The organism is Burkholderia crassaminum, assembly GCF_964265005.1.
Classification (GTDB): Bacteria; Pseudomonadota; Gammaproteobacteria; order Burkholderiales; family Burkholderiaceae; genus Burkholderia.
In genome coordinates this window covers 1-57,671 of record NZ_OZ183800.1, presented here as the reverse complement: position 1 = coordinate 57,671, position 57,671 = coordinate 1, and the positions used below count along the sequence as shown (strand labels likewise).

47 protein-coding genes and 1 pseudogene (1 of these 48 running past the window's edge) are annotated in these 57,671 nt (G+C 67.1%); 27 read left to right on the top strand and 21 right to left on the bottom strand.

Annotated features, from left to right (window positions below; translation table 11 throughout):
* On the bottom strand, positions 1-518 hold the 5' portion of the coding sequence (locus ACPTTF_RS17390) for a dihydrodipicolinate synthase family protein (RefSeq protein ID WP_423367524.1). Its footprint begins 412 nt before the window's first position; only the first 518 of its 930 coding nucleotides appear in the window; the start codon lies at positions 516-518; the stop codon falls past the left edge of the window.
* Between the two features lie 116 nt (positions 519-634).
* Positions 635-2,386 carry an IlvD/Edd family dehydratase gene (locus tag ACPTTF_RS17385; protein WP_423367523.1) on the bottom strand — a complete coding sequence of 584 codons (1,752 nt, stop codon included), beginning with the start codon at positions 2,384-2,386 and terminating at the stop codon, positions 635-637.
* Between the two features lie 114 nt (positions 2,387-2,500).
* Between ACPTTF_RS17385 and ACPTTF_RS17380 the strand changes: the two genes are divergently transcribed.
* Positions 2,501-3,451 carry a LysR family transcriptional regulator gene (locus ACPTTF_RS17380; protein WP_423367522.1) on the top strand — a complete coding sequence of 317 codons (951 nt, stop codon included), beginning with the start codon at positions 2,501-2,503 and terminating at the stop codon, positions 3,449-3,451.
* Between the two features lie 102 nt (positions 3,452-3,553).
* On the opposite strand, the gene ACPTTF_RS17375 is transcribed toward ACPTTF_RS17380, so the two are convergent.
* Positions 3,554-5,062 (bottom strand): efflux transporter outer membrane subunit, encoded by a 1,509-nt coding sequence (locus tag ACPTTF_RS17375; RefSeq protein WP_423367521.1) that lies wholly within the window; start codon positions 5,060-5,062, stop codon positions 3,554-3,556.
* 238 nt (positions 5,063-5,300) lie between these two features.
* On the opposite strand from ACPTTF_RS17375, the gene ACPTTF_RS17370 reads away from it, so the two are divergent.
* A complete protein-coding gene (locus tag ACPTTF_RS17370; protein ID WP_423367520.1) occupies positions 5,301-6,509 on the top strand; it encodes an efflux RND transporter periplasmic adaptor subunit in 1,209 nt (402 codons plus the stop codon).
* On the top strand, positions 6,506-9,622 hold the full coding sequence (locus tag ACPTTF_RS17365; protein ID WP_423367519.1) for an efflux RND transporter permease subunit: 3,117 nt from the start codon (positions 6,506-6,508) through the stop codon (positions 9,620-9,622). The genes ACPTTF_RS17370 and ACPTTF_RS17365 overlap by 4 nt, the downstream gene beginning before the upstream one ends.
* A 60-nt stretch (positions 9,623-9,682) precedes the next feature.
* Here the strand turns inward: ACPTTF_RS17365 and ACPTTF_RS17360 are convergent, their stop codons facing one another.
* Positions 9,683-10,159: an OsmC family protein gene (locus ACPTTF_RS17360; RefSeq protein WP_423367518.1), complete on the bottom strand. Its 477-nt coding sequence runs from the start codon at positions 10,157-10,159 to the stop codon at positions 9,683-9,685.
* Positions 10,160-10,290: 131 nt separating this feature from the next.
* On the opposite strand from ACPTTF_RS17360, the gene ACPTTF_RS17355 reads away from it, so the two are divergent.
* Positions 10,291-10,932, top strand: a complete 642-nt coding sequence (locus ACPTTF_RS17355; RefSeq protein ID WP_423367517.1) for a GntR family transcriptional regulator — start codon at positions 10,291-10,293, stop codon at positions 10,930-10,932.
* Positions 10,933-11,260: 328 nt separating this feature from the next.
* Here ACPTTF_RS17355 and ACPTTF_RS17350 read toward each other — a convergent pair whose 3' ends face one another.
* On the bottom strand, positions 11,261-12,301 hold the full coding sequence (locus ACPTTF_RS17350) for a LacI family DNA-binding transcriptional regulator (protein ID WP_423367516.1): 1,041 nt from the start codon (positions 12,299-12,301) through the stop codon (positions 11,261-11,263).
* Positions 12,302-12,490: 189 nt separating this feature from the next.
* On the opposite strand from ACPTTF_RS17350, the gene ACPTTF_RS17345 reads away from it, so the two are divergent.
* The 5 genes from ACPTTF_RS17345 to ACPTTF_RS17325 all read left to right on the top strand — a co-directional run bounded on the left by ACPTTF_RS17345 (position 12,491) and on the right by ACPTTF_RS17325 (position 18,867).
* On the top strand, positions 12,491-13,639 hold the full coding sequence (locus ACPTTF_RS17345) for an ABC transporter ATP-binding protein (protein WP_423367515.1): 1,149 nt from the start codon (positions 12,491-12,493) through the stop codon (positions 13,637-13,639).
* A gap of 8 nt (positions 13,640-13,647) precedes the next feature.
* Complete coding sequence (locus ACPTTF_RS17340; protein ID WP_423367514.1) at positions 13,648-15,633, top strand: beta-galactosidase; 1,986 nt, start codon at positions 13,648-13,650, stop codon at positions 15,631-15,633.
* Positions 15,634-15,700: 67 nt separating this feature from the next.
* On the top strand, positions 15,701-16,960 hold the full coding sequence (locus ACPTTF_RS17335; RefSeq protein ID WP_423367513.1) for an ABC transporter substrate-binding protein: 1,260 nt from the start codon (positions 15,701-15,703) through the stop codon (positions 16,958-16,960).
* 70 nt (positions 16,961-17,030) lie between these two features.
* Entirely contained in the window at positions 17,031-17,990 is a 960-nt protein-coding gene (locus ACPTTF_RS17330) for a carbohydrate ABC transporter permease (protein ID WP_423367512.1), read from the top strand.
* A gap of 25 nt (positions 17,991-18,015) precedes the next feature.
* Positions 18,016-18,867: a carbohydrate ABC transporter permease gene (locus tag ACPTTF_RS17325; protein WP_423367511.1), complete on the top strand. Its 852-nt coding sequence runs from the start codon at positions 18,016-18,018 to the stop codon at positions 18,865-18,867.
* Positions 18,868-19,034: 167 nt separating this feature from the next.
* On the opposite strand, the gene ACPTTF_RS17320 is transcribed toward ACPTTF_RS17325, so the two are convergent.
* The 3 genes and pseudogenes from ACPTTF_RS17320 to glcC form a co-directional block, all read right to left on the bottom strand.
* Positions 19,035-20,015: a DUF6896 domain-containing protein gene (locus tag ACPTTF_RS17320; protein WP_423367510.1), complete on the bottom strand. Its 981-nt coding sequence runs from the start codon at positions 20,013-20,015 to the stop codon at positions 19,035-19,037.
* Between the two features lie 330 nt (positions 20,016-20,345).
* A pseudogene (locus tag ACPTTF_RS17315) lies at positions 20,346-20,771 on the bottom strand (DUF6306 domain-containing protein); the annotation flags it as partial.
* A 253-nt stretch (positions 20,772-21,024) separates the two neighbouring features.
* Entirely contained in the window at positions 21,025-21,795 is a 771-nt protein-coding gene (gene glcC / locus ACPTTF_RS17310) for a transcriptional regulator GlcC (protein WP_423367509.1), read from the bottom strand.
* Positions 21,796-22,014: 219 nt separating this feature from the next.
* Here glcC and glcD point away from each other — a divergent pair, with 219 nt between their 5' ends.
* The 8 genes from glcD to ACPTTF_RS17270 all read left to right on the top strand — a co-directional run bounded on the left by glcD (position 22,015) and on the right by ACPTTF_RS17270 (position 32,840).
* Positions 22,015-23,514: a glycolate oxidase subunit GlcD gene (gene glcD, locus ACPTTF_RS17305; RefSeq protein ID WP_423367508.1), complete on the top strand. Its 1,500-nt coding sequence runs from the start codon at positions 22,015-22,017 to the stop codon at positions 23,512-23,514.
* On the top strand, positions 23,514-24,590 hold the full coding sequence (gene glcE / locus ACPTTF_RS17300) for a glycolate oxidase subunit GlcE (RefSeq protein ID WP_423367507.1): 1,077 nt from the start codon (positions 23,514-23,516) through the stop codon (positions 24,588-24,590). Before glcD ends, glcE begins: the two co-directional genes overlap by 1 nt.
* Before the next feature lie 24 nt (positions 24,591-24,614).
* Positions 24,615-25,835: a glycolate oxidase subunit GlcF gene (gene glcF, locus ACPTTF_RS17295; protein ID WP_423367506.1), complete on the top strand. Its 1,221-nt coding sequence runs from the start codon at positions 24,615-24,617 to the stop codon at positions 25,833-25,835.
* A 20-nt stretch (positions 25,836-25,855) separates the two neighbouring features.
* Complete coding sequence (locus ACPTTF_RS17290) at positions 25,856-26,260, top strand: GlcG/HbpS family heme-binding protein (protein ID WP_423367505.1); 405 nt, start codon at positions 25,856-25,858, stop codon at positions 26,258-26,260.
* A gap of 44 nt (positions 26,261-26,304) precedes the next feature.
* On the top strand, positions 26,305-28,479 hold the full coding sequence (locus ACPTTF_RS17285; protein ID WP_423367504.1) for a malate synthase G: 2,175 nt from the start codon (positions 26,305-26,307) through the stop codon (positions 28,477-28,479).
* Positions 28,480-29,073: 594 nt separating this feature from the next.
* Positions 29,074-30,636, top strand: a complete 1,563-nt coding sequence (locus ACPTTF_RS17280; RefSeq protein ID WP_423367503.1) for a sensor domain-containing diguanylate cyclase — start codon at positions 29,074-29,076, stop codon at positions 30,634-30,636.
* A 148-nt stretch (positions 30,637-30,784) separates the two neighbouring features.
* A complete protein-coding gene (locus ACPTTF_RS17275) occupies positions 30,785-32,167 on the top strand; it encodes a cache domain-containing protein (protein ID WP_423367502.1) in 1,383 nt (460 codons plus the stop codon).
* 28 nt (positions 32,168-32,195) lie between these two features.
* Complete coding sequence (locus tag ACPTTF_RS17270; RefSeq protein WP_423367501.1) at positions 32,196-32,840, top strand: response regulator; 645 nt, start codon at positions 32,196-32,198, stop codon at positions 32,838-32,840.
* A 54-nt stretch (positions 32,841-32,894) separates the two neighbouring features.
* Here ACPTTF_RS17270 and ACPTTF_RS17265 read toward each other — a convergent pair whose 3' ends face one another.
* Positions 32,895-34,415, bottom strand: coding sequence for an MFS transporter (locus ACPTTF_RS17265; RefSeq protein WP_423367500.1), 1,521 nt, complete (start codon positions 34,413-34,415; stop codon positions 32,895-32,897).
* 144 nt (positions 34,416-34,559) lie between these two features.
* Between ACPTTF_RS17265 and ACPTTF_RS17260 the strand changes: the two genes are divergently transcribed.
* Positions 34,560-35,201, top strand: a complete 642-nt coding sequence (locus ACPTTF_RS17260) for a TetR/AcrR family transcriptional regulator (protein ID WP_166955809.1) — start codon at positions 34,560-34,562, stop codon at positions 35,199-35,201.
* Between the two features lie 96 nt (positions 35,202-35,297).
* Here the strand turns inward: ACPTTF_RS17260 and ACPTTF_RS17255 are convergent, their stop codons facing one another.
* Positions 35,298-35,894, bottom strand: coding sequence for an MlaC/ttg2D family ABC transporter substrate-binding protein (locus ACPTTF_RS17255; RefSeq protein WP_166955807.1), 597 nt, complete (start codon positions 35,892-35,894; stop codon positions 35,298-35,300).
* Between the two features lie 323 nt (positions 35,895-36,217).
* Between ACPTTF_RS17255 and ACPTTF_RS17250 the strand changes: the two genes are divergently transcribed.
* Complete coding sequence (locus tag ACPTTF_RS17250) at positions 36,218-38,851, top strand: MMPL family transporter (protein ID WP_423367499.1); 2,634 nt, start codon at positions 36,218-36,220, stop codon at positions 38,849-38,851.
* Complete coding sequence (locus ACPTTF_RS17245) at positions 38,844-39,833, top strand: MlaA family lipoprotein (RefSeq protein ID WP_423367498.1); 990 nt, start codon at positions 38,844-38,846, stop codon at positions 39,831-39,833. The genes ACPTTF_RS17250 and ACPTTF_RS17245 overlap by 8 nt, the downstream gene beginning before the upstream one ends.
* 114 nt (positions 39,834-39,947) lie before the next feature.
* On the opposite strand, the gene ACPTTF_RS17240 is transcribed toward ACPTTF_RS17245, so the two are convergent.
* From ACPTTF_RS17240 to ACPTTF_RS17220, 5 genes are all read right to left on the bottom strand, one after another.
* On the bottom strand, positions 39,948-40,604 hold the full coding sequence (locus ACPTTF_RS17240; protein ID WP_423369836.1) for a phosphorylase: 657 nt from the start codon (positions 40,602-40,604) through the stop codon (positions 39,948-39,950).
* 51 nt (positions 40,605-40,655) lie between these two features.
* Positions 40,656-42,629 (bottom strand): squalene--hopene cyclase, encoded by a 1,974-nt coding sequence (gene shc / locus ACPTTF_RS17235; protein ID WP_423367497.1) that lies wholly within the window; start codon positions 42,627-42,629, stop codon positions 40,656-40,658.
* A gap of 11 nt (positions 42,630-42,640) precedes the next feature.
* On the bottom strand, positions 42,641-43,894 hold the full coding sequence (hpnE, locus tag ACPTTF_RS17230) for a hydroxysqualene dehydroxylase HpnE (RefSeq protein WP_423367496.1): 1,254 nt from the start codon (positions 43,892-43,894) through the stop codon (positions 42,641-42,643).
* 13 nt (positions 43,895-43,907) lie between these two features.
* Entirely contained in the window at positions 43,908-44,756 is an 849-nt protein-coding gene (hpnD, locus tag ACPTTF_RS17225; protein WP_423367495.1) for a presqualene diphosphate synthase HpnD, read from the bottom strand.
* Positions 44,757-45,015: 259 nt separating this feature from the next.
* The gene (locus ACPTTF_RS17220; RefSeq protein WP_027790205.1) at positions 45,016-45,348 is read right to left on the bottom strand and encodes a hypothetical protein; all 333 of its coding nucleotides are present in this window, start codon (positions 45,346-45,348) and stop codon (positions 45,016-45,018) included.
* Positions 45,349-45,523: 175 nt separating this feature from the next.
* Between ACPTTF_RS17220 and ACPTTF_RS17215 the strand changes: the two genes are divergently transcribed.
* The gene (locus tag ACPTTF_RS17215; protein WP_166955797.1) at positions 45,524-46,408 is read left to right on the top strand and encodes an alpha/beta fold hydrolase; all 885 of its coding nucleotides are present in this window, start codon (positions 45,524-45,526) and stop codon (positions 46,406-46,408) included.
* A gap of 51 nt (positions 46,409-46,459) precedes the next feature.
* Here ACPTTF_RS17215 and ACPTTF_RS17210 read toward each other — a convergent pair whose 3' ends face one another.
* From ACPTTF_RS17210 to ACPTTF_RS17200, 3 genes are read right to left on the bottom strand one after another with little or no spacing between them, the layout of a single operon-like run.
* A complete protein-coding gene (locus ACPTTF_RS17210) occupies positions 46,460-47,398 on the bottom strand; it encodes a GGDEF domain-containing protein (RefSeq protein ID WP_423367494.1) in 939 nt (312 codons plus the stop codon).
* Positions 47,395-48,021 (bottom strand): chemotaxis protein CheC, encoded by a 627-nt coding sequence (locus tag ACPTTF_RS17205; protein WP_166955784.1) that lies wholly within the window; start codon positions 48,019-48,021, stop codon positions 47,395-47,397. The genes ACPTTF_RS17210 and ACPTTF_RS17205 overlap by 4 nt, the downstream gene beginning before the upstream one ends.
* Positions 48,014-48,382 carry a response regulator gene (locus ACPTTF_RS17200; protein ID WP_021161390.1) on the bottom strand — a complete coding sequence of 123 codons (369 nt, stop codon included), beginning with the start codon at positions 48,380-48,382 and terminating at the stop codon, positions 48,014-48,016. Before ACPTTF_RS17200 ends, ACPTTF_RS17205 begins: the two co-directional genes overlap by 8 nt.
* Positions 48,383-48,852: 470 nt before the next feature.
* On the opposite strand from ACPTTF_RS17200, the gene ACPTTF_RS17195 reads away from it, so the two are divergent.
* Positions 48,853-51,111: a response regulator gene (locus tag ACPTTF_RS17195; RefSeq protein WP_423367493.1), complete on the top strand. Its 2,259-nt coding sequence runs from the start codon at positions 48,853-48,855 to the stop codon at positions 51,109-51,111.
* A gap of 45 nt (positions 51,112-51,156) precedes the next feature.
* On the opposite strand, the gene ACPTTF_RS17190 is transcribed toward ACPTTF_RS17195, so the two are convergent.
* On the bottom strand, positions 51,157-51,711 hold the full coding sequence (locus tag ACPTTF_RS17190; protein WP_011353625.1) for an NADPH-dependent FMN reductase: 555 nt from the start codon (positions 51,709-51,711) through the stop codon (positions 51,157-51,159).
* A 367-nt stretch (positions 51,712-52,078) separates the two neighbouring features.
* Here ACPTTF_RS17190 and ACPTTF_RS17185 point away from each other — a divergent pair, with 367 nt between their 5' ends.
* Both ACPTTF_RS17185 and ACPTTF_RS17180 read left to right on the top strand, forming a co-directional pair.
* Positions 52,079-52,678 carry an RNA polymerase factor sigma-70 gene (locus ACPTTF_RS17185; protein ID WP_166955779.1) on the top strand — a complete coding sequence of 200 codons (600 nt, stop codon included), beginning with the start codon at positions 52,079-52,081 and terminating at the stop codon, positions 52,676-52,678.
* Positions 52,656-52,871, top strand: a complete 216-nt coding sequence (locus tag ACPTTF_RS17180) for a zf-HC2 domain-containing protein (RefSeq protein WP_423367492.1) — start codon at positions 52,656-52,658, stop codon at positions 52,869-52,871. Before ACPTTF_RS17185 ends, ACPTTF_RS17180 begins: the two co-directional genes overlap by 23 nt.
* A gap of 136 nt (positions 52,872-53,007) precedes the next feature.
* On the opposite strand, the gene arsC is transcribed toward ACPTTF_RS17180, so the two are convergent.
* Positions 53,008-53,364, bottom strand: coding sequence for an arsenate reductase (glutaredoxin) (arsC, locus tag ACPTTF_RS17175; protein WP_423369835.1), 357 nt, complete (start codon positions 53,362-53,364; stop codon positions 53,008-53,010).
* 401 nt (positions 53,365-53,765) lie between these two features.
* Here arsC and ACPTTF_RS17170 point away from each other — a divergent pair, with 401 nt between their 5' ends.
* The 3 genes from ACPTTF_RS17170 (at position 53,766) to ACPTTF_RS17160 (ending at position 56,213) form a co-directional block, all read left to right on the top strand.
* The gene (locus ACPTTF_RS17170; protein ID WP_423391170.1) at positions 53,766-54,005 is read left to right on the top strand and encodes a hypothetical protein; all 240 of its coding nucleotides are present in this window, start codon (positions 53,766-53,768) and stop codon (positions 54,003-54,005) included.
* 460 nt (positions 54,006-54,465) lie between these two features.
* Positions 54,466-55,128, top strand: a complete 663-nt coding sequence (parA, locus tag ACPTTF_RS17165; protein ID WP_166955774.1) for a ParA family partition ATPase — start codon at positions 54,466-54,468, stop codon at positions 55,126-55,128.
* Positions 55,129-55,151: 23 nt separating this feature from the next.
* On the top strand, positions 55,152-56,213 hold the full coding sequence (locus ACPTTF_RS17160) for a ParB/RepB/Spo0J family partition protein (protein WP_423367490.1): 1,062 nt from the start codon (positions 55,152-55,154) through the stop codon (positions 56,211-56,213).
* Between the two features lie 90 nt (positions 56,214-56,303).
* Here ACPTTF_RS17160 and ACPTTF_RS17155 read toward each other — a convergent pair whose 3' ends face one another.
* Positions 56,304-57,671 carry a replication initiation protein gene (locus tag ACPTTF_RS17155; RefSeq protein ID WP_423367489.1) on the bottom strand — a complete coding sequence of 456 codons (1,368 nt, stop codon included), beginning with the start codon at positions 57,669-57,671 and terminating at the stop codon, positions 56,304-56,306.

The following is a 57,671-nucleotide window of genomic DNA, read 5'->3' as shown; positions in this document are numbered from 1 at the left end:
TCGATCTTGAAGTACGCGACCTGCTCGATCTCGTGCGCCATCCGTGCGAGGAACGGTGCGGCGAGCGCGGTGCCGCTCGCGGGCGCGTCCTGGATCATGATCGGGATCGCGATCGCGTCGGACACGCGGGCGTAGAAATCGAAGATCTGCGCTTCCGGCACGCGGAACGTCGCGCCGTGATACGGCGGCATCGCCATCACCATCGCCGCGCCGAGCTGCTGCGCGCGCAGGCTGCGCGCCGCGCACACCTGCGTGCTGTAGTGCGACGTCGTGACGATCACCGGCACGCGGCCGGCGACATGTTCGAGGATCGTGCGCGTGAGCACATCGCGTTCGTCGTCGGTGATCGCGAACTGCTCGGAGAAATTCGCGAGGATGCATAGCCCGTCCGAACCCGCGTCGATCATGAAATCGACCGCGCGCTTCTGGCTTGCGAGGTCGAGCGCGCCGGTGTCGGCGAAGGTCGTCGGGACGACCGGGAAGATGCCGCGATAGCGCGGCGTGCTGCTCGATGTCATGGTTCGCTTCCTGCGCCGGCCGCTGTGGCGGCCGGCCGTCATGCGTTCACGGTTTCACGAAGCGCGGGCCGGAAAGGTCCGCAACCGGCTGCGACGCACATCGCGCCGCCTGCCGCTCAATGCGAATGGCTCGGCACGTCCGCGCCGCGCGTGCCGACCAGGAAGTCGAGGTCGCACCCTTCATCGGCTTGCAGCACGTGATCGATGTACAGCCGCGCATAGCCGCCCTTGCCAAGCTGGCCGGCCACGCCCGGCGCCGCGGTCGGATCGACGTCCGACAGGCGGCGCTGCAGTTCGTCATCCGTAATGTCGAGATGCAGCGTGCCCGCCGCGCAGTCGAGTTCGATCCAGTCACCGTTGCGTACCGCCGCGAGCGGCCCGCCGGCGGCGGCCTCCGGCGCGACGTGCAGCACGACCGTGCCGTACGCGGTGCCGCTCATCCGCGCGTCCGAAATCCGCACCATGTCCTTCACGCCCTGGCGCAGCAGCTTCGGCGGCAGCCCCATGTTGCCGACCTCGGCCATGCCCGGATAGCCGCGCGGCCCGCAGTTCTTCAGCACGAGCACCGAGCTGGCGTCGACGTCGAGTGCTTCGTCGTTGATCGTCGCCTTGTAGTGCTCGAGGTTCTCGAACACGACCGCACGGCCACGGTGCTTCAGCAACTCGGGGCTCGCCGCAGACGGCTTCAGCACCGCGCCGCGCGGCGCGAGATTGCCGCGCAGGATGCAGATGCCGCCGTCCGCGATCAGCGGCCGGTCGAGCGGGCGAATCACTTCGTCGTCGTAGTTCGGCGCTTCGCGCACGTTGTCCCACAGCGACTTGCCGTTCACCGTCAGCGCATCCGGATGCGGCAGCAGCCCGCCTTCGCCGAGCCGGCGCAGCACGGCCGGCAGCCCGCCCGCGTAATAGAACTCCTCCATCAGGAAGCGCCCCGACGGCATCAGGTCGACGATCGTCGGCGTATCGCGGCCGATGCGCATCCAGTCTTCCAGTTCGAGCGGCACGCCGATGCGGCCGGCGATCGCCTTCAGGTGGATCACCGCATTCGTCGAGCCGCCGATCGCCGCATTCGTGCGGATCGCGTTCTCGAACGCCGCGCGCGTGAGGACCTTCGACAGCACGAGCCCTTCGAGCGCCATCTCGACGATGCGGATGCCGGACATGTGCGCGAGCACGTAGCGGCGCGAATCGACGGCCGGAATCGCCGCGTTGTGCGGCAGCGCGACGCCGAGCGCCTCGGCCATGCACGCCATCGTCGACGCGGTGCCCATCGTGTTGCAGGTGCCGGCCGAGCGCGACATGCCGGCTTCGGCCGACAGGAAGTGATGCAGGTCGATCTCGCCGGCCTTCAACGCTTCATGCAGCTGCCACACGGCCGTGCCCGAGCCGATGTTCTTGCCCTCGAGCTTGCCGTTCAGCATCGGGCCGCCGGACACGACGATCGCCGGCACGTCGCAGCTCGCCGCGCCCATCAGCAGCGCGGGCGTCGTCTTGTCGCAGCCCGCGAGCAGCACGACCGCGTCGATCGGGTTGCCGCGGATCGCTTCCTCGACGTCCATCGACGCGAGGTTACGCGTGAGCATCGCCGACGGCCGCAGGTTCGATTCGCCGTTCGAGAACACCGGAAACTCGACCGGGAAACCGCCCGCTTCGGAGATCCCGCGCTTCACGTGCTCGGCGAGCTTGCGAAAGTGCGCGTTGCACGGCGTCAGTTCGGACCACGTATTGCAGACGCCGATGATCGGCCGGCCATCGAACTCGTGATCGGGGATGCCCTGGTTCTTCATCCAGCTCCGGTACATGAAGCCGTTCTTGTCGTTCGTGCCGAACCATTGGGCGGAGCGCAGCCTGGGTTTTGTTGCCGACATCGTCAGTCCTGTGGTGACGGGATACCGGCGCAGTCTAGGCAGAATTTTGATAACTGGCTAATGACGTTTTTGGCGATTACGATATCGATTCCGATATCGATATAAACCCGTACGATGCCCGAAACCAGCCCGTGGGGAAACCGCGGCCGCCTGAAGACGCGCCAGCTCCTGTTGGTCGTCGCGCTTGCCGACGAAGGCAGCATTCACCGCGCGGCGGCTGCGCTGAACATGACGCAGCCGGCCGCGTCGAAGCTGCTGCGCGAACTCGAGGAATCGATCGGCGCGGTGCTGTTCGAGCGCCTGCCGCGCGGGATGCGACCGACGCTGTACGGCGACGCGCTGATCCGCCATGCGCGCGCGGCGCTCGGCAGCCTCGACCAGGCGCACGAGGAACTGGCCGCGCTGAAGGCCGGCCATCTCGGCCACGTGGCGGTGGGCGCGATCACGTCGCCCGGCTTGCGGCTCGTGCCGCCGGCCGTCGCCGCGGTGAAGGGCACGCATGCGGGCCTGCACGTGTCGGTCGAGATCGACACCAGCAACGTGCTGCTCGAACATCTCGCGCAGGACAAGATCGACATCGTGCTCGGCCGGCTCTCCGCCGAACACGACAAGCTGCGGCTGCGCTACGAGCCGCTGACCGGCGAGCCGGTGGCGGCCGTCGTGCGAACCGGCCATCCGCTGCTCGCGCAGGCGCCGCTGTCGCTCGCGGACGTGCAGCGCGCCGCGTGGGTCGTGCCGCCCGCCGGCAGCGTGCTGCGCCATCGCTTCGAACTCGTGTTCCAGCGCGCGAGCCTCGCGCCGCCGGCGAACCTCGTCGAGACGTCCGCGCTGCTGTTCATCACGCAGCTGCTCGAACAGAGCGACATGATCGCGGTGCTCGCGGAAGACGTCGCGCGCTACTACGCGCGGCACGGGATCGTCACGGTGCTGCCGCTGGAGATGGATTGCCGGATGGACGATTTCGGGATCATCACGCGCACCGACCGGCTGCATTCGCCGGCGGTCGCGGTGATGGCGGACGCGATTCGGGCGGCTGCGCGGGAGGTGTACGGCGTCGAGTTCTGACGCGGCGGCCGGGTTGTTTCCTGCGTCGATCCGGACGCTGCTTCTGCGGAAGTGTCTGAACAGCCCGCTCTTGCGGCGGCTTGCGGTGTCGTCACGCGCCGCTCATCCGTCGTGCCCGACCGCCGCGCCGCCAACCGCCTTGTGCAACGCGACGACCGCGAGGCCCTGCTTCTCGAGCGCCTCGACCGTCGCCAGGTCGGCCTCGCGGGCTGCCAGACCTACTTCGATGCGCTCGAGCCGACTCGTCATTCCGCGCTGCCGGAGCAGCGCGGCGTGCGCGTCTGTACAGCGCGCGGCATCGACGTGCAGCGCGAGATCGGCCACGCGGCGCCGCTCGGCCGCGAGCGCGTTCAGCGCATTCTCGGTTTCCTCGATGCCTTCGAGCACGGCGTGCCGATACGCGACAATCGCCGCGGCAAGCTCCGCTTCGCGGGCGCGCACGACGGCGCGGCGCGCACCCCAATCGAGCAACGGAATCGTCACGGAGAGCGCGCCCGAACCGACCGTGCTGCGTCCCGGCAGCGGCATGCCGACCAGATTGCCGCTGACGACGATGTCGCCGACCAGGTTCAGGCGCGGATAAAGCTCGGCGTTCGACACGCGCAGCTCGGCCGCCGCCTGCTCGATCGCACGCTCCGCGCGCCGGATGTCGGGCCGCGTGCGCAACAGATCTGCCGGCACGGCCCGCAGCGAGACGGGCGGCACGGCCGGCTGGGCGGCCACAGCCAGCCAGCGGTCGTCCGGTTCCGGCTCGCCGGTGAGCAGCGCGATGCGTTGCGCAGCCTGCTGCACGGCCTGGTCGGACGCCGCACGGCGGGCCGTGAGCTCGGCGGCGCCGGCGAGCACGCGCTCGACGTCGAAGTCGCTGGCGACGCCGGCCGCGCGCTTCTCACGGGTCAACACGATCCGTTCCCGCTGGTCGCTCACGCTTTGCGCAAGCAGGGCGCTGCGGCGCTGCGCGCCGCGCAACTCGACGTAACAGCGCACCAGCTCGGCGATGACCGTCACGCGCGCCTGCCGCCAGTCGGCCTGCGCGACACTCGCGCCCGCTCGCGCCGCATCGGCGGCGGCCGCAAGCCGGCCGAACAGGTCGATTTCCCACGATGCGTCGAAGCCGGCCTGGTAGTAGCCGCTGGCGCGGTCGGACGGCACGAACGGCACATTGCCGGACGGAAAATCCGTGCCGTCCGTTTCGTTCGCGAACCCGCCGGGCCCGTCCGCGCCCGACACACGCTGCTGCCGTTGCAGCTCGCCGATCGCATCGAGCTGCGGAAGACGCGCCGCGGCCGCTTGCCGGGCGATCGCGCGCGCGGCCTGCAGGCGATAGCCGGCCTCCGCGAGTGTCAGGTTGTGCGACAGCGCGGTAGCAACCAGCCCATCGAGCACCGGGTCGCGGAACATGGTCCACCAGTCGGCGGGTGCCGGCGCGGCTGCGGCCGCCGAATCGGACTCGCCGCGATTGCGCCAGTCGGCCGGCACGGGCTGATGCGCATCGGGCAACTGCGCCGGCGACAGACAGCCGGACAGCATGCCCACACTGACCAGCCACGCAATGCCACGCAACCACAGGCCGCATAACCGGCCCGGTTTCCTGTCACCCATGATGCTCATGTTCGTGTTCATCCTCGACAACGCGGCTTGACGCATCGGCGCCGCCGCTGAATAATAGATCGATCAGTCAGTCTATTAAAGATCAAGGCCAACGTCCAGCACGGAGTACCCGATGAGAACGGTCGACCCGGAAAGACGAAGACGCATGCGCCGATGCTCCGGCTGATCATCCAGAGGATGCTGCACCCGCAATGACGCGCGGCGATCCCCCACCCGATTTTCTTTCGTGAAGACTCCCATGATCCGGAAACCGCCCGCGACGGGCGCCCTGTTTCGCTGGAAAGCCGTTGTGCGCGCGCGCTGCAGCACGCTGACATTTACGCTGCTGATGGCGCTGGCGGGCGCCGCCGCCAGCCTGCTGCCGTCGTCGACGCACGGTGAACTCGCGGCGCGGCCCGCACCGGCTGCACAACGTGTCACCCTCGCGGCCGCCGGGCCGGCCGTGTTTGCGCGCACGATCCGGCTGACGGGCACGATCGCCGCGCGCGACGACATCGCGATCGGCACGCCGCTGCAGGATCAGCGGGTGACGGCCGTGCTGGTCGACGAAGGCGATCGCGTGAAAGCCGGCCAGATCCTCGCGCGGCTCGATACCGCGACGCTCGACGCACGGCTGCGCGACGCACGAGCGGCGGTCGATCGCGCACAGGCCGCGGTCGCGCAACAGCAGGCGCTCGACGCCGATGCGCAGGCCGCATGGCGCCGCATCGAGCCGCTCGGCCGCTCCGGTGCGGTCAGCGACCAGCAGGTCGACCAGCAGCGCGCGCAAGCCGCCGCAGCCGCTGCGAACCTGCGCGGCGCGCGCGCGGATCGCGAGCAGGCGCTCGCGCGGCTGGCCGAGGCGCACGCAGAACTCGACAAGGCTGCCGTCCGCGCGCCAACAGATGGCGTGATCGCGACCCGCGCCGCGCGCGCCGGCGCGCTGGCCGGCAGCGAACCGCTGTTCCGGCTGATCGGCCGGGGCGAACTCGAATTCGACGGCGACGTGGTCGAACGCGACCTGGGCGCGCTCAGCGCGGGGCAGCGCGCGACGGTCACACTGCCCGAATCACAGCGCACCGCTGACGGCACCGTGCGCCTCGTCGCGCCGCGCATCGACCCGCAAACCCGGATGGGCAAGGTGCGCATCGCGCTGGACGACACGTCGCGCTTCCGGGCCGGCGGCTTCGCGCGCGCCGAGCTCACGGTCGAACGGGCCGACGTGCCGGTCGCCGTGCCGCAACGCGCGGTCACGTTCGGCGCGCAGGACGCGGCGTTCGTGTCGCAGGTCGACGCCACCGGCCGCGTGACGCGCCGCGCGATCGTGGCGGGCCAGCGCGATGGTTCATGGATCGAGGTCCGCAGCGGCCTGAAGGCAGGCGATCGTGTCGTCGCGGTCGCCTCGGCGCTGGTACGCGACGGCGACGTCGTGCAGGCGGCCGGCATTGGCGCAGCGGGGGCGAAATGAGTTTCAGGCTGTCGTCATGGGCCATCCGTCGCCCGATCCCGACCATCGTATTGTTCGTCGTGCTCGCGGTGGCGGGCTGGGCAGCGTTTCTCAAGCTGCCGATCAACGCCAACCCGCGCGTGGATTTTCCGATCGTCACGGTAGCGATCGCGCAGGCGGGCACCGCGCCCGCCGATCTCGAGCATGCGATCACGCTGCCGGTCGAGCGTGCCGTATCGGGGCTCGCGGGCATCCGGCACATCACGTCGACAATCGGCGACGGCTTGTCGATCACGACCGTCGAATTCCAGCTCGGCGTCGATACGGCGCGCGCGGTCAACGACGTGCGCGAAGCCGTCGCGCAGAACCGCATGAACCTGCCGCAGTCGATCGAGGAGCCGATCGTCACACGAGTCGACATCGAGGGCGGCGCGATCCTCAACTACGCGCTGCGGGCGAAAGGACGCAGCGTCGTCGAACAGTCATGGTTCGTCGACGATACGCTCAGCCGCGAACTGCTGGCGGTGCCCGGCGTGCAGCGCGTGCAGCGTCTCGGCGGCGTCGACCGCGAGATTCGCGTGCAGTTGCGCCCGGAGCAGCTCGAGGCGCTCGGCATCACGACCGACCAGGTCAACGCGCAACTGATGCGCACGAGCGTCGACGTACCGGGCGGCCGTGCGGTGCTGGCCGGCAGCGAGCAGTCGATCCGCACGCTCGGCGGCGCGACCTCGGTCGACGCGCTCGCCGCGATGCCGATCGCGCTGTCCGACGGCCGATGGGCCCGACTGTCCGATCTGGCAACGATCCGCGACGGTGCGAGCGACGCGCGTTCGCTCGCGCGGCTCGATGGCGCGGAAGTGGTCGGCTTCGCCGTGTATCGCGCGAAGGGATCGAGCGATACGGACGTCGCTTCCGGGGTGCAGGCAGTGCTCGAGCGTCTGCAGAAACAGCACCCCGACTTCGAGATCCGCGAAGTGGCGTCGATGGTCGAATACACGCTCGCGAGCTACGACGCGACCATGACGACGCTAATCGAGGGCGCCGTGCTGACCGTGCTGGTGGTGTTCGTCTTCCTGCGCAGCTGGCGTGCAACCGTGGTTGCCGCCGTCGCGCTGCCGCTGTCGATGCTGCCGACCTTCGCGGCGATACTGGGGTTCGGCTACACGCTGAACAGCATCACGCTGCTGGCGCTGACGCTCGTGATCGGCATCCTCGTCGACGATGCCATCGTCGAGATCGAGAACATCGAGCATCACCTGGACCTCGGCAAGCGGCCGTTCCAGGCCGCGATCGACGCCGCAGACGCAATCGGCTTCGCGGTGGTCGCGATCACCGCGACGATCGTCGCGGTATTCCTGCCGGTCAGCTTCATCGGCGGCATCGTCGGGCGGTACTTCACGCCGTTCGGCGTGACCGTATCGGTCGCCGTGCTCGCATCGCTGCTGGTCGCGCGGCTCGTCACACCGTTGCTGGCCGCATACCTGTTGCACCCGAAACCCGCCGGCACGGCCGCGCACGCGTCGCGTTCCGGTCGGCGGCCCGGGCGTGTGCTCGGCCGCTACCTGACGCTGCTGGACTGGGCGCTGCGGCACCGGCGCATCTGCCTGTTCGCGGGCGCCGTCTTCTTCGCCGCATCGCTGGCGATCGTGCCGCTGCTGCCGTCCGGCTTCCTGCCGACCAGCGACGTCAGCCAGTCGCGGATCGAGGTGACGCTGCCGCCGGGCACACCGCTCGCGAAGACCGACGCGGTACTGCGGCAGATTGCGGCAGAGGCGCGCCTGCGGCCCGAGGTGCTCGCCGCGTTCACGACGGCGGGCGGCGAAGATGCGTCGGGCACCACCGATGTGTCGACCGGCACCGTGATGCTGAAGCTCGTGCCGCCGAACCTGCGCGAGCTCGGCCAGAAGGCGTTCGAACAATCGCTGCGCCCGGCGCTCGATCGCGTGCCCGACATCCGCTATGCATTCCGCGCGGATGGCGCCGCGCGCGACGTGTCGATCATCCTCGTCGGTGCCGATCCGGCGCAACTGTCGCTGGCTGCGTCGGCATTGCGGCACGACATGCGCAACGTGCCGGGCCTTGCCAACGTGCAGGTCAACGAGCCGCTGCCGCGCCCCGAGATCCAGGTGCGTCCGCGTTTCGACGAGGCGGCGCGCGCGGGCGTGACGACCCACGCGATCGGCACCATTGCGCGCATCGCAACCGTCGGCGACATCAATGCCAACTCGGCGCGCTTCAACCTGCGCGACCGGCAGGTGCCGGTGCGCGTCGCGTTACCGGAGACGGAGCGCGGCGACCTGAATACGCTGCGGCAATTGCGCGTGGCGACCGACAGCGGAACGAGCGTGCCGCTGCAATCGGTCGCCGACGTCGATTTCGGCAGCGGACCGTCGCGCATCGAACGTTTCGACCGGCTGCGGCGCGTGTCGGTGGATGCCGACCTGACAGACGGCATGACGCTCGGCCCGGTGCTCGACGCGGTCGATGCGCTGCCGTCGATGCGCATGCTGCCGGACGGCGTGCGCCGGGCGGAATATGGCGACGCCGAGTACATGAACGAGATGTTCTCCCGGTTCGGTACAGCGATGACGTTCGGCATCCTGATGGTGCTCGCGGTGCTGACGTTGCTGTTCCGCGATTTCCTGCAGCCGCTGACGATCCTGACGGCGCTGCCGCTGTCGGTCGGCGGCGCGCTCGGCGCGCTGTTGCTGTACGGCGCCGCGATCGACCTGCCGGTCGTGATCGGCATGCTGATGTTGATGGGCATCGTCACGAAGAATTCGATCCTGATGGTCGACTTCGCGATCGAGAAGCGGCGCGAGGGCATGCCGCGTCACCAGGCGTTGCTGCAATCCGGCGCGGAACGCGCGCGGCCGATCATCATGACGACGATCGCAATGGTGGCCGGCATGGTGCCGTCGGTGATCAGCACGGGCGCGGATGCAGGCTTTCGGGCACCGATGGCCGTCGCGGTAATCGGCGGGCTGATCACGTCGACGCTGCTGAGCCTCGTGTTCGTGCCGGTTGCCTATACCTGCATGGACGACCTGCGGACGTGGCTCGCCGCGCGCCTCGCGCGGCTCACGTCGGTAACCGCCGAGGATCGCACGGAGGCCGAGCGGCGCGGCGGCTAGCGAAACCGCGCGGTTCCCGACAGTCTGAATTCGACCTCCGACAATGGAGCGGCATTTTCGTCAGCCTGCGGCGAACTCGATCACCGGTTCACACCGGATCGGAAAATTGACCGAGTTCGCGACATAGCACTTCGCGTGCGCATCATGATGCAGATGTTCCGCCCGCTCGCGATCGTCGCCGGCCTGGATCGTCACGCGCGGGCGCAACACGATTTCCGTGAAGCGGCCCGGCTCCGAACTGTCGACCATCGTGCCTTCCGCATCATCGACATAGGCAAGCACGCGAATGCCCGCATCGGAGCACAGATGCAGGTACCAGAGCTTGTGACACGCCGATACCGATGCCAGCAACAGGTCTTCGGGGTTCCAGCGCGACGCGTCGCCCCGGAATGCCGGGTCCGACGAACCGGGAATGTCCGGCTTGGAACCGGCCCGGATCAGATGATCCCGCTCGTACTCGCGATACCCCGACGTGCCGGTGCCGCGATTGCCCGTCCACGCTACTGCGACGCGGTACTTGTGTTCGCCAGATGCCATCTCGCTCTCCATTGATGTGGGTTGCCTCGACCGGGCCGGATTGCGTGGTACGGAGCCCGCCTGCGATCGCCATTTTGGCACTGGATTCTCGTTTGGTATACCATTATTCCAAATTGACGGAACACACAGGTATGGAAGCCAAACTCGATTCCACGGCGGACGCGGTCGCCGCCTCGTTGCGCGACATGATCATCAACGGCGAGCTCGAAGCCGGCGAGCGGCTCGTCGAGCGCGACCTGGCCGACCGGTTCGGCATCAGCCGGATTCCGATGCGCGAGGCCATCCAGCGCCTGGAACGCGAAGGACTACTCGACATCTTCAGGAATCGCGGCGCCGTGGTGCGCATGCTGAACGCATCGGACGTGCAGGAAATCTACGACCTGCGCACGCTGCTCGAAGGCGACGCGATCTACCGAAGCGTGAAACGGCTCGACGACGAGACGCTCGCGCGTGCCGAACTCGTCCATCGCCTGCTCGGCGACGCGACCGTGCCGCGCCGGCAGGGCGAACTGAACCGCGAATTCCATGCATTGCTGTATTCGTGCTGCGGCAACGCGCGGCAGTTGAAGACGATCGCGGAGCTGCGCAGCCAGGTCGAACGGTACGAGCGCCTGCAGGCCACGCTGCTCGCCGATACGCCGTCGTTCCAGGTCGAGCACGAGGAGATCCTGCAGGCGTGCCGCGAACGCAATGCGCGCGCGGCACGTTCGATGACGGTCGCGCATCTCGAATCGGCCAGGCGCATCGTGATGCAGCTCGTCGAAGGCGATTGAGGCCGGCGCTGTGTTTGCCGCTTGCTGCATCGCGTGCGGGCCGCGCCGGGCCCTGCTGGACCTTGCTGGACCTTGCTGGACCTTGCTGGGCCTTGCTGGGCCTTGCTGGGCCTTGCTGGGCCTTGCTGGGCCTTGTCGGGCCTTGCTGGGCCTTGTCGGGCCTTGCTGGGCCTTGTCGGGCCTTGTCGGGCCTTGTCGGGCCTTGTCGGGCCTTGTCGGGCCTTGTCGGGCCTTGTCGGGCCTTGTCGGGCCTTGTCGGGCCTTGTCGGGCCTTGTCGGGCCGCGCCGATTGCGGCGGCAACCTCGCGGCATACGCCCCATCCATAGATCAAGTCGACCGCATCGCGCCCCCGTCGGCCGCACGGCCGGTCGTACCGCGCACCACCAGCCTCGGCAGCGACGCTATCCGCACGCGTGACGCAGCGTCGCTGCGCTCGCCCGCCTCGCGCAGCGCATTGAGCAATTCGACCGCGAGCCCGGCGGCCTCGGCGGTCGGGATCGCGACTGTCGTCAGCGTGGGCCGCGTGTCGCTGGCCAGGTGAATGTCCGTAATCCCGACGATCGACAGATCGTCCGGCACACGCCTGCCACGATCGGCCGCCGCGTGCATCGCACCGATCGCCGGCAGGTCATTGGTCGCGACCAGCGCGGTCAGCCGCGGATGCGCATCGAGCAACCGCCCCGCCGCGCGCACGCCGCCTTCGATCGAATCGGGTTCGGCCGCGACGATCGACGCGTCGAGCCCTGCTTCGCGCATCACGTCGACGAAGCCGTCGTAGCGCGCCGCCTGCACGCCGCTCGCCGACCCGCCGACGATCACGCCGATCCGTTCGTGGCCGAGCTCGAGCAGATGCCGCGTCGCGATCCGCCCCGCCTCGCGAAAATCGATCGCCACGCACGGCAATCCGTCGGGCGGCGCCTCCGGCCGCTCCCACAGGCACAGCACGACCGGCACGCCGCGCGCCGCCACGTCGCGCAGATCGGGCAAATGCAGGTTCGCGTTGGTCACGAGAATCCCTTCGGAGATCGTGCCGGCGATCTGATCGAGATACGCGCGCCCCTGCAACGGATCTTCGTTCGTATTGCAGACGATCAGGAACTGCCCGTTGCGGCGCACCGCGCGCTCGACCGCCAGCGCGAACTCCGGGTAGAACGGGTTCGCGATGCTCGACACCATCAGCGCGACCGTCGGCGCGCGCCCTTCCGCCAGCGCCCGCGCGGCGAGATGCGGCCGATACCCGAGCGCCTCCACGGCTTCCAGCACCCGCGCACGCGTCGCCTCGCCCACCCGGCCGCGGTCGCGCAGCACGTTCGACACGGTCGCGGCCGTCACGCCGGCACGACGCGCCACTTCATCCAGGGTTGCCATCGTTTGCTCACTATATGAGACGTCTATCCAGTATTTGCTTCGCTCACCGAAGCGGCGCACTATCGCCGCACACCCTGCCGCCCGACCGACGGGCGCGACTCGGCCGCGATCGCATCGCCCCTTTTTTTGATCGCGATGATTAAGCGCTTAATCAAACATGATGGCGCATTAAAACATGGAGCGGAGACAATGGCGAGCATCTCGATGCGACGCGTGCAGAAAGCCTATGGCGATCACGCGCCGGTCATTCGCGACGTCGATCTGGAGATCGGCGCGCACGAGTTCTGCGTGTTCCTCGGGCCGTCCGGATGCGGCAAGTCGACGTTGCTGCGGATGATCGCCGGGCTCGAGGACCTGAGCGCGGGCGAGCTGTCGATCGACGGCCGCCGCGTCGACGACGTACCAGCCGCCGAGCGCGGCGTCGCGATGGTGTTCCAGAGCTACGCGCTGTTTCCGCACATGACGGTCTACGAGAACATGGCATTCGGGCTGAAGCTCGCACGCGTGCCGAAAGCCGAGATCGACCGGAAGGTGCGCGACGCCGCGCGTATCCTGCAGCTCGACACGCTGCTCGAGCGCAAGCCGAAGGCGCTGTCGGGCGGGCAGCGGCAGCGCGTCGCGATCGGCCGCGCGATCGTGCGCGAGCCCGGTGTGTTTCTCTTCGACGAGCCGCTGTCGAATCTCGACGCGGCGCTGCGCGGCCAGACCCGCATCGAGATCGCGCGGCTGCACCGGCAGTTCGAACGCGCGAGCGTCGTCTACGTGACGCACGACCAGACCGAAGCGATGACGCTCGCCGACAAGATCGTGCTGCTGCACGCCGGCGCCGACACCGCGCAGCACGGCAGCATCGCGCAAGTCGGTGCGCCGCTCGACCTCTACCACCACCCTGCCAGCCGCTTTGTCGCGGGCTTCATCGGTTCGCCGCGCATGAACTTCCTGCCGGCCGTCGTGACCGCGGCCGATGCCCGTCGCACGACCGTCACGCTCACGCCGTCCGGCGAAACCTTCGTGCTGCCGCGCGACGGCTCGTCGCTCGGCGCGGGTGCCACCGTGACGCTCGGCATTCGCCCCGAACACCTGACGCTCGGCGCCGCGCTCGACGCGACGACGCTCGCGCGCGACGTCGCGCTCGTCGAACGCCTCGGCGAACAGACCTACGTGCACCTCGACACGCCCGGCGGCGCACCGCTGATCGCGAAAGTCCCCGGCGACGCGCAGGTGTGCACCGGTGAGCGCGTACACGTGCATGCGCCGGCCGCGGCCTGCCATCTCTTCACCGAAGACGGCCGCGCGGTGCCCGCGTGCGCCGACGTCCACGTTCACCACTACGCATAAGGATCGGCATGCGCCTCGGAGTCTGCTACTACCCGGAACACTGGCCGGAATCGATGTGGGCCGATGACGCCCGCCGGATGAAAGCGCTCGGCATCCAGCAGGTGCGGATCGCCGAATTCGCGTGGAGCCGCATCGAGCCGTCGCCGGGCGAATACGACTGGGGCTGGCTGGATCGCGCGGTCGACGTGCTGGGCGCGGCCGGCCTCGAGATCGTGATGTGCACACCGACCGCGACGCCGCCGAAATGGCTGGTCGACCGCCACCCCGACATCCTCGCGATCGGCGCAGACGGCCGGCCGCGCGCATTCGGCTCGCGCCGCCACTACGACTTCTCGTCGCCGACCTATCTCGAAGCGTCGCGCCAGATCTGCACGGCGGTGGCCGAGCGCTACGGCCGCCACCCGGCCGTGCGCTACTGGCAGACCGACAACGAGCTGGGGTGCCACCAGACCGTCGTCAGCTATTCGCCGGCCGCGCTCATGCGCTTCCGTGCGTGGCTGAAGGCCCGCTACGGCACGATCGACGCGCTGAACCGCGCGTGGGGCACCGTGTTCTGGAGCATGGAGTATCGCCATTTCGACGAAATCGACGCGCCCGTCGGCACCGTGACCGAAGCTCACCCGTCGCATCGCCTCGACTACCGGCGCTTCGCGTCGGACGAAGTCGCGCGCTATCACCGGATGCAGGTCGACGTGATCCGCGCGCATTCGCCGGGCCGGCCCGTCGCGCACAACTTCATGCAGCTGTTCACCGAGTTCGACCATTACGAAGTGGCGCGCGACCTCGATATCGCGACGTGGGACAGCTATCCGCTCGGCGCGCTCGAGGAGCAATGGTTCGCGCCCGACGTGAAGGCGCGCTGGCTGCGCACCGGCCATCCGGATTTCGCGTCGTTCAATCACGACCTCTATCGCGGCATGTCGAAGCTGCCGTTCTGGGTAATGGAGCAGCAGCCGGGGCCCGTGAACTGGGCGCAGTGGAACCCCGCGCCGCTGCCGGGCATGGTGCGCCTCTGGAGCTGGGAGGCGTTCGCGCACGGCGCCGGCTGCGTGTCGTATTTCCGCTGGCGGCAGGCACCGTTCGCGCAAGAGCAGATGCATGCGGGCCTGAACACGCCGGACAACAAACTCGACGAAGGCGGCCGCGAGGCGCAGCACGTCGCGCGCGAGATCGCGGCCATGCACGACGCCGGCGCGGATGCGGACGGCGCTGTGCATGCCCCCGTCGCACTGGTCTTCGACTACGAGGCGAAGTGGCTGTTCGAAGTGCAGCCGCAGGGCGCCGATTTCCACTATCCGCGCTTCGCATTCGAGTACTACTCGGCGCTGCGCTCGCTCGGCCTCGACGTCGACGTGATTTCCGCGCATGCGCCGCTCGACGGCTACCGCCTCGTCGTCGTGCCGCCATTGCCGATCGTGCCGGACGATTTCGCGGCACGGCTCGCCGCATCAGGCGCGCATGCCGTGTTCGGGCCGCGCACCGGCTCGAAGACCGTCGACCTGCAGATCCCGCCGACGCTGCCGCCCGGCCCGCTCGTATCGATCCTGCCGGTGCGCGTGTGGCGCGTCGAATCGCTGCGGCCAAACGTGACCGAGCGGATCAACGGCACGCTGCGCGATGGTGCGCCACTCGCGGGAGATGCACGCCACTGGCGCGACTTCGTCGAGATGCACGACGACACGCGCAGCGTCGTGCGTGCGCGCTTCGCCGACGGTCACCCGGCCTGCGTGTCGCACGGCACGCTGCACTACTGGGCCGCGCTGTTCGACGACGCGACCACTGCGCAACTGTTCGCCGATGTCGCGACCGAAGCCGGCCTCGCGCCGACGCCGCTCGGCGACGCCGTGCGCGTGAGCCGGCGCGGCGGCCTGACCTACGTATTCAACTATGGAGACACACCGCACACGATCGACGCAGTACCGCCGTCCGCGTTCGTGCTCGGTAGTGCGCAAGTCGGGCCGCAAGACGTGGCCGTGTATCGAAGCCGTTCGTAGCAACCGTCACCGGCGCCCCGACGCGCCGGTCACGCACAACGACAATCAGCACCGGACTGGAGACACCATGACACTTCGCCCCCTTCGTGCCGCCACGCGGCTCGCTGCAGCCACCGCCGTCGCGCTCGCGTCACTCGGCTTGACCGCGCCCGCCGACGCCGGCACGCTGACGATCAACATCGCGTTCAAGGGCGCGAGCCAGCGCGCGGTCTGGCAATCGACGCTCGATGCATTCCACAAGGCCCATCCCGACATCGACGTGAAGGCGACCTTTGTCGACGAGGAGGCGTACAAAGTGCAGCTCCCCGCGTGGCTGACGACTGTCGCGCCGGACGTCGTGAACTGGCACGCCGGGGAACGGATGGCCTACTACGCAAAGCGCGGGCTGTTCGAGGACCTGAGCGGCGACTGGGCGAAGAACGGCTGGGGCGCGATGTACGCGTCGACGCGCGACGCATCGTCGTACAACGGCAAACAGTATGCAGCGCCGACCGTCTACTACTCGTGGGGGCTGTTCTACCGCAAGGACCTGTTCCGCAAGGTCGGCATCGCGGACGAGCCGAAGACCTGGGACCAGTTTCTCGACGCGTGCAAGAAGCTGAAGGCGGCCGGCATCACGCCGGTCGCGATCGGCGGCCGCGACGCGTGGACGCTCGCCGGCTGGTTCGACTATCTCGACCTGCGCCTGAACGGCAACGCGTTCCACCAGCAACTGATGGCCGGCGACGTGCCGTACACCGACCCGCGCGTGAAGAAGGTCTACACGACGTGGAAATCGCTGATCGACGCGGGCTACTTCATCGACAACGCGCTGTCCTACGATCTCGACGGCGCACAGCCGTTCCTGTTCCAGGGCAAGGCCGCGATGATGCTGATGGGCACCTTCATCGCGGCGGGGTTCCCGCCGAACGTGAAGCAGGAAATGGGCTACTACCGCTTCCCGATCATCGACCCGAAGGTGCCGACCGCCGAGGACGGCCCGGTCGAATCGCTGCATATCCCGACGAAGGCAAAGAACAAGGCCGACGCGCACACGTTCCTCGCGTTCGTCGAAACACCCGAGATGGGCGCGAAGCTCGCGGAGGGGCTCGGCTCGCTGTCGGCCAACAGCAAATCGCCGGAACCGGCCGATCCGGTCTCGCGCATCGGCTTCCGGATCCTGGCCGACACGAAGGGCGGCGTCGCGCAGTTCTATGACCGCGACATGACGAAGGAAATGGCCGACGAGGGGATGAAGGGCATGCAGCAGTTCGTCGCGAATCCCGCGCAGCTCGATACGGTGCTCGCGCAACTCGAACAGACCCGCAAGCGGATCTACAAGAAATAATGCCGTGACCCGCGCGGCGGTTCTCCGCCGCTGCGGCTGTCCCATCGTTCGCTCGTTCAGGAGCCTTGCCGTGTCCAGTCCGATTTCGTCCCGACATCTCGAACCGCCCGCCGGGCCTCCGGGATCGCCGCCCCCTCTGACGCCCGCCGCTGTCGCATTGCCCGCGCGCCGCCCGTCGCCCGCCGTGCGGCGGCAACGGCGTGCCGCGTGGCTCTTTCTCGCGCCGGCCTGCGCAATGGTTGCCGTCTATGTGATCTGGCCGATCCTGTCGACGCTGTGGCTGAGCCTGTACAACTGGGACGGGATGACCGAACGCACGTTTGTCGGTCTCGCGAACTATGCGGAACTGCTGCAAGCGCCGACGTTCTACACCGCGCTGCGCAACAACGTGATCTGGCTCGCGCTCTTCATGCTCGCGCCGCCGCTCGGGCTCGCGCTCGCGCTGTACCTGAACCAGGCGGTCGGCGGCATCCGGCTCGTGAAGTCGCTGTTCTTCGCGCCGTTCGTGCTGTCGGGTGTGGTCGTCGGCCTGATCTTCTCGTGGTTCTACGATCCGACGTTCGGGCTGCTCGCGCTGATTGCCGGGCACGGCATCCCGGTGCTCGGCGACGCGCGCTACGCGACGTTCGGCATCGTGTTCGCCGCGCTGTGGCCGCAAACCGCGTACTGCATGATCCTGTACCTCACCGGCCTCACGTCGCTCAATCCGGAACAGATCGAAGCCGCACGCATGGAAGGCGCGCGCGGCTTCGCGCTGCTGTGGCATGTCGTGCTGCCGCAGTTGCGGCCGACCACCTTCATGGCGATCGTCGTCACGGTGATCGGTGCGCTGCGCAGCTTCGACCTGATCTCGGTGATGACGAGTGGCGGCCCGTTCGAGAGCTCGACCGTGCTCGCGTATTACATGTACGACCAGGCGATCAAGTACTACCGGCTCGGCTATTCCGCGTCGATTGCGGTCGTGCTGTTCGCGATCATGCTCGTCTACATCGTGTTCCAGTTGCGCCGCCTGCTGCGCAACGAGCAGTGACCTGACCTTCCGGGATGCCTTCACCATGTTTCCGACACCCGTTGCCCAATGGAAGCCGGTATCGCGCCGGCTGTACAAACTGTCGTTGCCCGTCGCGCTCGTGATCTGGCTGCTGCCGATGATCGCCGTGTTCGTCACGTCGGTGCGCTCGACCGAGGAACTGGTCGAAGGCCACTACTGGGGCTGGCCACGGCACTTCTCGATGATCGAGAACTATAGCGACGCGCTGACTACGTCGCCGATGTTGCACTACTTCTGGAACAGCGTGCAGATCACGGTGCCGTCTGTGCTTGGCTCGATCGCGCTCGCGGCGATGGCGGGCTTTGCGCTGGCGACCTACAAGTTTCGCGGGAGCACGGCGCTGTTCGGGACGTTCGTCGCGGGTAATTTCGTGCCGGTGCAGGTGTTGATGATTCCGGTGCGGGACTTGTCGCTCAGGCTGGGTGTGTTCAATACCGTCGAGGCGTTGATCCTGTTTCATGTCGCGTTCCAGACGGGGTTCTGCACGCTGTTCCTGCGCAACTTCATCAAGCAGTTGCCGTTCGAACTGATCGAGGCGGCGCGGATCGAAGGGGCGGGGGAATGGACGGTGTTCTGGCGGATCGTGTTGCCGTTGATTCGGCCAGCGCTGGCTGCGCTTGCGATTCTCGTTTTTACGTTCGTGTGGAATGACTACTTCTGGGCGCTGTGTCTCACGCAAGGCGATGAAGCGGCGCCGATCACGGCAGGCGTCGCCGCGTTGAAAGGGCAGTGGACGACTTCGTGGAACCTCGTGTCAGCCGGGTCGATTCTGGCGGCGCTGCCGTCCGTCGCGATGTTCTTCGCGATGCAGAAGCATTTTGTGGCGGGGCTAACGTTCGGCGCGACCAAAGGCTGAACGCGCGCAGCCCAGCGTATTCGCATCTCCCCCTCCGCATCGTGAGGTTGCCCGCTTCGGCGGGCTTTTTTTGCACTTTTGGAGTTCAGAGGAAGTCGATTGAAGGACTAGAGTGGGCGGACCGACATTCACTCTATACGCCCTGCTGACGTGTCACACGATACAGGCTACTTCCGGCGCCGGACACGATTCTGCCGCATATCCAACTCACTCAATCGCCCCTGCACGAAATAGTGAATTTCACATTGAAATCGATATGAGCTGAAAAATTGAGCCACTTCCTCGTGCAACTCGTGAGCCCACGGAATGCGACCCTTCCCCGAATCAAAAAATTCCCACCTTACCCGAAAGTTCCGCTGAGGATGAAATGTATTATTTCTGAACTCCCTAAGGGCATCACGATGTTGCTTCTCCAATTTCACAACAACATCATGTTGCCCAACAACCTCCTTGAATTCATCCGGACGTTCCTCTTGAAGCAGCCGACGAATTCCCAGCGTCGAAAAACCTTCACAAGTAACACGAAGAAATCCGAGCCAAGTCGACAAATAAATCCTCACATCTATTTTTTCATTTTGACTTAGGCGATCGTGTTTTTTTAGCTTATCCAGAATTTTTTTATAATTTTTCCTCATCAGATCAGCCGCCTGAAACTGATGTTCATGAAGTGCAAGAATGGGGTCTTTTGTTTTCAGAGGGAGGTTATCCCCCGGCTTTCTTCCGTCGACATCGATAGCATATACTGGCTCCTCACCGCTAACAAACCACTGACCACCCAAGGACCGAATCAATACCCCCGCAGATGTTAAAAAATTCACATATTTATCCAATTCATCCGCAGAATTAAATCCATACTCCTTCAAATTCACTCCAGCAAATTTGGCTAACCACCACGCATCAAATCCGCCAATCTCACCATTTTCACCAAAATCAAAGTCCACTGATTTTTCGGGAAGGCGCACATCACAGCCTACGCCGTGCTTCCAATAATAGCCCCCACCCTCCAATTCACCGCCCATCGGGATTCCCATATAAACCCAATCATATGATGAATATGGCATTCGAATACCCGACCGCTGCATCACAACAAGAGCCTCGGAAATTGCATTTTTGTATTCAACAATCAATCGCTTAAATTCATCAGACATGCAACTCCCATCATTGCACCCAACAATCGAATTCAAGATTTACCCCGAAAATAGTAATTCCCTAGTCTTTTATTATAGATTAATCTCTTGCGATACAAGATCAACTGCCGGACGGAGGGCCGCGCGAAGCAATCTCAATTAGGTAGCCAATGAACTTACATGCCTTCGCAGCGTTCACTCGTGTGGACGAAATCTCAGCTCGTGCCGGCCCTGGTACTAGCACATTGGGTAATGTGTACGCAGAGGTAGCCTGCGCCCGCAAGCAAGATGGGATTTAAGAGAGCCGCTCCAAACATCGAGTTTCGCAAGACGCTCACTGTGCGTCCGCCACTACATCCCACCCGCCCCTTTCTCCCGCAACCGCACATCGACCGCTCCGATGTTCTTCTCATGCGCCACGAGCATCTGCGTGAGCGCATGGTGCATATCCGGCTGCGCGAGCGTCGGCAGCAATGCCTGCAACTTCCGCACGACCCAGCGCTGGCCACGATTCAAAAACGCCATCCGCTCCGCCAGATCGTCGATCGCCATCGCCTTCTCGTAGAACGCACCGGTTGCGTGTGTCGGCACTGCATCGAGCGACCGGATCGCATCGACGAGCACACTGCACCAGTGCGCCTCGTCCTGACGGATATGGGCGGTCAGTCGATGCAGTTCCGGATCGCCTGTCACCTCGGCCGCCGTCTCCGAAGCGACGCGCGCACCGGCACGCTCCGCCTCCAGCAGTTCATCGAGCACCGCCAGCAGCGCGATGCGGCCGTCCTGCGGAATCGGGTCAGCGCGGGCATCGAGCCTGTCATCATGCGTCGGAATCGACATGCAGCATCCTCCTGTCAGGATCTGTGACGTATCACGCTCGACGATACACAGCGCGTGTTGCACGAATGTGCACAAATCATGTGCGGGCCGCGCATCAAATAGATCACATTGTGACGTATTCGGTTGTGGCACCGCTTCCACAGCGCACTGTGCTTGATTTACGTCATCGTACGAACGAGCCTTCCCACCTTCAAGTCCACCCTTCAAGCCGCAACGTCGACCGCACGAGCCGCTGCTCCTCCTGCTCGATCTCCCGCAGATACTCGACGCACTGACGAATATGCTCGCTCGCCGCCTTGCGCGCCTGGTCCGGCAATCGCCCCGTCACCGCGTTGTAAAGCCGCGCATGCTGACGATCGATCTGCTTCTTCAGCGGCTCGCGGTGATAGAGATTGTTCACCGACGCAAACACCGAACTCAGCAGCAGATCCGTCAACGATTGGAGCGTATTCACAAGCACCGGGTTATGCGACGCCTCGCAAATCGCGAGATGAAACGCATGATCGAGCTTCGCGCGCGCAGCCGGGTCGAGATCCTGCGCATCGGCCGCGGTCATCTCGTCATAGCGCCGCTTGATCAGGATGAAATCGGCCGGCGTACCGCGCAGCGCCGCGAGCCGCGCAGCCTCCGTCTCGAGCATCCCGCGCACCTCGAACAGGTCGTACAGCGTGCGCGGCTGCGAGCCGAGCAGATGCATCATCGGCGAGACTTCGCGTTGCGGGGTCAGGCTCGCCACGAACGAGCCCTTGCCGTGCGTGGTGTCGATGATCCCGCGCGCACGCAGCAACTTCATCCCTTCGCGCACGGCGGTGCGCGACACGCCGAGCTTCTCGGTCAGCCGCCGTTCGGACGGCAATGCCTGGCCCGCCTTCAGCACGCCGTCGACGATCAGCTGCTCGATGCGCTCGGCGACGACGTCGGCCACGTTCCGCGCCGAACCCGCCTGTTCGTGCATTTCCATACTGGTATGACCACTTCGGGAGAATATCGGCGATTTTCCCACAAACCCTTGTCGCCATTCAGTTTTACGGCAATCGAAACAGCCGCCTTCTGGCGTCCCGACAAAAACTGGTATGACCACATTCGCCACGTCTGGACACGCGCGCGCCGCCCGCCAAGAATCCATCCGTTCCGGCGTGCCGCGCCTCGCGCAGCCGCCTGCATGGTGGAGACAACCCCGATGAGTTTCACCTACGACGAACGGATCGATGGCCCGCTGGCGACCGTCGGCCGCGACACACTCGTCGCCGCACTGCACGCGGCGGCGCCCGGCCTCGACGTGCTGCACGAACCCGAGGCGCTCAAGCCGTTCGAATGCGACGGCCTCGCCGCGTACCGCACGGTGCCGCTCGCGGTCGTGCTGCCCGACACGGTCGAGCAGGTGCGCGCGGTGCTGCGCGTCGCCGCCGCGCTCGGCGTGCCGGTGGTCGCGCGCGGCGCGGGCACCGGGCTGTCCGGCGGCGCGATGCCTCTTGAGAAGGGCCTCCTGCTCGTGATGGCAAAGTTCAACCGGATTCTCGACATCGACCCCGATGCCGGCATCGCGCGCGTGCAGCCCGGCGTGCGCAACCTCGCGATCTCGCAGGCCGCCGCGCCGTACGGCCTCTACTACGCGCCCGATCCGTCGTCGCAGATCGCATGCTCGATCGGCGGCAACGTCGCCGAAAACGCGGGTGGCGTGCACTGCCTCAAATACGGGCTCACGGTGCACAACATCCTGAAGGTCGAGATCCTGACGATCGACGGCGAGACGCTCACGCTCGGCGCCGACGCGCTCGACGCACCCGGCTTCGACCTGCTCGCATTGTTCACCGGCTCGGAAGGGATGCTCGGCATCGTCACCGAAGTGACCGTGAAGCTGCTGCCGAAGCCGCCGAGCGTGAAGGTGCTGATGGCGAGCTTCGACGACGTCGCCGAAGCCGGTGCCGCCGTCGCGCGGATCATCGGCGCGGGCGTGATCCCCGGCGGCCTCGAGATGATGGACAACCTCGCGATCCGCGCGGCGGAGGATTTCATCCACGCGGGCTATCCGGTCGACGCACAGGCGATCCTGCTGTGCGAACTCGACGGCTCGCCGACCGATGTCGAAGAAGACGCCGAACGCGTCGCCACGCTGCTGCGCGACGCGGGCGCAACGGAGATCCGCGTCGCGCGCGACGAAGCCGAGCGCCAGCGTTTCTGGGCCGGCCGCAAGAACGCCTTCCCCGCGGTCGGTCGCATGTCGCCCGACTACTACTGCATGGACGGCACGATCCCGCGCCGCGAGCTGCCGCGCGTGCTCGAAGGGATCGCCGCGCTGTCCGCCGAATACGGGCTGCCGGTCGCGAACGTGTTCCACGCGGGCGACGGCAACATGCACCCGCTGATCCTTTTCGACGCGAACCGGCCCGGCGAACTCGACCGCGCTGAAGCGCTGGGTGGAAAGATCCTCGAGCTGTGCGTCGCGGCGGGCGGCAGCATCACCGGCGAGCACGGCGTCGGGCGCGAGAAGATCAACCAGATGTGCGTGCAGTTCAACGCCGACGAAATCACGTTCTTCCACGCGGTGAAGGCCGCGTTCGATCCGCAGGGCCTGCTCAATCCCGGCAAGAACATCCCGACGCTGCATCGCTGCGCCGAATTCGGCGCGATGCACGTCCATCACGGCAAGCTGCCGTTTCCCGAACTGGAGCGCTTCTGATGCGACGCGACATCGAATCGATCGACGACAGCGCGGCGCTCGTCGCCCAGGTCGACGCGGCCATCCACGACCGCCAGCCGCTGCACATCCGCGGCGCCGGCACGAAGGCATTCCTCGGTCGCCCCGTCGAAGGCCGCACGCTCGACGTGCGCACGCATCGCGGCGTCGTGTCGTACGACCCGACCGAACTCGTCGTCACCGCGCGCGCGGGCACGCCGCTCGCCGATCTCGAAGCGATGCTCAATGCGGCCGGCCAGATGCTGCCGTGCGAGCCGCCGTCGTTCGGCGGCGCGGCCACGGTCGGCGGGATGTTCGCGGCGGCGCTGTCGGGCCCGCGCCGCCCGTGGGCCGGCGCGGTGCGCGACTTCGTGCTCGGCTGCCGCGTGATCACCGGCCACGCGAAACACCTGCGCTTCGGTGGCGAGGTGATGAAGAACGTCGCGGGCTACGACGTGTCGCGGTTGCTCGCGGGCAGCTTCGGCTGTCTCGGCGTCGTGACCGAGGTATCGCTGAAGGTGCTGCCGAAGCCGCGTGCGACGTGCGATCTCGCGTTGCCGCTCGCCGCGGACGAAGCCGTGCAGCGTGTCGCCGCCTGGCGACGCGCCGGGCTGCCGCTCGCGGGCGCATGCCACGCGGACGGCGTGCTGCGCGTGCGGATCGAAGGCGGCGAGGGCTCGGTGAAGGCCGCGCGCGACACGATCGGCGGCGAGCGCATGGACGATCGCGACGACGCGTTCTGGGCACGGCTGCGCGACCTTGCGCTGCCATTCTTCGACGACCCGCGCCCGCTGTGGCGCGTGTCGGTGCCGGCCGCCGCGCCGCTCGACGCACTGCCCGGCGCGCTGCTTGCCGACTGGGGCGGCGCACAGCGCTGGCTGAAGAGCGACGCCGCGCCGGCAGACGTGCAGCGGTTCGCCGCGCAATGGGGCGGCCACGCGACCTGCTTCACGCCGGGCACGACGCGCGAGCCGTTCCAGCCGCTGCCGCCTGCGCTGTTGCGCGTGCACCGACAGCTCAAGGCGCAGCTCGACCCGCATGCGATTTTCAATCCCGGCCGCCTGTACGCCGATTTCTGACGCGAACCCGATCCCGACCCGCCGATGCAAACCAATCTCAGCGAAGCAAGCAAGGCCCTCGCCCGGGCCGACGAAGCGGAAGCGATCCTGCGCGCGTGCGTGCACTGCGGCTTCTGCAATGCGACCTGCCCGACCTACCAGGTGCTCGGCAACGAGCTCGACGGGCCGCGCGGCCGCATCTACCTGATCAAGCAACTGCTCGAAGGCGAGCCGTGCGGCGAACGCACGCAGCGGCATCTCGACCGCTGCCTGACGTGCCGCAACTGCGAGACGACCTGCCCGTCCGGCGTGCGCTATCACACGCTGCTCGACATCGGCCGCGTGGAAGCCGAGAAGCGGGCACAACGGCCCGCGCGCGAACGCCTGCTGCGCGCGGGGCTGCGTCACGTCGTGCCGCGCCCGGCGACGTTCGCCGCGTTGCTGAAGGCCGGCCGCACACTGCGCCCGCTGCTGCCCGGCGCACTGCGGGACAAGATCCCGGCCGCCGCCCCCGCGGCCGCACCGCGTCCGCCCGTGCGCCACGCGCGGCGCGTGCTGATGCTCGAAGGCTGCGTACAGCCGTCGTTGTCGCCGAACACCAATGCGGCCGCCGCGCGGGTGCTCGACCGGCTCGGCATCAGCGTGAGCCCGGCGCGCGAAGCCGGCTGCTGCGGCGCGACCGAATATCACCTGAACGCGCAGGATGCCGGCCTCGCCCGCGCACGCCGCAACATCGACGCATGGTGGCCCGCGATCGAGGCCGGTGCGGAAGCGATCGTGCTGACGGCGAGCGGCTGCGGCGCGTTCGTCAAGGAATACGGCGACCTGCTGCGCTCCGACCCCGTCTACGCGGAGAAAGCGCGGCGCGTCAGCGCGCTCGCGCGTGATCTCGCCGAGGTGCTCGCGGCCGAGCCGCTCGACGCGCTGGCCGGTTCGACGCCACGCCGCGTCGCGGTGCATTGCCCGTGCACGCTGCAGCACGCGCAGCGCCTCGGCGGTGCGGTCGAACGCATCCTGACGCGGCTCGGCTTCGATCTGACGAATGTCGCCGACGGCCACCTGTGCTGCGGCTCGGCCGGCACGTATTCGCTGACGCAGCCCGAACTCGCGACGACACTGCGCGACAACAAACTCGACGCGCTCGAAGCCGAGCGGCCGGACCTGATTGTCACGGCCAACGTCGGCTGCCAGACTCACCTGAACGGCGCGGGCCGCACGGCCGTGCGCCACTGGATCGAGCTCGTCGACAACCATCTCGTGAACTGACCTGATTCCGGAGAAATGCCATGCAGACGAAACCCGAACTCGAACTCGCCGATGCCGACCGCATGCTCGCCGCCGCCCGCGCGGAAGCGGAGCGGCACGGCTGGGCCGTGTCGATCGCCGTCGTCGACGACGGCGGCCACCTGCTCGCGTTCGCGCGGCTGAACGGCGCATCGCCGGCCAGCAGCTATATCGCGCAGGACAAGGCGCGCGCGGCGGCGCTCGGCCGGCGCGAGACGAAGGCGTATGAGGATATGATCAACGGTGGCCGCACCGCGTTTCTCAGCGTGCCGCTGACGGGGTTGCTCGAAGGCGGCGTGCCGGTCACGGTCGGCGGCCGGATCGCGGGCGCGATCGGCGTGTCTGGCGTAAAGTCCGAGCAGGACGCGCAGATCGCCCGCGCCGGCACACAAAGCGTCGTGGCATAGCCAGCCAAGCCGCGCGCGCGCATTTTTCCCCGGGAGGATTAACGATGATCGACCAAGCAGGACTGCAAGTCGCGCCAGCGCTGAGCCAGTTCATTGAAAACGAAGCGCTGCCGGGCACCGGCATCGACAAGGCCGCGTTCTGGAGCGGTTTCTCGGCCCTGGTGCACGACCTGGCGCCGCGCAACCGCGAGCTGCTCGCGGAACGCGACCGCCTGCAGCAGGAACTCGACACCTGGCACCGCGCGCACCCCGGCCCCGTGCGCGACCACGCCGCGTACCGCGTGTTCCTCGAACAAATCGGCTACCTCGTACCGGTCCCGTCGAACGTCGCGGCAGCCACCGCGAACGTCGACAGCGAGATCGCCACGCAGGCCGGCCCGCAGCTCGTCGTGCCGCTGTCGAACGCACGCTATGCGCTGAACGCCGCGAACGCCCGCTGGGGCAGCCTGTACGACGCGCTGTACGGCACCGATGCATTGCCCGAAGACGGCGGCGCCGAACGCACCGCGACCTACAACCCGACGCGCGGCCAGCGCGTGATCGACTACGCGCGCAACGTGCTCGACAACGCGGCGCCGCTCGCGAGCGGCTCGCACCGCGACGCACTGCGCTACCGCGTGCAGGACGGCCAGCTCGCCATCGAAACCGCGAAGGGGATCGTGGGCCTCGCGCAACCGGCACTGTTCGTCGGCTACCAGGGCGCGGCCGACGCGCCGTCCGCGATCCTGCTGAAGCACAACGGCCTGCACCTCGAGATCCAGATCGACGCATCGACGCCGATCGGCCGCGCCGATCTCGCGAACGTGAAGGACGTCGTGCTCGAAGCCGCGGTCAGCACGATCATCGACTGCGAGGATTCGGTCGCGGCGGTGGACGCCGACGACAAGATCCAGCTCTACCGCAACTGGCTCGGCCTGATGCAGGGCACGCTGGTCGAGGAAGTCGCGAAGGGCGGCAAGACCTTCACGCGCCGCCTGAACGCCGACCGCGAGTACACCACGCCCGACGGCGGCACGCTGTCGCTGCACGGCCGCTCGCTGCTGTTCGTGCGCAACGTCGGCCACCTGATGACCAACGGCGCGGTGCTCGACCGCGACGGCAACGAGATTCCGGAAGGGATCCTCGACGGCGTCGTCACGGTGCTGTGCTCGCTGCACGACCTGAAGGCGAAGCGCAATTCGCGCACGGGCTCGATCTACATCGTCAAGCCGAAGATGCACGGCCCGGTCGAAGTCGCGTTCGCCGATACACTGTTCGCGCGCATCGAGGATCTGTACAACCTGCCGCGCAACACGCTGAAGATGGGCATCATGGACGAGGAGCGCCGCACCAGCGTGAACCTCGCCGCGTGTATCGCCGCAGCCGCCGCGCGCGTCGCGTTCATCAACACCGGCTTCCTCGACCGCACCGGCGACGAGATGCACACCGCGATGGAAGCGGGCCCGATGATCCGCAAGGGCGACATGAAGTCGTCGGCGTGGATCCAGTCGTACGAGCGCAACAACGTGCTCGCGGGCCTGTCGGCCGGCCTGCGCGGCCGCGCGCAGATCGGCAAGGGCATGTGGGCGATGCCGGACCTGATGCACGCGATGCTCGAGCAGAAGATCGCGCATCCGCGCGCCGGTGCGAACACCGCCTGGGTGCCGTCGCCGACCGCCGCGACGCTGCATGCGCTGCACTACCACCTCGTCGACGTGCAGGCCGTCCAGCAGGCACTCGAGAAGACGCCGTACGCAAGCGAACGCGACACGCTGCTCGAAGGCCTGCTGACGGTGCCGGTGGTCGAGCGCGCCGAGTGGAGCGAGGCCGAGATCCTGAGCGAAGTCGAGAACAATGCGCAGGGCATCCTCGGCTATGTCGTGCGCTGGGTCGAACAGGGCGTAGGCTGCTCGAAGGTGCCCGACATCCACGACGTCGGCCTGATGGAAGACCGCGCGACGCTGCGCATTTCGAGCCAGCACATCGCGAACTGGCTGCGCCACGGCGTGATCACCGAGGCGTTCGTGCTCGACGTGTTCAAGCGGATGGCGCGCGTCGTCGACCAGCAGAACGCCGGCGACCCGAACTATCGCCCGATGGCGCCCGGCTACGACCAGTCGACCGCGTTCAAGGCCGCGTGCGCGCTCGCGCTGCAAGGCACGTCGCAACCGAGCGGCTATACCGAGCCGCTGCTGCACCGGTTCCGGCTCGCGTTCAAGGCGCAACAGCACGGCGGATAAGCAGGGGCGTGCTGCGGGTTTCCGGCATGCCGGAAGCCCGTATGCCGCGAGCCCGTATGCCGGGAGCCCGTATGCCTGCTTCACGAAACGGGCGGCCGCAACGGCCGCCCGTTTTCATTTTCGCGTTCGTCCGGTTGTTGAAACGAATAATCGGCGCGTATCGCATGCCTTCATTTTTTTCGCGCGCCGACCGTTAACCCGATGGAATCGGCAGCCGCGCGCCACGGTTTCGCCACTCATGCCGCAAAGCCTTGCGCGGGAACGCTCTGCCCGATATTCGCAAGCCCGGGAATTCACTGTAATTTGATCCGGATCAACAGCCCGCAACATTTTCCGCGCGCGTGGACGCGCGCGTTATACTCCGTTGAATTCGCGCTGCCCGATTCGTCAGATCGTCGAATCGGCGCAGATGTCACCAGTGAATGCTTGATTTACTGGTATATCTGTCCGCGATAGCCGATAATCGGCGCCCATTTTCTCCGCCGGTCAGCAGGAAGGCGTCGGAATGGCCGCGTGACGGATCACCGCCGGCACGCCATACGAACAATTGCATCGGCCCGCCGCCCGGCGGCAATGCCCATCGATCCACGGACCATGGCAGAAACCGACTACGCAATGCCCAGCGAATCCGGCCTGACGAGCCGTGTCGCCGCTCATCTGCGCCGGTTCCTGCTGCCGCACCTGATCTTCTATACCGGGCTGCTGATCGCGCTGCTGCTGCTGTCCCTGTGCGGGATCGTGCTGTACGAAGGCCGCATCGACGCGCGCGACCGCTCCGCCGCGATGCAGCAAAATCTCGCGCTGATGGCGTCGTGGGACATCGAGCGCAACATCGAGATCTATTCGCTGTCGCTGCAGGCCGTCGTCGAAGGCGAGAACGACCCGGATGTCGTCAAGCTGCCGATGCCGCTGCGCCGCCAGGTGCTGTTCGACCGCGCGACGACGGCCAAGTACCTCGGCGGCATCTACGTGCTCGATGCGAAAGGCGACATCTCGGTCGACGGCAAGAGCGACGTGCCGCGCAAGGCCAATTTCGGTAACGAGCCGTACTTCACGGTGCACCGCGACCACCCCGACATCGGCCTGTACGTCAGCCCCCCGTATCATTCGCGGTTGCGCGGCGGTTCGCCGAGCATCGCGCTCAGCCGGCGGATCACGAAGCCCGACGGCTCGTTCGGCGGCGTCGCCGTGATGTCGATCCGGCTCGAATATTTCCAGAACCTGTTCTCGCGGCTGTCGCTCGGCGATCGCGGCTCGATCGCGCTGATCAACACGGATGGCAGGATGCTCGCGCGCGAGCCGTACGACCCGAAGATCGTCGGCCGCGACATCAGCCGGGCCAGCACGTTCCGGCGGTTCATGACCGCCAACGAAGGCAGCTTCGCCGATACCGCGTCGATCGACGGCGTGCGGCGCCTGTACGTGTTCCGCCACCTCGAGCAACTGCCGCTCATCATCATGGTCGCGCGCTCGGAAGCGGATACCTACGCCGCGTGGTACGACCGTGCGATTCCGATCGGCTCCGCGATGGCCGCGCTCGCGATCGGCTTCGTCGGCCTGTCGCTGCTGCTCGACGTGCAGCTGCGCAAGCGCCACCGCGCGGAAACCGAACTGCAGGCGCTCGCGCGCACCGACGGCCTCACGGGCCTCGACAACCGCCGCATGCTCGACGTCACGCTCGCGCGCGAATGGCGCCGGGCCGCGCGCTCGCAGCACGCGCTGTCGCTGCTGTTCATCGACGTCGATTACTTCAAGCGCTACAACGACACGCAAGGGCACCAGGCCGGCGACGACGCGCTCGCTGCGGTCGGCCACTGCATCGCCGGCTGCCTGCGCCGCCCGGCCGATTACGCGGCACGCTACGGCGGCGAGGAATTCGTCGTCGTGCTGCCCGACGTCAGCACGGACGGCGCGGTGTTGATCGCCGAGACGATCCGCACCGGCATCCTCGATCTCGGCATCCGGCACGACGCCGGCACGTCGGGCCGCCTGACGGTGAGCATCGGCGTGACGACGAGCTATCCCGAACACGACGACGACATGCAGGCCGCGCTGAAGCTGGCCGACGACGCGCTGTATCGCGCGAAGGAAGGCGGGCGCAACCGCATCGTCGTGCACGCGGCCGCCTCCGGCGGCTTCGCGGCGCGGCAGGCCTGAACGGGCAGCCGCCGGGCGACGGCAGGGCGGCCGCCGGGCCGCCGTCGCCGCCCATGCGCAAAATCGCCGACAATGTCGCCTCGACACGCCGCCGCACGGCTGCTTCGCCCGGCCGGCCCGCGCGGGCACGCGGCCGCTTCGCACCACCATGAGACTCAAGGCAAAGATCTTCCTTCTGGCCATCGTGCCGTTCCTGCTCGCGATCGCCGGCATCGGCTTCGGCGTGCGCCAGCAGGCGACGTCCCTCGCGCGCACGCAGCACGCGACGATCCAGGCCGCGTACCTGTCGAGCAAGGAAGTCGAGCTGAAGCACTACGTCGAGCTCGCGACGAGCGCGATCATGCCGCTCTACGACGCGAGCGGCCGCAACGCGCGCGACGACGCGCTGCTGCGCACGCAGGCACTCGCGATGCTGCAGAAGATGGATTTCGGCCCCGACGGGTATTTCTTCGTGTACGACCTGCACGGCAATTCGCTGATGCATCCGCGCGAGCCCGAGCGCGTCGGCCACAACTACTGGTCGATGCGCGACCCGCAGGGCGCGCTGACGATCCAGAAGCTGATCGGCGCGGCGTCGAGCGGCGGCGGCTACGTGCGCTACGCATGGCAGCGGCCGTCGACGGGCCGCGTCGCGCCGAAGCTGGGCTACGTCATCGCGCTCGAACGCTGGGGCTGGATGGTCGGCACCGGCATCTATCTCGACGATGTCGACACCGCGCTGCAGCGTATCGACGCGCGCGCGTCCGCGAACATCGAGCGCACGATGAGCTGGCTCACCGCGATCGCGCTCACGGGTGCGGCTGCCATCGCCGTGTGCGCGCTGGTGCTGAACGTCAGCGAGTCGCGCAGTGCCGACGCGAAGCTCAAGCTGCTCGCGCAGCGCGTCGTCGAATCGCAGGAGCAGGAGCGGGCGCGGCTGTCACGCGAGCTGCACGACGGGATCAGCCAGATGATGGTGTCCGCGAAGCTGATGCTCGAATCCGCGCTCGCGCGCTTCGAACGCGGTACCGCGCGCATGCCAGAGGCCGAGCAGGCGCTGACGTCGGGCGTCGTGCGGCTCGGCGACACGCTGCGTGAAGTGCGGCGCATCTCGCATGCGCTGCGTCCCGCGATGCTCGACGATCTCGGCCTCGCAGCGGCACTCGAGCAGCTGGTGCGCGAGCTCGGCGCCGAAAGCGGCGTCGACATCGGCTATACGCAGGTCGCGCACAGCGGCACCCGGCCGCTGCCCGCGGCCGTCAACACTGCGCTGTTCCGGATCGCACAGGAAGCGCTCAGCAACATCGTGCATCATGCGCAGGCGTCGCGCGCGGCCGTCACGCTCGACGTCGGCGCGCACTCCGTCACGCTGACCATCGCCGACAACGGCTGCGGCTTCGACGCCGAACGCTCGCAGGCCGACGCGCGCCGCGGCATCGGCCTGCGCAACATGCGCGAGCGCCTCGACGCGCTCGGCGGCATGCTGACGATCACGTCGCAGGTCGGCCACACGATCGTCGCCGCGCGTGTGCCGCTGCCCGGCGCCGCCTGACGCCCCCATCACCGGAGACCTTTTGCCCATGAGCGCCCCCGACACCGCCCGGCCCGTCGCCCGACTGCTGCTCGTCGACGATCACCCGCTCGTGCGCGACGGCTTGCGGATGCGGCTCGAAGCGGCCGACCTGTCCGTGGTCGGCGAAGCCGGCAACGCCGACGAAGCGCTCGCGCTCGCCGCGTCGCTCGAACCCGATCTCGCGCTGATGGACATCGGCATGAACGGAATGAACGGCATCACGCTCGCAGGCGTGTTCCACGAACGCTTTCCGGGCATCCGCGTGCTGATGCTGTCGATGCACGACAACGTCGAATACGTGACGCAGGCCGTGCGTGCCGGCGCGAGCGGCTACCTGCTGAAGGATTCGCCCGCGAGCGAGATCGTGCGCGCGATCGGCACGGTGCTGGCCGGCCAGACGTTCTTCAGCGAAGGACTCGCCGCGCGGATGATCCACGCGAGCGCGAACACGTCACCGCTCGACCGGCTCACGCCGCGCGAACGCGACATCCTCGACGCACTGGCGCAAGGGCTGTCGAGCAAACAAATCGCGCAGCAGACGGGGCTATCGGTGCGTACGGTCGAAACTCACCGGCTCAACCTGAAACGCAAGCTCGAGATCGAAGGGCAGGCCGAGCTGATCAAGTTCGCGGTCGAGCATCGGCGAAGGTAGGCACACCCGACGCAGCAATTCGCTGCGAAAGGCGCGGCCGGCGCGCACGCCACGTCATTCCGGCTGTGAAGACGTCACGCACGCCGCCGCGCGTTCCGATCGTTTCTTCGTTTCACGCTGCATCATCAGCATTGCCGCAACCCAGATACATAGGATTCCAGAACACGAAACCGCGATCGAAAACCCGTACGCCATCGCATCCCGATACGCGCCGAGCAGCGCCGGCCGCGCCGCCGCGAATACATGCTCCATCACCGCCTGCCGTGCCAGCTTATCCGCCTGCGGGCTGCCAGCCGCTTGCAACACGCCCGTCATCCGGTGCACCGCCCCGACGCTCATCATGCTGCCGAGCACGGCGATGCCCATGCTCATCCCGGTCTGGCGCAACGCGTTCATCGTCGCCGACGCCATGCCCGCGCGTTCGGCCGGCGCCATTTCCATCACGCTCATGCCGGTCGCGGGCACCGCGAGCCCCATGCCGACCCCGAGCACCGCCAGCGCGATGCCGACCGGCACATACGGCGTTCCCGCACCGAAGCCTGCCATGACCGCGAGCATCCCGCCGATCAGACCGTAGCCGGCCACCATCAGCGCGTGCAACGGAACGCGCGCCGCGATGCGCCCGAACAGCATCGACGTGAGCGCCGTCATCACGAACTGCGGCATCAGTTGCCAGCCGGCCGCGGCAGGCGTACGCCCCTGCGCCTGCTGCAGGAACAGCGACAGGAAGAACAGGCTGCTGTACCCCGAGAACCCGAGCACGAACGACGCGAGATTGGCGCGCACCAGCCGCCGGTCGCGAAACAGCCAGACCGGCAGCAGCGGCCGCTCGACGCGCGCTTCGACCCGCACGAACACGACGAACGCCACCGCGGCGCCCACCAGCGGCGCGAACACCTTCACGTTCGCCACGCCGGCTTCGCCGATGCCGATCAGCCCGTACGTGAGCAACCCGAGCCAGACCACGCTCAGCGCCTGGCCGAGCGGATCGAACGCCGCATGCTGCGGATGCCGACGCTCCGGAATGCCCCACGCGCCGAGCAGCACGGTCACGATGCCGATCGGCACGTTGACGAGGAAGATGTTCTGCCATCCGCCATGCTCGACGAGCAGGCCGCCCACCAGCGGCCCGAGGATCAGCGCGAGCGCGCTGAACGCGGACCATCCGCCGATCGCGCGGGCGCGCTCGCGCGCATCGGGAAACGCATGTGTGAGGATCGGCATCGCGCCCGGTATCAGCAATGCGCCGGCGAGCCCCTGGATCGCGCGCCCGACGAGCAGCGGCGCGAGCCGGCTCGCGCATGCGCAGACCACCGAGCCGGCCGTGAACAGGATCACGCTGGCGAGCCATACGCGCTTGTGCCCGTAGCGATCGCCGAGCGGCCCGGCCGACAGCATGAACGCGGACAGCGCGAGCGCATACGCGTTGACGACCCACTGAAGGCCGCCGATGTCGGTATCGAGCGCCGTCTGCAGCGTCGGCAACGCGACGTTGACGATGCTGATGTCGAGCGTGGCGAGAAAGGTGCCGAGACAGGCGGCCAGGACGAGTGCGGCGCGACGGTAGCGAGGCATGGTGGTCGGCCCTTCACGGGCACAAAGATGAGAATGGTTCTCATCATATATATCGACTGACCGTCGGTCAATGGATTGCGTTGGCCGTGAACGGAGCGCTGGCCTAAACTGCGGGCTTTGCACGAACGGGCGTCGAGCCGCGCGATGACGGACAGGACAAAGGCAGGAACCACGACAGTGAAAGACGACGCGCCGGCGGGCAAGCTGCCGCGCACGAAGCCGGCGGAAGTACGACTCGAGGAACTGATGGCCGCGGCCGAGACGCTGTTCCTCGCGCAGGGCGTGGAAGCGACGACCATCAGCGAGATCGTCGAGCACGCGCAGGTCGCGAAAGGCACGTTCTATCACTACTTCGAATCGAAATCCGACATGCTCGCCGCGCTCGCGCAGCGCTACACGGCATCGTTCCTCGACCGGCTGCAGCACGCGGTGGACGCGTGCGACGCCGACGACTGGCTCGCGCGCCTGCGCGCGTGGATCCGCACCAGCATCGAAACCTACGCGGCGACCTTCCGCACGCACGACATCGTCTACGCGAATCACCATCACCACGATCGCACGAATGCCGACAAGAACGCGATCCTCGAGCAGCTCGGCGCGATTCTCGACGGCGGCGCGCGGGCCGGCACGTGGCGGCTCGCGCACCCGCAGGTCACCGCGCTGCTGATCTATGCGGGCGTGCACGGCGCGACCGATCACATCATCGCGGCGCCGGAAACGGATCGCGCCGCGTTCGTCGATGCGGTGGTCGACGATTGCTTGCGGATGCTCGGCGTCGGCGCATGAAGCATCGCAGGTGGGCGCCGCACGCGCGGCCCGCAACAAAAAAGGGCGCCCGAGGGCGCCCTTCATGCATCCGGATTCCGAACCGCGCAGCGGCCGTCAATTCGTCCGCGAATTGTGCTTCTGCAGATACGCGATCAGGCCATCGATCCCGCCCGATGCGAGCTGGCTCTTGAACTGGCCCTGGTAGACCTGGATCAGCCACGCGCCCGACATGTCGATGTCGTAGATCTTCCAGTCGTTGCCGACCTTGCCGAGACGATAGCCGACCGACTGGCTGTCGCCCGGCGTCGAGACCGTCGACTGCACGAGCGCGTCGGCACCCGACGCGCCGCCGGCCTTGAACGAGAACTTCGCGTCCTGGCTGCCGAGCTGCGCGAGCGACGCGGCATAGGTGCGCGTCATCAGCAGCTTGAACTGCTTGTACAGCTCCTGCTGCTGTTGCGGCGTGGCCTGCTTCCACGCATCGCCGACCGCGATGCGGGTCGTGCGCTCGAAGTTGGTCGCGGGCAGGAAGCGCTGCTCGACGACCTGCGTGACCTTCGCCATATCACCGCCGCGTGCGGCCGGATCGGCCTTCATCGCGGTGACGGTGCCCTCGACCGCATTGCGGACGATATCGACCGGCGCGCTCTGCGCGAAAGCGGAAACCGACACGGCGGCCGCCGCGACGAAAGCAAACAGATGACGTTTCATACGAATATCGCTCGATGAGAAAAAACGACCGGTTCATTGCACCGGCCGACGATGCAAAGTATACCGGGCCTGACGCCTCGGTGTGCCGCCGTGACCGACTGTTACCTTTCAGGTTCCTTTGTCACAGGCGTGCAGCGGCGCGAAAAAGCAGCGCGGCGCCGATTATGTAAATATCCCCTTACCAACCGGCTGGCCATCGATATCGATTCCGCCGTCGCGAACAAATCTCCTTCCCTCCCTGAAACCCCCAACGTCACGACCGCCGCCACGCTGCGCCGGTATACTTGACTACTTTGCCCTTGCCAGCCGCTCCCCACCGCCACATGGTGACATCTCTCATCGTCCGACTCGTTGCATGGTCGGTGCGCCGCCCCGTCTGGGTCGTCGTCCTGTCGCTCGTCATCGCCGCGCTCAGCGGCGTCTACGTTGCGCAACATTTCAAGATCAACACCGACATCAGCAAGCTCGTCGATGCGGAGCCACAATGGGCCGCGCTCGGCGAGGCCGTCGACAACGCGTTCCCGCAACGCAACGGCACGATCCTCGCGGTCGTCGAGGCGCCTGCGCCCGAGTTCGCGAACGCCGCCGCGCATGCGCTGACCGAAGCGCTGCAGAAGGATGCCGAAGCCGGCCGCATCGGCCAGGTCGCCGAGCCCGGCGGCGGGCCGTTCTTCGAGCACAACGGGCTGCTGTTCCTGTCGCCGCAGGAGGTCACGGATACCACCTCGCAGCTCGCGAGCGCACGCCCCCTCGTCAACGAACTCGCGAAGAATCCGAGCCTGACCGGGCTCGCGACCACACTCTCCACCACGCTCGGCCAGCCGCTGCTGACCGGCCAGGTGAAACTGCCCACGATGGCGAAGCTGCTCGCACGCAGCGCCGCGACGGTCGACGACGTGCTGGCCGGCAAGCCGGCCGCATTCTCGTGGCGCGCGCTGGTCGACAGCGATGCCGCGCGGCAGCCCGCGCGCGCGTTCGTCACCGTGCAGCCCGTGGTCAACTACGGCGCGCTGAAGGCCGGCGCGGAAACCAGCCAGGTGATCCGCGACGCGGCTCGTTCGATCGATCTCGAGAAGCGCTACGGCGCGGCCGTACGCCTGACCGGCGAGCAGCCGCTCGCCGACGACGAATTCGCGTCGGTCGAGGATGGCGCGGCGCTCAACGGCGTCTTCACGCTGCTCGCCGTGCTCGTCATCCTGTGGCTGGCGCTGCGCTCGAAGCGGATGATCGGCTCGGTGCTCGTCACGCTGTTCGTCGGCCTCGTCGTGACCGCCGCGCTCGGCCTCGCGATGGTCGGCTCGCTGAACATGATCTCGGTCGCGTTCATGGTGCTGTTCGTCGGCCTCGGCGTCGACTTCTCGATCCAGTACGGCGTGAAGTACCGCGAGGAGCGCTTCCGCGATCCGCGCATCGATCACGCGCTGATCGGTGCCGCGCATTCGATGGGCATGCCGCTCGCGCTGGCCACCGCGGCCGTCGCGGCGAGCTTCTTCTCGTTCATTCCCACCGCCTATCGCGGCGTGTCCGAACTCGGCCTGATCGCGGGCGTCGGGATGTTCGTCGCGCTGCTGACCACGCTCACGCTGCTGCCGGCGCTGCTGCGCCTGTTCGCGCCGCCGGGCGAATCGAAGACGCCGGGCTTCCCGTGGCTCGCGCCGGTCGACGATTACCTCGATCGCCATCGCAAGCCGATCCTGATCGGCACGCTCGTGGTCGTGGTCGGCGCGCTGCCGCTGCTTGCGTTCCTGCGCTTCGACTTCAACCCGCTGCACCTGAAGGATCCGAACAGCGAATCGATGGCGACGCTGCTCGCGCTGAAGGATTCGCCGGAAGCGGCCGTCAACGACGTCACGCTGCTCGCGCCGTCGCTCGCGGAGGCCGACGCGGCCGCGAAGCGCCTCGACGCGCTGCCCGAAGTCGGCCGCACGACCACGCTGTCGACCTTCATCCCTGCCGACCAGCCGGCCAAGCGCGCGGCGATCGCCGCGGCCGCGAGCGACCTGCTGCCCGCGCTGACGCAACCGGCCGCGCCGCCCGCGACCGACGCGCAGCGCGTCGCCGCGCTCAAGCGGCTGTCGGACCTGCTGAGCTACGCGGCCGAAGATCACCCGGGCCCGGGCGCGGCCGCCGCGCAGCACCTGTCCGCGTCGCTCGCGAAGCTCGCCGCAGCGGACGCCGCGACGCGCGACCGCGCCGAGCGTGCGTTCTCCGACACGCTGCGCATCGCGCTGAACCAGCTCGCTTCGCTGCTGCAGCCGCAGGACATCACGCGCGAATCGCTGCCGCCGCAGCTCGTGCGCGACTGGGTCGCGCCTGACGGCCATGCGCTCGTGCAGATTTCGCCGAAGGTGCCGAAGGGCGTCGACCCGAACGACGACACGATGCTGCGCCGCTTCGCGAAGACCGTGAAGGCCGCTGAGCCGGGCACGACCGGCGGGCCGATCTCGATCCTGCATTCGGCCGACACGATCATCAACGCGTTCCTGCACGCGGCACTGTGGTCGATCATCTCGATCACGATCCTGCTGTGGGTCACGCTGCGCCGCTTCGGCGACGTGCTGCGCACGCTGGTGCCGCTGCTCGTGTCGGGCGTCGTGACGCTCGAACTGTGCGTCGTGCTCGGCATGCCGCTCAACTTCGCGAACATCATCGCGCTGCCGCTGATGCTCGGCGTCGGCGTCGCGTTCAAGGTGTATTTCGTGATGGCATGGCGCGCGGGGCAAACCGGGTTGCTGCACTCGAGCCTCACGCATGCCGTCCTGTTCAGCGCCGCGACGACGGCGACCGCATTCGGCAGCCTGTGGCTGTCGCACCACCCGGGCACGTCGAGCATGGGCAAGCTGCTCGCACTGGCCCTGACCTGCACGCTGATCGGCGCCGTGGTGTTCCAGCCCGTCCTGATGGGCAAACCGCGCGTCAAACGCGCCAAGAACCAATCGCAAGGAATCAATGAATAAGGTGCGAATCATTGCGGCGACCGTTGCCGCCAGCGCAGTGCTGGCCGGCTGCGCGACGGGACCGAACCGCAACCCCGACGACCCGCTCGAGCCGATGAACCGGACGATGTACAAGATCAACGACGCCGTCGATTCGAACATCGCCCAGCCGATCGCGAAGGGTTACCAGAAGATCACGCCGACACCGGTACGCACCGCGATCAGCAACTTCTTCTCGAACCTCGGCGATCTCGGCAACATGGCGAACAACCTGCTGCAGTTGCGCATCACCGATGCGACGCAGGATCTGATGCGCGTGACGATGAACTCGCTGTTCGGCGTCGCCGGCCTGATCGACATCGCGACGCCGGCCGGGCTGCCGAAGCATCACCAGGATTTCGGCCTGACGCTCGCACGCTGGGGCGTGCCGTCCGGCCCGTATCTCGTGCTGCCGGTGTTCGGGCCGAGCACGATCCGCGACGGCGTCGGCCGCGCGGTGGACGTGCGCTTCAACCTGCTCAACTACATCGAACCGGCCGCGCGCAACCCGATGTACATCGCGCAGTTCATCAGCGCGCGTTCGGACCTGCTCGGCGCGACCGACCTGCTGAAGCAGGCCGCGCTCGACCCGTATTCGTTCGTGCGCGACGCGTACCTGCAGCAGCGCAAGTCGCTGACGTATCGCAGCCAGTCGGCGACGCTGCCGACTTACAACGAACCGGGTGAATCGGGCGCCGTGCCGGCCGCGACGCCTGCCGTGCCGGGGTTGCCGAACTACGAGGACCCGGGTGAATCGGGCGGCGCATCGGGCACCGCCCCGAACAACGCACCGGCCGCGCCGGGGTTGCCGCAATACGACGATCCGGGTGCGGACAACGCGATGCCGGCGAGCGCGCCTGCTGCTGCACCGGCTGCGGCATCGGCCGCGATGCCGGCGTCGTCCGGTTCGGCGACCGTGCCGGCCACACCGGCGGCACCTGCAAGCAGTCCGGCCGCACAGTAACGCCGCAACGGCGGCCGCGCAAAGACGAAGAGCGCTGCATCATGCAGCGCTCTTTTTTTGTCCGTACGAAACGGGGAAACCGAGAAGAGGGGAGAAAGTCGCGGCGAACGCCGCTCAAACGATCCGCATCGCGCCCGCACGCTCGAACGCGTGCCGCGCCTGGATCAGCGTCGTGCGCGCCGCACGCGCGTCGCTTGCAACCTGCAGCAGCGGGCCGAGCTGAGACGGCTGCTTCAGCAGTTCACGCAGGATCGGCAGGATCGCCGTGCTGCCGTCGTCGCGCAGGCCGGCCGTCGCCGCGCGCGGCAGCGTGCGCCACGCCGGATCGACGATCGCGCGGCACACCGCGAACGGCACACCGCGCGCGGCCGCGAAGGCCGCCGCGATATGCGACTCCATGTCGACGGCAAGCGCGCCCTTCGCGCGATGCAGCGACGTCTTTTCCTGTTCGCTGACGACCGGTGCGCTCACGGCCACGATCGTGCCGCGCGTGACGCGCGCCCACACCGGCGTGTCGTGCAGCGCGGCGACGAGCCGCGTGCTCCAGCGCGTATCGGTCTCGACGCGGCCGAACGGCCCGTCGATCGCGCTCGCGATCACGAGCGCGCCGGGCGCCAGGTCGGGCGCGAGCCCGCCCGCCGTGCCGAAGCTCACGATGCCCGCGCAACCGCGCGCGGTCGCCTCGGTCAGCGCGCGTTCGAGCCGGTCGGCCCGCGCGGCAAAGACGGCTTCGACGCCGTCGCCGCGCGCGATGCGCGCCTCGAACGCCATCCCCGTCACGGCGATGACGGGCAGCGTGCCGGTGGATTGGGACGCCACGCGTTACAGCCCGACCGTGACGCGCGTCGTGTTGTCGCGCTTCAGGTTGCGATAGCGCGCGAGCGCCCATAGCGGGAAGAACTTGCGATAGCCGTGGTAGCGCAGGTAGAACACGCGCGGGAAGCCCGTCGCCGTGAAGCGCGTCTCGTCCCACAAACCTTCTTCGTTCTGGTTGGCGATCAGGTAGTCGACACCGCGCGCGACCGCCGGATTGTTCACCTCGCCGGCCGCCATCAGGCCGAGCAGCGCCCAGGCCGTCTGCGACGCCGTGCTCGGCGCCTGTTCGAAGCCGCGATAGTTCAGCTTGTAGCTGTCGCCGTCCTCGCCCCAGCCGCCATCCTTGTTCTGGATCGACAGCAGCCACTGCGCGCCACGCTTCACGCGCGGATCGTCCGGCGTCAGGCCGGCCGCGTTCAGCGAGCACAATGCCGTCCACGTGCCGTACACGTAGTTCATCCCCCAGCGGCCATACCAGCTGCCGTCCGGTTCCTGCTCCTTGAGCATGTAGTCGAGCGCGCGGCGCGCCGGCTCGCTGTTCAGCGGCGTCTCGCCAAGCTGCGCCAGCATCGACAGGCAGCGGCCCGACACGTCGGCCGTCGGCGGATCGAGCAGCGCGCCGTGATCCGAGAACGGGATGTTGTTCAGGTAGTACTGCGTGTTTTCCGGTTCGAACGCGCCCCAGCCGCCGTCGCTGCTCTGCATCCCGACGACCCACTCGCGCGCACGCGCGATCGAATCGCGATACGCGTCGTTCTGCCTGAGTGTCTGCGCGCGAGCCATCGCCACCGCAACCACCGCCGTATCGTCGACGTCCGGGTAGTGCGCGTTCGCGTACTGGAATGCCCAGCCGCCGGGCCGAACGTGCGGGCGGCGCGAGATCCAGTCGCCGCGCACGTCGAGGATCTGCAGCGGGCGCAGCCATTCGAGGCCGCGCAGCACGGCTTCTTCCGCGCGCGCGTCGCCCGTTTCGAGCAGCGCGTTCGCGGCGAGCGACGTGTCCCACACCGGCGACAGGCACGGCTGGCAATACGCTTCGTCGCCGTGCACGACGAGCAGCTTCTCGATCGACTTGCGCGCGATCGCGCGGTTCGGATGATCTTCCGCGTAGCCGAGCACGTCGTACATCATCACCGCGTTGGCCATCGCCGGATAGATCGCGCCGAGGCCGTCCTCGCCGTTCAGGCGCTCGTCGACGAACGAGACGGCCTGGCGGATCGCGCGTTCGCGCGTGTAGTTCGGGAACAGGCCGTCGACCGCGCGCAGCGCATGGTCGACCACGCGGAAGAACGCGAACCAGCCGGCGCTCTGGTGGCCCTGGCGCGGCAGTAGCCCGGCGTTGACGGGCGGATCGATGAACAGCTCGTCGATGCGCACGCCGCGCGGGTTCTTCGCGATCGGGCGCTTCGCGTTCAGCACGAGCAGCGGCACGATCACGGTGCGCGCCCAGTACGACACCTTCGACAGGTGGAACGGGAACCACTGCGGCAGCAGCATGATCTCGACCGGCATCATCGGCACCGCGCGCCACGGAATCGCGCCGTACAGCGCGAGCTGGATGCGCGTGAACACGTTCGACATCTCCGCGCCGCCCATCGCGTGGATGGCACGGCGCGCACGCTGCATGTGCTCGGCGTTCTCGTCGTCGCCGATCACCTTCAGCGCGAAATACGCCTTCACGCTCGCGCTGACGTTCGGCGCGCCGTCGGTGAACAGCGGCCAGCCGCCGTCGGCCTGCTGGATGCGGCGCAGATACTTGCCGATCTTCTGTTCGAGCTCGAGGTTCGGCGTCTCGCCGAGATAGTGGACGAGCAGCACGTATTCGGCGGGAATCGTCGAATCGGCTTCGAGTTCGTAGACCCAGTGTCCGTCCGCTTGCTGTGCGGCCAGCAGCGCGTCGGTCGCACGCGCGACGGCCGCGTCGACGCCGGCCGGCACGGTGCCGGCGGACAAGGTAGCCATTTCGGTGAGATCGTTCATCGGTCCCTCTCTTATTGTGTCTGGAGCACGTCCGCGGCCAGCTGGCCGGAGCGGATCGCGCCCTCGATCGTGGCGGGCAAGCCGGTGGCAATCCAGTCGCCCGCCAGTACAAGATTGGTCCAGCGCGTACGCACGGCCGGACGCTTCATTTCCTGCGACGGCACCGCCGCAAAGCCCGCGCGCGGCTCGACGACGAGCTGCCACGCGGGGATGGTTTCCGGGTTCGCGCCGGTCACGCGCGCGACGTCTTCCCAGATGCGCCGCGCGAGCGTGTCGCGCGGTGTGTCGAGCCAGCGTCCCGCGTCGCGGATCGTCGCCGCGAGCTGGCCGCCGCCGGTGCGCACCGCATTGACGACACCGTTCACGACGGCCGTCTGCAGCGGCGTGCCGGCCGGCGCTTCGACCGCGAAATACGCGGTCACGACCGCGCTGAACGTGTCGGGCGCGGTGAGCTCGGGCACGAGCGGCTGCGCGACCTCGGGCGGCACGGCCAGCACGACCGCGTCGCCCGGCGCGAGATCGATCCGCTCGCCGCCGACCGAAACCGCATCGACCGCATTGCCGTGCGCGCCGAATTCGAACGCGTCAAGCCGCGAATTCAGCCGGATCTGCGCGCCGCCGTGCTGCAGCATCCGCAGCGCCGGTTCGACGAATGCGCTGCCGAGGCCATGACGCGCGACGAGCGGACGGCAGCCGGGGCCGCCCGCGGCAAACGTGCCGCACAGCGCCGCGCGCGCGAGTTCGGCGCTCGCATGGCGCGGCTCGACGTTCAGCACACCGAGGAAATACGGCCGCAGCCAACGTTCCCACAGCATGCCGTCGCATCGCATCGTCTGTGCGAGTGAGCGGCCCATGCGCGCGAACGCGAGCGGGGCGAGCGCCAGGTAGTCGAGCGGCGTCGTGCCCGGCGCACGCGACGCGGCATCGAACAGCCACGACGGCCAACGCCCGTCGCCGAAGCGCAGCGTCCAGCGCTGCTGCGACGCGACGTCGACGGCCGGGAATTCAGGCAGCGCGGGCCCCGCGAGCTGGTCGGCCGCACCGATCGCGCGCAGGTAGCGCTGCGTCGCGGGCTGTCCTGCAAACACCGTATGCAGCCCGCTGTCGAGCGTCGTGTTCAGCGTCCCGTCGAACCAGGAGCGGCAGCGGCCGCCCGCATGCGCGTGCGCATCGTGCAGCACGATGCGTCGCCCGCGGCGTTGCAGCTCGACCGCGGCCGACAGGCCGGCAAGGCCGGCGCCGATCACGTGGACGGTCCTGGGCATCGACTCGGTCGACTCAGAACAGCGCGTAGCGCGCGGCGATCATCAGCATGCGCGCTTTCGGCTTGCGCAGCGGCGCGCGCGGGAAGGCAAAGCCGCGTGCGACCGCGGCTTCGAGAATGCAGCGATACGCGCCCGACATGATGCGCGGCGCCTTCACCTGCGCACGCGGGCAGGTATCCATCACCGCGTCGGCCTGGCGGAAATGCTCGAGCGCGCGCTCGACGAGCGTCGCGCACACGCGCGGCAGCGCCGGATCGCGCACGATCGTCGCCGGGTCGGCGATCGCGATGCCTTCGCGCGCGAGCAGCTCGCGCGGCAGGTAGCATCGGTTGATCGCCGCATCGTCGTCGATGTCGCGCAGGATGTTGGTCAGTTGCAGCGCACGGCCGAGGTGATGTGACAGCTTGATCCCTTCGGCTTCAGGCATCCCGAAAATCCTCACCGACAGCCGGCCGGCCGCGCTCGCCACGCGATCGCAGAAGAGGTCGAGCGTCGGTTCGTCGGGCGCGCAGATGTCTTCGACCGCATCCATCGCCATCCCGTCGATCATCGCGTGGAAATCGTCGCGCTGCAGGTTGAATGCGCGGATCTCGCGGTCGAGCGCGGCCAGGTGGCGCGGCGGACGGCCGGCGAAGCATGCGTCGATGTCCGCGCGCCAGCGATCGAGGCCCGCGGTGCGCTCGGCGCGCGGCAGGTCGCTGTCGGCGATGTCGTCGACCGCGCGGCAGAACGCGTAGACCTGGAACATCGCGTCGCGCTGCGTCGCCGGCAGGATGCGCATCGCGAGATAGAAAGAACTGCCCGATGTGACGGCAGCGGCGTCGGTTTCTTGTTCGTCCACGACGGAATTGGAAACGGCCAAGACGAGCTCCACGGAGACACCCACGCGGGGCGATTGAAGAAGCCATGCCCGGCTGGGATGGTCAGGGTGTCAAATGCGTGCGAGATATGCGAACGATCGACGCAGACAGGCACAAATTACCGGCCGGAAGCCGGAATTGGGCGAAAGTATAGCAATCTTTGAAGTTCGATGGCGGACACGCGCCGCGTGCAGCGGCATGCCGGAAGCCGTTGGCCGGCAAGCGCGGCCGGCCCGGGCGGGAACCGGCGCCGGCGGTGCGTCAGCCGTAGACGATGTCGCGCTGCAGGTCGAGCGCGATCAGCCCCATTTCGCGGGTGAGCTGCAGCATCGAGCGGCGTTCGAGGCGCGAGCCCATGAAGCTCGTCACGTGGCCGTCGGGCTCCGCGGTGAACTGGAAGACTGCGCCGCCCGTACCGAACCACGCACCCGGTACATCGGGCGATTCCTGCCAGTCGATCTGCGCGAACACGCGCGCGATGCCCGCGCGTATCAGGTCGCCCGGGCCGATCGGCGGCGCGATGTCGCCCAGGTCGTCGAGCGAATAGGGGCCGGGTTTGTTCGGCTTCCGGTAGAAGAGATAGTCGACGTTCATGGGGCGCAACCGCGAGCAAAGCAACAAATTAGCGTGCTTCGGGATAAATTCAAATCAGATCCGGACGAAATGTGGCCTGTACGAGACAAGAGGGACAGATCGAATCCGGTGCGTCTGGGCGCGCGCGGGTTCGTCTAAGATGACACCTTTCTCAAAATCTGAAGACCCGGACACCATGGAGACGAACGCAAGCGCCACCCCGCAGTCCGATCATCCCGTTTTCGTGCTCGTGCACGGCGCCTGGCACGGCGCGTGGTGCTACGCGCACGTCGCGGCCGCGCTGGCCGCGCGCGGCCATCTGTCGATCGCGCGCGACCTGCCCGCGCACGGCATCAATGCCCGCTTTCCCGCATCCTACTTCGCCCGCCCGCTCGACAAGGATGCGTTCGGCGCCGAGCCGTCGCCAGTCGCGAACACGACGCTCGACGATTACGCGACGCAGGTCATGCAGGCGGTCGACGACGCGTACGCGCTCGGCCACGGCAAAGTCGTGCTCGTCGGGCACAGCATGGGCGGCCTCGCGATCACGGCGGCCGCCGAACGCGCGCCGGACAAGATCGCGAAGATCGTCTATCTCGCGGCCTTCATGCCCGCGTCGGGTGTGCCGGGCCTCGACTACGTGCGCGCGCCGGAGAACAAGGGGGAAATGCTCGGCCCGCTGATGCTGGCGAGTCCGCGCGTCGCCGGTGCGCTGCGCATCGATCCGCGCAGTGGTGACGCGGCGTATCGCGAGCTCGCGAAGCGCGCGCTGTACGACGACGTGCCGCAGGCCGACTTCGAGGCCGTCGCGAACCTGATGACCTGCGACGTGCCGGCCGCGCCGTTCGCGACCGCGATCCCGACGACGCCCGCGCGCTGGGGCGCGATCGACCGCCACTACATCAAGTGCCTGCAGGATCGCGTGATCCTGCCCGCGCTGCAGCAGCGCTTCATCGACGAAGCCGACGCGTTCGCGCCAGGCAACCCGACCCACGTGCACCAGCTCGACAGCAGCCATTCGCCGTTCATGTCGCAGCCGGCCGTACTGGCCGGCGTGCTGGCCGACATCGCGAAAAGCTGAGCGCGGCACGCGCAGGGCGCATCCGCGCCGCGCGCAGCGGGGCAGGTGCGCCTACGTGTAGGCGACCGAGCGGTCGCGCCCGAGCCGCTTCGCGCGGTAGAGCGCGGCATCGGCCTCGTTGACGAGCACGTCGCAAGTCGGCGCGCCCGTCTTCGCACACGCGCCGCCGACGCTCGCCGTCACCGGCACACTGACGCCCTCGGCATCGACCGGCACGCTGCCGATCGCGTCGCGCACCTTGTCGGCCACGAGCATCGCCTCGTCGAGATCCGTGCACGGCAGCAGCAGCGCGAATTCCTCGCCACCGAAGCGGCCGAACGTATCCTGCGCGCGCACGATCGACGCGACGCGGCGCGCCGTCTCGCGCAGCACGGCGTCGCCGGCCGCATGGCCGAAGCGGTCGTTGATCGTCTTGAAGTGGTCGAGGTCGAACAGCAGCACCGACATGTCGCCGCCGTAGCGCTGCCAGCGCGCGAATTCGTCGCCGAGCCGCGCCTCGAAGAAGCGCCGGTTCGCAATGCCGGTCAGGCCGTCGCGATTCGCGTGTTCGCGCAGCTTCGCGACCGCTTCCTCGCGCTCACGCTGCATCACGCTCACGTGCGTGACGTCCGAGATCGTCACGCACACGGCTTCGACGTCACGGCCGCGCGTGAGCGGCATGAACGTGCAGTCCTGCTGCATGTAGTCGACGCCGCCCGTGATCGGCCGGTCGTGCTCGAAGCGGAACAGGTAGGGCCGCTGCTCCCACGAGCTGAACGCGAAGCTGCCGAGCTGAAACACGCTCTCGAGCTTGCGCGACAGCCACGCGCGCGGCAGGTCGGGAAAGCAGTCGAACAGGTTGCGGCCGATCACGTCGGCGGCCGGAATGCCGCTGTGGTCCTGCATGAAGCGATTCCACATCAGCACGGTCATCGTGCGGTCGAGCACGAACAGGCCGAAGCCCACCCGCTCGATCACGAGATCGCTCAGCGACGGGGTGGCGGCCGTCATAGCGCGGACAGCAACGCGTCGAGCGCGTCGCCCATCAGCCGGATCGAATCCTCGGCCATCAGCATCACGAAGTGGGCCCGGAACGCGTGGTCCTCGAGCCCGAAGTTCACCTCGAGCAGCAATGCCACGCTCCATGCCAGCTCGGTCGGCTGGAATACGTCGTCGAACGACACGTTCGCGCCGAGCAGCCCCGGCGGAAAGAACACGGGCTTGCGGCCGAGCTCGTCGAGGATCGATGCGACGCAGGCGCCCATCAGCACGTTCGCGACGTCGAACACGACTTCGTCGGGTGTCGCCATCCCGCCGTACACGCCGTCGCCGAACGTGCGGTCGACGACCGACATGAGCCGCGCGATGCCCGCCGTACGGCACAGCACGATCGCCTCGCCCTTGATGTCGGAACGAAAGCCCTGGCGCACGGCGGTCACGTTGTCGTGGATGCCCGTCATCTCGCGCAGCGCGTCGCCCGCGTCGGACGCTTTCACGACCCGCACGCGCGGCACCGACAGTTCGATGAAGCGCCCGAGCAACAACGCGAGCCGAGCGGCGGCGCGGCCCATTGCGAGGTTGGCGATCTCCTGCAACGCGTCGCGTTGCTCCGCCGTGAACACCGAGTCAGGCATACAACCCATACTCCTTGAGAATGGGCAGCAATGCCTCCGACGTCACGGGCTTGGCAACGAATGCGATCGCGCCCAATTCGCGCACGCGTGCTTGCGCCTGCGGCTGGATATCGGCGGATACCACGATCACGAACGTGTTCAGGTCTTCGTGGCGCAGTGTCTCCAGGACCTGATATCCGCTCATGTCGGGCATCGTCAGGTCCAGAAACATTACGGAAGCTTTGCCGTCACGATAGAGCGCCAAGGCCTCTCGACCATTCGCGGCATACGCGACATCGACGTCCCAGCCTCCCGGCAGCGCCTTTGTCAGAAGTTTGCGAGCGAGCAGCGAATCGTCGGCAATTACAATCGGCAAAGGCATGGGCGAAGCGGTATACGGAATGGTCTCTCTCGCGTTAACGACCGCGCGGCGCGCTTCTTGAGGCGCCAATGCGTTCGGGCGCGGGCAACCGCCTTGCAACCGCGCGCGGGCGCCGCGACGCAGGTGCGCGCGACGCACCGCGCGGCGAATGCCGGCGGGCGCAGATATCTGTCATAGGGAAAGCAAGGCGCGATTCTCGGAGTAAACCGGAGGCGATGCAACTCGCCATATTCACCATTTCGGACAGAATCGGTCCGAACACACGCCATTCCGAAAACAGGCGCGACCATTTTCGAGATAAGCACGCAAAATTTTTCCTTGTGTACGTTTGCGCTGCCGGATTCGTCGCGTTTTCAATCTGACAATTTCCCCCTGTCGGAATCGACAGGATTGCGTGCGTCCGGGGCCGCGCGGCGGGCCGTCGCAACTCGTTTATGATGGCAGGCACCTCTGCCTCACCCGCTTCCTCGATGACGTCCGACCGGCCCGCCGATTCCCACGCTCCCGCCTCCCCACCCGCCGACGACTGGCAGGACGACGGCAACTACGCGTCCGGTGCGCCCGAGCACGATTTCGCGGTGCGCCGCGTGACGCTGATCGTGCTGCTCGTCGCGGCGATCGTGCTGCCCTGCATCTACGTCGTGGTGATGGCATACAACGACCTGAAGACGCGCGAGGCCGGCGCGAGCGACGTGACGATGCGCACCGTGCGGGTTGCCGAGGAGCACGCGCTCAAGGTGTTCGACCTGAGCGAGACGCTCGATGCGCGCATCGTCGATCTCGTGCAGGACATGGACGACGCGACCGTGCGCAACCGGGAGTCCGACATCCATGAAGCGCTGAACACGATCGGCGGCGGCTATCCGCAGGTGGCTGCCGTGTCGATCTTCGGCGCGAGCGGGATGCTGCTCGCGAACAGCCTCTACTATCCGGCGCCCTATGCGTCGATCGCGAACCGCGACGACTTCGCCGGCATTCGCGACGGCAAGGTGATCGAACACATCTCGCGGCTGATGATGGGGCCGCTCAAGCTCGAGAACATTCCGGTGTTCAACACGGGCGTTGCACGACGCCATAGCGACGGTTCGTTCGCCGGGATGGTGTCGATCGCGCTGAAGTCGTCGTATTTCAACGCGTTCTACCGCGACCTGCTCGGCGGCGCCAGCACGCCGATGACGATGGCGCTCGCGCGCTCGGACGGCGCGGTGATCGCGTCGTATCCGCCGCCGCCGGCACTCGCGCATACCGATCGCGCCGTCACGTTCGGCGACGCGCGCAACGATCCGCGCGCCGGTGTCGTGCGGGTGCGCCACGACGGCGCGAGCAGCGAGATCGTCGCGTATCGCCAGGTCGGCAGCTATCCCGTCTATGTGACGTGTGCGTACCGCACGTCGGCGATCTGGCATGAATGGTACGAACACCTGAGCGTGCTGTTCCTCTCGATGTTCGCGCCGTCGGTCGCGCTGTGGTCCGTGATCTGGCTGTCACTCAAGCGGCTGAAGGCGGAAGAGGAGGCGTGGGACCGCTGGCAGGCCGAAGCGTCGATGCGGCGCTCGATCGAATCGGCGTACCGGCAGTCGCGCAAGATGCAGGCGCTCGGCAATCTCGTCGGCAGCGTCGCGCACGACTTCAACAACCTGCTGATGATCATCTCGAGCAACGTGCAGATCGTACGGCGGCGCGGGGTCCAGCATCTCGACAAGGAGCTCGGCGCAATCGAGCGCGCACTGAAGAACGGGCAGTCGCTCACGCGCCAGCTGCTAGGTGTCGCACGCAAGCAGCCGCTGCACAACGAGACGATCGACGTCGGGCAGTGGGTCGGCACGTGCCGCGAACTGCTGAAGACGTCGCTCGGTTCGAAATCGTCGCTGGTCGTCGCGATCGAGCCCGGTGTGTGGCCGATCCGCGTCGACGTCGCGGAGCTCGAGCTCGCGGTGATCAACCTCGCGGTCAACGCGCGCGACGCGATGGCGGCCGGCGGCCGCTTCACGGTCGGCGCGCGCAACGTGACGCTGCGTCGCGAGGACGGCTTTCCGCTGACCGGCGATTTCGTGCAGATCTCGCTCGACGATACCGGTTCGGGCATGGCGCCCGACGTGCTCGCACGCGCGTTCGAGCCGCTGTTCACGACGAAGGCGCAGGGGATGGGAACAGGGCTCGGCCTGCCGCAGGTGTTCGCGTTCTGCGAACGCTCGGGCGGCCTCGCGACGATCGACAGCGCGGTCGGCGCCGGCACGTCGGTGCGCCTCTACCTGCCGCGCGCGAGTGCCGAGGATGTCGTCGCGCGGCCGCCGGCGATCGCGCACGACACGGGTACGGGCGCGCTCGCCGGCCTGCACGTGCTGCTCGTCGAGGACAACGGCGAAGTCGCCGCCGGCACCGAAGCGCTGCTGTCGCTGCTCGGGCACCGCGTGACCTACGCGCCCACCGCCGACGACGCGTTGCGCCTGATCGAAGGCGCAGCCGCGAACGACGCGTTCGACCTCGTGATTTCGGATATCCACATGCCGGGCCACCTGAACGGCATCGACCTCGCCGAAGCAGTCGAGAAGCGGCCGGAGAAGCTGCCCGTGATTCTCGTCACGGGTTACGCGGAGGAGCTCGACCGCACGCGCACCGTCAACGTCCGCGTGCTGTCGAAGCCGTTCGACATTGCGCTGCTCGACGAGATCCTGCTGGGCATCCGCGAAGCGCGCGACGCACGGCGCGCGCGACACGCCGGCACGTGACCCGCTGCGTGCGGGCCGGCGCCGGCGGCATGAACGGGGCGGCGCTCAGGCCGACTTCAGCAAGCGCACCCAGCCCGTGTAGCGATCGACAAAGCCCTGCAGGAACTTGCGGGTGTCTTCGCTGACGATCTGGCCCTGATCGTCGATGCGCGCCGGATCGTGCTTGATGAACATCTCGGGCTGCCCGAGCGTCTTCACGTCGAGGTACGCGAGCACATTGCGCAGGTGCTGCTGCGCGAGCGCGGTGCCCGTCGCGCCCGGCGACGTGCCGAGCACCGCGCCCGGCTTGCCCGACCACGAGTTGGAACCCCACGGGCGCGAGCCCCAGTCGAGCGCATTCTTCAGTACGCCCGGAATCGAGCGGTTGTACTCGGGCGTGAAGAACAGCAGCGCATCGGCGGCTTCGATCGACTGCTTGAAGCGCTTCGCGACTTCCGGGAAATCCGCGTCGTAGTCCTGGCTGTACAGCGGCAGTTCGCCGATCTCGACGAACTCGAACGAGAAATCGGCGGGCGCGAGCGAGATCACGGCGTGCGCGAGCGCACGGTTCCACGAAGCGCGACGCAGGCTGCCGACGACCACAGCGATGCGATAGGACATGGCATTCTCCTTCCGGTGAGTGAGGAATCGGATCGATTGCTTCCGAACGAGCGACAAAGGTCTGTTTATAGGCAAGCCAGCCCGCGAACCGCCCCACGGGGCCGCCCGGCCGACTTTCCACAAGGTTTTCCACAGAAATTGTGGATAACTCGGCCGTTATGTTCTGACGTTACAAACTGCCCGCCGCATGTCGTGGTCGACACGCGACACAGGGTTCGGCAAGCATAGCGCAGCGTGTCGACCGGTTTCGTGAATTCGCGACGGAACATGCATTGCGGGCCGGCACCGCGCCCAGTAAGCTGCTCGCACCGCGACGTGCCCGCTCGGTGGCGCACGCGCAATTGACTCGAGACACCGCAACCCAGACATGCCGTCCGCATACGACGACCCCGCCTATCTCGCGCAGCTGCGGCGCGACCTGCTGCGCTTCGCGCGACTCCAGCTCCGCGACGCCGACGCGGCCGAAGACGCCGTGCAGGAAGCGCTCGCCGCCGCGTGGTCGCATGCAGGCGATTTCGCCGGGCTGTCGGCCCACAAGACCTGGGTGTTCGGTATCCTGCGCAACAAGCTGATCGACGTGCTGCGCGCGCGGCAGCGCACGGTGAGCCTGTCGGCGCTCGATGCCGAGCTCGACGGCGAATCGGTGCTCGATCGCGAGCTGTTCAAGGAAAACGGGCACTGGGCCGCGCATGCGAAGCCGCGACCGTGGCCGCGCCCCGAAACGCTGTTGCAGCAGCAGCAGTTCTGGGCGCTGTTCCAGGCCTGCCTCGATCACCTGCCCGAGCAGATCGGGCGCGTGTTCATGATGCGCGAATTCCTCGACGTCGAAATTACAGACATCTGCAGCGAATTGACGCTGACGACGAATCATTGCAGCGTGCTGCTGTATCGGGCGCGCACGCGCCTGCGAACCTGCCTGAGCGAAAAAGGACTGACGACCGAAGATGCTGCCGGGGAAATGTACTGACGTGACGCGACTGCTGTCGGATGCGCTAGACCGGCATCTGACCCTGCACGAGCGCCTGCAGGTGCGCATACACCTGCCGACCTGCAGTGGCTGCAGGACCTATCGCAGCCAGATAGCGCTGCTGCGGACGGCCGCGAAAGCGGCGGCGGGGCGGGGGTCGGACGACGACGGGGCGTCGTCCGGGGAAGGCTAGGCCCGGCTCGCGTGAGTGCGATCGCACTCACGTTACGCAACGGGCGTTGGCGGCATGCTGCCCGGCGATCGTGCCGGCGTCGATTGCCCGTGCTTGTGCCGGGTTGATGCAATCAGAAAAATACGGCGGGCAAGAATTATTCGAACAGCGCCTGCACCGATTCCGGCGGCCGGCCGATGGCGGCCTTGCCGCGATAAACGACGATGGGCCGCTGCAGCAGAATCGGATGAGCGGCAATCGCTGCGTAAGCCTCCGCATCGGTCAGATCGGCGCGGGCCAGATCCAGCGTCTTGTACGGTTCCTCACCATCGCGCAGCATGTCTCGAACCGGGCGACCAAGCTGCCGATGCAGCGTTTCCAGCTCCTCGGCCGTCGGCGGTGTCTTCAGGTACTCGACCACATTCAACGGCGTGCCGGTGGTATTCAGCGTCTCGACCAACGCAAGCGTCTCGCGCGACTTCGAGCATCGGGGGTTGTGGTAGATCGTGATCATCATTCAAGCCTGGTGGGTAGAGCCCTGTATTGTAGCCAGTCGGCATCGGGTGTCTGGGGGTGGTTGGCGCGGGATCGCGAGCGGGTTGGCTGCTTCACCGAGGCAGGTGGGTGAGGCAGTGCGATGGACCGTGAGAGGGGAGTGCTGTTCGGGATGCGCTTCACGGGGTTGATGTGTTTATGCGCATAAAGGCGAGCGCTTTCTGTCGCGGGATGACGAATAAAGGGGCCGCGCGCCAGATCGATACGATGGGGTTTTGGGCCGCAAAGGATGCGGGCAGGTACATCGTAGGTCGGTTGGTTTATGCGCATAAAGCGCGCGATTGCCAGGTGAGGTAGCTCTCGATTCGCGACGCGGCAATTGCGGACACGTCCTCACGTGGATTCGATTGCCGCGTCGATATGCTCGCTGCTCGATCGCCGCGCACTGGATTCCGGAGCAGTCGGGACCTGATCCTTCGCCGCTCGCCATCGCCGCTCGCCATCGCCGCTCGCCATCGCCGCTCGCCATCGCCGCTCGCCATCGCCATCGCCATCGCCATCGCCATCGCCATCGCCATCGCCATCGCCATCGCCATCGCCATCGCCATCGCCATCGCCATCGCCATCGCCATCGCCATCGATCGCAGTTTATGCGCATAAACGTGGCGCCCAGGCAGCGTGTTGCGTCGACGTACGCGGGTTCAGTAGCACGCATCAACGCCGCGTCCCGGCCAGGACATGCCGCTCATAAACCGCTCTCAGAAGTAGCCGGCCCTCCCGTCGCACGATCGACCGCCTCGGTTTCCGGGGAGTTTATGCGCACAAACTCCCCGGCGCTCAGGCAAGACTGTCCCATCGAACGAAAGGGCAGCGCACCACGATCCCGCGGCAACTCGCTATTCACACCGACGATGCCACCCGTGATGACTCAAACCCCGAGTCGCTCATCGACGTTGCAGCCATCCGCCACACCATCCCGGTCGAGCCACCAGCCATCGCCGGTTCGTTTATGCGCATAAACCGATAGCCCGAATGGCTAATGCGTAGTTGTCGAACGACAATTTCATTGAAATTCAAATATCGTCCTGTAGAATTCCAACGACCAAAATAGGAGTGAAAATTGGCCGCGGAAATCATTGCAGTCACTCAACAAAAAGGTGGCGTCGGCAAAAGCACGATTGCCATGCACCTCGGTGCCGCGTTCCATGAAAAAGGGAAGCGCGTCCTCGTCGTCGACGCAGATCGTCAAAACACGCTGGTTCACTGGTCGAGCGCATCCGGCGACAGCGACACCGGCATTCCGTTTCCGGTCGTCAACCTGGCCGAAGCCGACGGCCAGATCCATCGCGAGATCAAGAAGTTCATCAACGACTACGACATCATCGTCGTGGACTGCCCGCCGTCGATCACCGAGAAGGTATCCGGCGTCGTCCTGCTGGCCGCATCGATTGCCGTGATTCCGACGTCGTCGTCGCCGGCCGATTACTGGTCGAGCGTCGGGCTGGTCAAACTGATCCAGCAGGCGCAGGTCATGAACGAAGACCTCCGCGCAGTCTTCCTGCTGAACAAGACCGAAGAGAAGCGCATGCTGACCCGCGAGCTCAAGCGCGCGCTCGAGGAGCTCGGTTTCCCGTTGCTGAAAACGCAGATCCCGACCCGGGAGGCGTACAAGCAGGCGATGGCGCTCGGTCAGACCGTACTGCAGATGAACGATCGTGGCGGCAAGCTGGCTGCCGCAGAAATTCGCGCATGCGCCGACGAAATCGTCGCCATGCTGCCCTGACTTTATGCGCACAAAGGAGTCACATGAAACCCTCCCAATTTGCCAAAGGATTCCAAGCGCGCCCGGATATCACGACGAGCGAGAAGCGCACGGCGCTCGATCGACTCAATGCGATCGACGGCATCGTCAAGTCCGAGACGCCCACTCCGCCGCCGACCAAATCCGCGAAGAAAGACATCGCGCCGCCGCCCGCTCCCGAGCTCACGCTCGATCCGTCGATCGATGAATCTGCGCAATATCGTGCGTGGCGTCTCGAGAACCGCTATGCACCGGGGCAGGTGATCGAGCTGTCGCTGAAGGCGATCAAGCATAGCCCGTTCAATCCGCGGCACTTCTATCTGAAATCGTCGATTGCCGAGCTCGCGGTCAACCTCGCGAAGCAAGGGCAGCAGCAGGCGATCCACGTGATTCCGGATTACGACAACCCGGGCACGTATTTCGTCAGTGACGGCGGCCGCCGCGTGCGGGCACTGAAGGAAGCCAACAAGGAGTCGGTCAAGTCGATCGTGATCGACATTCCGATCGGCATCCAGAGCTACAAGCTCGGCTACGATCTCAACGTCCAGCGCGATTCGCAGACGGTGTTCGACAACGCCGTCGTGTGGCGCCGCTTCCTCGACGACAAGCATTTCCAGAGCCAGAAGGAGCTCTCCGAGCACCTCGGCCTCGACGAATCGACGGTGGCCGTCGCGCTGTCGATCGGCAAGCTGCCGGAAGCGATCATGCAGGAAATGGTCGCGCGCCCCGATCGCTTCGGTTCGAACATGGCGTATCAGGTCGGCCGCTATCACAACGCGCGCGGCACTGAGGCCACGCTGCGGCTGATCAACAAGATCGTGTCGGACGATCTCAGCACCCGCCAGGTGTCGGACATCGTCAAGGGCCGCGTCGCGGCGCAGGAAACGCCGAAGGCTGCAGGTCGTCAGCGCTATGCGCAGCGTCTCGAGATCAAGCTCGGCGGCAAGTCGGTCGGCGACCTGAAGTCGTATGGCGAAGATCGTATCGAATTGCGCCTGCGCGGTCTCCCGAAGGACAAGCGCGACGCGATCCTCGAGCAGCTCGAGCGGATGCTGTTGTCGGAGTGACGGAAACGGCCGGCACGGCCTGGTGAGGACACCGGGCCCGCCAACTGAGGGCGGGGCCGGCGGCGGCCCGTCAGCGGGCCTGAGCGGGCCTCAGGCGGCCCGCGATTGATTCAGCGTGAACGACAGCAGGTCGCCGTCCGTCGGCTCGCCCCAGGTCTTCTGGGCCAGCCAGTCGAAAAAGGCGGTCTCGGCCAGCTTGGAATCGAGGCCGCGCTTGCGCCAGTCATCGCGCAGATGGGTGCCCATCGTCGGCAGCGCCTCCGACTCGAACGACTCGCGCGCCACGTCGCGCTCGGCGTCACCCTGCTCTTCGTACAGCACCTTCGCTTCCTTGCGGCGGAACGCAGCGAACTCGCTCAGCAAGCGTGCCTTCAGGTCGTCCGGCTGGGCCGCTGCAAGCTTCGCAGTCGGGGTGCCGGCAGGCAGCGTGTCGACCGACTCGACCGGCGGCGCATAACCCTTCTTCAGCGCATCCTTGAACAACGCCGGCGCGCTGCGCACCGGCGGCAGCGTCGTGCTGCGCATCCGCTGCTCGGTCATCTGCAGCGCAGCACGAATGCGATTCTCTTCGCTGTCCGCATAGAGCGTCTGCGCTTCCTTCAGCGGGATCCCGAGCTTCACCATCCGGTCGACCAGCGTGCTGTCGAACACGTTCGGATGTTCGTCGAGCGCCAGCATCGGCTGCTTGCGCTCGGTCACGCGAAACTGGATCTCTGCGACCCGGCGCCCTTCACGGTGTTCGATCAGCTCGACGAAGATGTTGGTGACCGCGTTGACTTCCGCGATCGCGGGACGCAGGTAGTCGCGCTTGAAGTACTTGTACTCGCGCTTCGCTTCGTCGCCGGCTTCCGTGTCGGGCGTGCCCGACAGGATCGGCCGCCACCATTCCCACGGCTCACGCATCGTCAGGTGGCTCGGGTTCGTCAGGTAGCGCACGCAGATTTCGTACAGCGCGAGACCGGCGCTGCTGCGCAGCTGGCTCTGGAACTGCAGGCTCAGGCGCGCGTACTGGACCGGGTCGAGCAGCTTTTTCTTGATCTTCGGCGCGAACGAGAATTCCACCCACACACGGCGCGTCGCCGGATCTTCGAGAATTTCGGCGTCGGCGATCAGCGTCGAGATCCCCCACTTGCGGCCCGGCTTCTGGCTCGACGTCCCCGTGCTCCACTCGACCTGCACCGACACCATGCGGCGCAGGTGTTCCTTCACCAGCGCGGTGTCGTTCGAATCGAAGGCGGAGTTGGCGACGATGTCCGACAGCAGCGCACGATACGTATCGCCCGAGTCGTCGGCCTGCTGCGCCACGGCCAGCAGGACATTGAACAGCTTGCGAGTGAGGAGCGTGATCTTGCCGCTCTTCGGCTGAATTGCGATCGCCTCGACGGCCTTGCGCAATTCGGCTGAACTGGCACTCACCACATCCACATCGGTTTTCTTGGCGCGCTTCGTCGTGGCCAT

Excerpts from the sequence above, each read along its gene's own strand:
- ACPTTF_RS17385 (WP_423367523.1), bottom strand. The coding sequence starts at position 2,386 with ATGTCGGCAACAAAACCCAGGCTGCGCTCCGCCCAATGGTTCGGCACG.
- ACPTTF_RS17380 (WP_423367522.1), top strand. The coding sequence starts at position 2,501 with ATGCCCGAAACCAGCCCGTGGGGAAACCGCGGCCGCCTGAAGACGCGC.
- ACPTTF_RS17375 (WP_423367521.1), bottom strand. The coding sequence starts at position 5,062 with ATGAGCATCATGGGTGACAGGAAACCGGGCCGGTTATGCGGCCTGTGG.
- ACPTTF_RS17370 (WP_423367520.1), top strand. The coding sequence starts at position 5,301 with ATGATCCGGAAACCGCCCGCGACGGGCGCCCTGTTTCGCTGGAAAGCC.
- ACPTTF_RS17365 (WP_423367519.1), top strand. The coding sequence starts at position 6,506 with ATGAGTTTCAGGCTGTCGTCATGGGCCATCCGTCGCCCGATCCCGACC.
- ACPTTF_RS17360 (WP_423367518.1), bottom strand. The coding sequence starts at position 10,159 with ATGGCATCTGGCGAACACAAGTACCGCGTCGCAGTAGCGTGGACGGGC.
- ACPTTF_RS17355 (WP_423367517.1), top strand. The coding sequence starts at position 10,291 with ATGGAAGCCAAACTCGATTCCACGGCGGACGCGGTCGCCGCCTCGTTG.
- ACPTTF_RS17350 (WP_423367516.1), bottom strand. The coding sequence starts at position 12,301 with ATGGCAACCCTGGATGAAGTGGCGCGTCGTGCCGGCGTGACGGCCGCG.
- ACPTTF_RS17345 (WP_423367515.1), top strand. The coding sequence starts at position 12,491 with ATGGCGAGCATCTCGATGCGACGCGTGCAGAAAGCCTATGGCGATCAC.
- ACPTTF_RS17340 (WP_423367514.1), top strand. The coding sequence starts at position 13,648 with ATGCGCCTCGGAGTCTGCTACTACCCGGAACACTGGCCGGAATCGATG.
- ACPTTF_RS17335 (WP_423367513.1), top strand. The coding sequence starts at position 15,701 with ATGACACTTCGCCCCCTTCGTGCCGCCACGCGGCTCGCTGCAGCCACC.
- ACPTTF_RS17325 (WP_423367511.1), top strand. The coding sequence starts at position 18,016 with ATGTTTCCGACACCCGTTGCCCAATGGAAGCCGGTATCGCGCCGGCTG.
- ACPTTF_RS17320 (WP_423367510.1), bottom strand. The coding sequence starts at position 20,015 with ATGTCTGATGAATTTAAGCGATTGATTGTTGAATACAAAAATGCAATT.
- glcC (WP_423367509.1), bottom strand. The coding sequence starts at position 21,795 with ATGGAAATGCACGAACAGGCGGGTTCGGCGCGGAACGTGGCCGACGTC.
- glcD (WP_423367508.1), top strand. The coding sequence starts at position 22,015 with ATGAGTTTCACCTACGACGAACGGATCGATGGCCCGCTGGCGACCGTC.
- glcE (WP_423367507.1), top strand. The coding sequence starts at position 23,514 with ATGCGACGCGACATCGAATCGATCGACGACAGCGCGGCGCTCGTCGCC.
- glcF (WP_423367506.1), top strand. The coding sequence starts at position 24,615 with ATGCAAACCAATCTCAGCGAAGCAAGCAAGGCCCTCGCCCGGGCCGAC.
- ACPTTF_RS17290 (WP_423367505.1), top strand. The coding sequence starts at position 25,856 with ATGCAGACGAAACCCGAACTCGAACTCGCCGATGCCGACCGCATGCTC.
- ACPTTF_RS17285 (WP_423367504.1), top strand. The coding sequence starts at position 26,305 with ATGATCGACCAAGCAGGACTGCAAGTCGCGCCAGCGCTGAGCCAGTTC.
- ACPTTF_RS17280 (WP_423367503.1), top strand. The coding sequence starts at position 29,074 with ATGGCAGAAACCGACTACGCAATGCCCAGCGAATCCGGCCTGACGAGC.
- ACPTTF_RS17275 (WP_423367502.1), top strand. The coding sequence starts at position 30,785 with ATGAGACTCAAGGCAAAGATCTTCCTTCTGGCCATCGTGCCGTTCCTG.
- ACPTTF_RS17270 (WP_423367501.1), top strand. The coding sequence starts at position 32,196 with ATGAGCGCCCCCGACACCGCCCGGCCCGTCGCCCGACTGCTGCTCGTC.
- ACPTTF_RS17265 (WP_423367500.1), bottom strand. The coding sequence starts at position 34,415 with ATGCCTCGCTACCGTCGCGCCGCACTCGTCCTGGCCGCCTGTCTCGGC.
- ACPTTF_RS17260 (WP_166955809.1), top strand. The coding sequence starts at position 34,560 with ATGACGGACAGGACAAAGGCAGGAACCACGACAGTGAAAGACGACGCG.
- ACPTTF_RS17255 (WP_166955807.1), bottom strand. The coding sequence starts at position 35,894 with ATGAAACGTCATCTGTTTGCTTTCGTCGCGGCGGCCGCCGTGTCGGTT.
- ACPTTF_RS17250 (WP_423367499.1), top strand. The coding sequence starts at position 36,218 with ATGGTGACATCTCTCATCGTCCGACTCGTTGCATGGTCGGTGCGCCGC.
- ACPTTF_RS17245 (WP_423367498.1), top strand. The coding sequence starts at position 38,844 with ATGAATAAGGTGCGAATCATTGCGGCGACCGTTGCCGCCAGCGCAGTG.
- ACPTTF_RS17240 (WP_423369836.1), bottom strand. The coding sequence starts at position 40,604 with ATGGCGTTCGAGGCGCGCATCGCGCGCGGCGACGGCGTCGAAGCCGTC.
- shc (WP_423367497.1), bottom strand. The coding sequence starts at position 42,629 with ATGAACGATCTCACCGAAATGGCTACCTTGTCCGCCGGCACCGTGCCG.
- hpnE (WP_423367496.1), bottom strand. The coding sequence starts at position 43,894 with ATGCCCAGGACCGTCCACGTGATCGGCGCCGGCCTTGCCGGCCTGTCG.
- ACPTTF_RS17220 (WP_027790205.1), bottom strand. The coding sequence starts at position 45,348 with ATGAACGTCGACTATCTCTTCTACCGGAAGCCGAACAAACCCGGCCCC.
- ACPTTF_RS17215 (WP_166955797.1), top strand. The coding sequence starts at position 45,524 with ATGGAGACGAACGCAAGCGCCACCCCGCAGTCCGATCATCCCGTTTTC.
- ACPTTF_RS17210 (WP_423367494.1), bottom strand. The coding sequence starts at position 47,398 with ATGACGGCCGCCACCCCGTCGCTGAGCGATCTCGTGATCGAGCGGGTG.
- ACPTTF_RS17205 (WP_166955784.1), bottom strand. The coding sequence starts at position 48,021 with ATGCCTGACTCGGTGTTCACGGCGGAGCAACGCGACGCGTTGCAGGAG.
- ACPTTF_RS17200 (WP_021161390.1), bottom strand. The coding sequence starts at position 48,382 with ATGCCTTTGCCGATTGTAATTGCCGACGATTCGCTGCTCGCTCGCAAA.
- ACPTTF_RS17195 (WP_423367493.1), top strand. The coding sequence starts at position 48,853 with ATGACGTCCGACCGGCCCGCCGATTCCCACGCTCCCGCCTCCCCACCC.
- ACPTTF_RS17190 (WP_011353625.1), bottom strand. The coding sequence starts at position 51,711 with ATGTCCTATCGCATCGCTGTGGTCGTCGGCAGCCTGCGTCGCGCTTCG.
- ACPTTF_RS17185 (WP_166955779.1), top strand. The coding sequence starts at position 52,079 with ATGCCGTCCGCATACGACGACCCCGCCTATCTCGCGCAGCTGCGGCGC.
- ACPTTF_RS17180 (WP_423367492.1), top strand. The coding sequence starts at position 52,656 with ATGCTGCCGGGGAAATGTACTGACGTGACGCGACTGCTGTCGGATGCG.
- arsC (WP_423369835.1), bottom strand. The coding sequence starts at position 53,364 with ATGATCACGATCTACCACAACCCCCGATGCTCGAAGTCGCGCGAGACG.
- ACPTTF_RS17170 (WP_423391170.1), top strand. The coding sequence starts at position 53,766 with ATGCTCGCTGCTCGATCGCCGCGCACTGGATTCCGGAGCAGTCGGGAC.
- ACPTTF_RS17160 (WP_423367490.1), top strand. The coding sequence starts at position 55,152 with ATGAAACCCTCCCAATTTGCCAAAGGATTCCAAGCGCGCCCGGATATC.
- ACPTTF_RS17155 (WP_423367489.1), bottom strand. The coding sequence starts at position 57,671 with ATGGCCACGACGAAGCGCGCCAAGAAAACCGATGTGGATGTGGTGAGT.